Here is a 49,425-nt window from a genome sequence, read left to right as displayed (position 1 = left end):
GAATCCTCTGACTCTTATCTATATCCCAATATCAAAATAGAGAACCCAACAATATCATGTTCTCTATTGACTAATGGCAGAAAAAAGGAGAATTCCACACATCTGCAGAATTCTCCAAGTGGTAAGGTGCGACGATTTTCCAAACGCTTTCGCGCCAACCTTCTACCCTTACCTCGGTTTGGCACCGTCATGTAGTATCGCACGGTTCAACACTGGAAGTCAATCTTTTAATTAATCTAAGTACGCATCGATAAAATAAAATGCTTGTAACCCTTGCGGCTGTAGTATTTTATTTTGCATTGTTTCACATGGAACATATTGTATAGATACATACGTTCGCCACAATATATAGTAGTCTTTCTTAATAGATTAGTTCTGTAAAGAATTCGCCAGATTGAAACATAACTCATGACTTAAAATTGCTGATTCCGGACTAACTGGATTTTCAGCATTCGTAGAAACTGCCCTTAGAAAGGCTTTAATAATTGGATCAAAGCCTCTAGTTACTAAAGTATTCTCCCAATCTGGGCACGATGTCTGTGTTATAACCCCAGTTTGATAGGTTTCTAGACGTCCCAAATCAGTTACGACTTGACGTGTCTGATTGCCTTGTACTGTTGTCAATTCAAGGTTGCTACCACCGATCATATTAGTAATAATCTGAGCCTGACTTTTTTCTCCGGTTAAAGTAATATACCCTTGTTCTAAATTACCATCATTAGTAACTAAAAAGTTATTGATATCTTTTATTTTCTCATCCATCAAGTAAACAGCCGTATCAACTGAATGAATCATTAGATCAAAGATGGCAAATTTAGCCGGTTGTACTGCATTTTCACGAATCTTCTCTGAGACTATCGTTCTTTTATCTCCAATTTGTTTTAATGCTTGATTAAATGGCGCAAATCGACGATTAAAACCACAAGTTAATATAAGATTTTTCTCTGATGCTAATTTATACAACTCTTTAACTTCTGATAAATCTTCAGAAACTGGTTTATCAACGTAGACATTAATCTCATTTTCCAACAACTGTTTGATAATTTCAAAATGTGTCTGAGTTGGCGTATGAACAAAAACAGCCAATGGTTTTTCTTCTATCAACTCTGTTAAAGTTTGATGAAAATGTTTAAATCCATACTTTTTTTCAAGCATTTCACCCTTAGCTTTATTCCTAGTTGTCAGATGCCATTCATACTTATCTTGCAAAGTTGCCATAACTGGCAAATAAGCCTTTTGTGCAATATTTCCTAAACCAATTACACCAATTTTTTCCATACTATCACCTCAGATTAATATTCATTAAACAGTTTTAAATGCTCTTTTAGATATTTACCAGTTAAACTATCTGGATTATCTGCAATCGCTTTCGGATTACCCGTTGCTACAATCTTACCACCGTTGATCCCACCTTCGGGACCTAAATCATTAATATAATCAGCATTGGCAATAATATCTAAATCATGCTCAATAACAATAATTGTAGCGTGCTTTTTAAGAAGCCTGTTAAAGACATCCATCAACACACCAACATCTTTTGGATGCAAACCTACACTAGGTTCATCGAAAACAAATAGTTGATTCTTCTGACTTTTCTTCATGTAAGTTACCAATTTAAGGCGCTGTGCTTCACCACCAGATAAAGTTGGTGTACTTTCACCCAATTTGAGATAACTCAAACCAATGTTGATCAATACATCTAAAGTATTTTTAATATTTGGAACATCCTCAAAGAACTCTGCTGCTTCTTTAACAGACATATCCAATATTTCAGCTATATTCTTACCATGCCAAGTAATATCCAAAATATCTTTCTTATAGCGATTTCCATGGCAGACCGGACAAGTCTGTACCATATCTGGTAAATATTGAATATCTAATGTAATAACACCTGTTCCACCACAGTTTGGACAAGCACCTTGCTTGTTATTATATGAAAAATAAGTTGGTGTAAATTTTTTAGCCTTGGCTTCTGGTAATTCTGCAAATAATTTTCTCAAGTGATCCAGGATCTTTGTATAAGTGCCAACCGTTGAGCGAACATTTTTTCCTATTGGTACTGAATCGACTTTAACGATATTTTTTAAATCGGCCGTATCGACTGATTTAACGAATTTAGGCAGTGCTTCACCTTCAATCTTATCTTGTAACGCTGGCAAAAGACTTTCAAAAATCAAAGTAGTCTTACCAGAACCTGACATCCCTGACACAACATTAAGTGACTCTTTACTAAATTTGGCCGTCATATCATGAATGTTATAGCGATCGCCTATCTGAATATCAATTTCACCTTTAGTGAATGGTTCACTTTGACTATGTTTAATAATATTGGCTTTTCCTGTCAAATAGGGCTGAATAACTGAGTCAGGATGGTTCTCTATTTCAGGAACTGTTCCATGAGTAATAACCTGACCACCATCTTTTCCTGAATCAGGACCTATCTCTATTACATAGTCAGCTGCTGCGATAATACTTGTATCATGATCAACAACTATTAAAGAATTACCCAATTTAACCAATTCTCGTAAAATTTTGATCAAGCCAGAAACATTAGCTGGATGTAATCCAACACTAGGCTCATCCAAAACATAAAGAACTCCGGTCATTTGATTACGAATCGTTCGTGCCAATTGAATTCTTTGTAGTTCACCAGTTGAAAGAGTATTTCCGGCTCGTGCAATCGATAAATAATTTAATCCTAAGTCGACAATCGGTGACAAAAGATCTAATAATTCTGTTGTCAAATTTTTACCCAAAGCTTGCATATCTTCAGGCAACCAATCCATAATCTCTTGGCAAAAATCTCGTAATTGAGAAATCGTGAATTGACTAACTTCAGCAATATTCTTACCTACTAATTCATTGCTAAACAATTTAGGATTAAAGCGACTACCATGACAATCAGGACATACTTTTTCAGAATAAAATCTTTCCAAACGAGTTAAAGTATTTTCGTTCTTGGTACTCTTTAAACTATTTTTAACAGCCGTAATGGCATTTTCGTACAAAGCATTTAATCTAAAAGAACGTCCCGTTTTAGTAGGTACCAAGATTTCTTTTTTTTGTTCTTTGCCGTTTATGACAATATCTTTTTCTTTATCAGTCAAATCTTTAAATGGAATATTAGTTCTAACACCTAATTCCTTAATAATATCTTTTTGAAGTGTTCGTCCGGGCAAATTCCACGACCTAATTGCTCCTTCATCAATTGAAAGATTTTGGTCAGGAATGATCTTATCTAATTCAATTTCTTTTAAGAATCCTGTCCCCTGACAAGTTGGACAAGCACCTTCAGAATTAAAGGCGAAGTCTTCAGCACTAAAGGCCATAAATTTAGCACCACAAACCGGACAGGTCATCATCCCCATCTCTTCATCAGTCGATGGCAGATCCATCACTTCAGATATTTTTAGAGTGGGCTCTAGTCGATGACCATTAGGACAAACAACTGAAGCTAATCTTGAATACATCAATCTTAATATATTCAAACTTTCTGTCATTGTACCGACAGTCGAACGCACACTTGGAACTACTGGTCTTTGGCGCAAAGCAATCGTTGATGGCAAGTTCTTAATATCTTTAACATCAGAACGCCCCATTTGAGTAATTCTTCTTCTTGTATAAGTGGATAATGCATTTAAATACTTTCGGGCTCCTTCGGCGTAAATTGTATCCATCGCTAAAGAAGATTTTCCCGAACCAGAAACACCAGTAATAGCCACAAAAGAATTCAACGGTATCTCTACATCAATATTCTTTAAATTATTGGCATTGGCTCCGAAAACCTCAATGTTATCTGGAATATAGTTTTTATGTCTAATTGTCATAATTTCCCTCTTCCCTCGATGAATTCGATTATAACATTTAAGAGATATATTTAAATTTCAAAGCATTTCATTCTATTCGTAGCGTTATAACGATTAGTGAATTTCATTTATCGTACGATAACTAATCTTCTGAAAATATAAAAGCAAACTAAAACGGCATCAATCAAGAGATCGAGGCTTATCGCCTATAAACTCTTAATTGATGCCGTTATTTTATTATTTAGCAGGTACTTTAGCAATTTTACCTTGTTCAATATAAACACTCAAAATACCAATATCAGCTGGGTTGACCCCACTAATACGACTTGCTTGGGCAATTGTTTGAGGATTGATCTTACTTAACTTTTGAACTGCTTCAGTAGCTAAACTATCAATTTTAGTATAATCAATTCTTTCAGGAATCTTCTTTGATTCCATCTTCTTGAGACGCTCAATACGCATCTTTTCCTTCTTGATATAACCGTCATATTTAGTAGCAATCTCTACTTGTTCGGCAACACGACGATCAACTGGATAGTCAGCTTCTCCAACCATATCAATGATATCTGTGTAATGAACTTCTGGTCTTCTCAAGAAATGATCAGCCAAAACTCCATCTTTTAAAGGCTTTAAATCATGTGCCTTCAAAAATGGTAATGCTTGTTTAGGAGTAATCATCTTGTGTGAAAGACGTTCTAGTTCAACCTTGATTGTTTGACGTTTTTCTTTAAAGACGTCATAACGGTCCTGATTGATCAAACCTAAGTTATAACCATAGTCTGTTAAACGTAGATCAGCATTATCGTGACGTAAAATCAAACGATATTCAGCACGACTTGTCAAAAGACGATATGGTTCATTAGTTCCCTTAGTTACTAAATCATCGATTAAAACACCAATATATGCTTCATCACGACGTAATATAAATGGATCTTTACCTTCAGCACGTAAAGCAGCATTGATTCCAGCCATAATTCCTTGCCCAGCTGCTTCTTCATAACCCGAAGTACCGTTCATTTGACCAGCAGTAAAGAGATTCTTTACAACCTTAGTTTCTAGATTCAATTTCAATTGCCATGGTTCAATAACATCATATTCAATAGCATATCCTGGACGCATCAATTTAGCATTTTCCAATCCAGCTACTGAATGAAGCATCTTTAATTGAACCTCTTCAGGCATTGATGTTGAAAAATCACCAACATAATACTCTTGAGTATCTTTACCTTCTGGCTCTAAGAAAATTTGATGTCTTGGTTTATCGGCAAAACGAACAATCTTATCTTCGATTGAAGGACAATATCTTGGTCCAACACCTTTAATTACACCGGAAAACATTGGTGCACGATCAAGATTTTCACGAATGATCTTGTGTGTTTCAGCATTAGTATAAGTCATCCAGCATGAGATTTGATGTTGAAGATAACTTGAATCTGGTGTTTCAAATGAAAAATGATTTGGTTCTTTATCACCAGGTTGTTCGATAGTGTCATCGAAGTTAATTGTATTCTTATTAACACGTGGTGGTGTACCAGTCTTAAAACGAGTCAACTTAAAACCATGTTTTTCAAGATCTTCAGAGAGTTTAATTGAAGGAATACTGTTATTAGGACCTGATGAATACATCAACTCACCAATAATGATTTTCCCTCTTGAAGATGTACCAGCAGTTAAAACAACTGACTTAGCGTGATATTTAGCACCTGTTGCTGTAACGATACCTTTGCAGACGCCATCTTCAACGATTAATTTTTCGGCCATACCCTGACGTAATGTCAAATTAGGTTCATTTTCCAATGTGTCCTTCATAACTCGGTGATACATGTTCTTATCAGCTTGTGCACGTAAAGCACGAACTGCAGGACCTTTACCAGTATTCAACATTCTCATTTGAATATAAGTCTTATCAATATTACGACCCATTTCGCCACCCAAAGCATCGATTTCACGGACAACGATTCCCTTAGCGGGACCACCAACAGATGGATTACATGGCATAAAGGCTACCATATCCAAATTAATTGTAACGAGTAAAGTTTTTTCACCCATTCTTGCTGCGGCCAATGCGGCTTCAGAACCAGCATGACCAGCACCTACGACAATGACGTCATAAGTTTCTGAATCAAATTCCTTAATTTCCATTTTTTACACCTATACCTATTTTCCTAAACAGAATTGTGAGAATAATTGTGTGATCAATTCATCTTGATAACTTTCACCGGTAATTTCGCCAAGAGTATCCCAGCAAGCCGTCATATCAATTTGAACAAGGTCGATAGGCATTCCTGCCTCAATCCCCGAAATAACGTCATTCAGGCTATTTTTAGCTTTACGTAGCAAACCAGCTTGACGAGCGCTTGTAATAATAACATTGCTGCTATTATCTTCAATTCCAGCATTAAAAATCTTACTGATTGTTTGTTTAATAGTTTCAATACCATCATTTTTAATTGCTGAGGTTTGTAAAATAATATCGTCAGCTTTTAATTGAACAACTGAATTAGGAGTTATCACTGGCATCAAATCATTCTTATTAAAAATAATGATTCGACGTTTATTGGCAGTCGCATCAAGTAATTCAAGATCGTCTTCTTCAAGCTCACGACTAGAATCAAGTACAAGAATTACTAAGTCGGCACCCTTTAGGGCAGTCTTAGAACGTTCTACACCAATTTTTTCAACCTTATCTTCAGTATCACGAATTCCGGCCGTATCGATCAACTTCAAAGGAACACCATCAATATTGACGTACTGCTCAACGACATCCCGAGTTGTTCCAGCAACATCAGTAACAATCGCTTTTTCCTCATCCAAAAGACGGTTCAATAAGCTAGACTTACCAACATTTGGTTTACCGACAATTGCGGTTGCTAAACCATGTTGTAAAATCTCACCACTATCAGCTGTCTTCAAAAGACTATCAATACTAGAGCTAACTGTCTTAGCCTTTTCTAATAACATGTTAGTCGTCATTTGATCAGTGTCGTATTCTGGATAATCAATATTAACTTCAACTTGAGCTAAAGAATCCAGGATTTCTTGACGCAAATTAGAAATCAAATGATGAAGATTACCGTCCAATTGATTTACAGCTACTTGCATAGCTTTATCAGTTTTTGCACGAATCAAATCCATAACTGATTCTGCTTGAGTTAGATCAATTCGACCATTTAAAAAGGCACGTTTAGTAAATTCACCTGGTTCGGCCATTCTTGCTCCATAACCAAGCAATAATTGAAGTACTTTATTGGTTGCAACTATACCCCCGTGGGTATTGATTTCAACTACATCTTCACGGGTAAACGTCTTAGGGGCACGCATTACTGAAACCATAACTTCATCAACTAAATTTCCATTAGCAGGATCAATAATATGTCCGTAATTTATTGTGTGACTAGCAACTTTTTCTAAGTCACGGCCCTTAAAAATTTTCTTAGCTACTTCAACAGCTTGATCTCCAGACAAACGAACAATGGAGATAGCACCTTCCCCAGGAGGTGTTGAAATGGCTGCAATTGTATCATATTCATTCTCTGCACTTGCCATAAATGAGCTCCCTTCTCTATTTTGAGCATAAAAAAAGTGCATAATCCGCCAATGTTTTGACGGAAAAGCACCTTGACTACTTTTCTATATATAAAATATATGAACAATTTCTAAAACATCTTAACCAGATTTTTATCGATTGTCAATTATTTACGATTTTTATAAACACGCTTCTTAGCTTTTCTAAGACGACGTTGTTTTTCTTTCTCTGCCTCTTCAGCTTCGCGTTGTTCACGACGATACTTGAATGGGTTTTGGAAAGCCAATGTCTGTAGAACTTGGAATGCATTAGTGATAACCCAATAAATTGTAATAGCTGATGGGAACGTTAATGCGGGTACGAAGATAAAGATTGGCATGACCCAAGTCATGATCTTTGTCGTCGCATTTTGCGTTGGCTGTGAGTAGCTAGAAATGTAAGTACTTAAGAAAGTAAATACAGCCGCTAAAATAGCCATAATGTAATATGGATCAGCCTTACCTAGCTGCATCCATAAGAAACTACCATCACGCAATTGCGTTGTCTTATAAATGGCTTGGTACAAAGCAAACATAACAGGTAACTGAACTACCAATGGTAAACATCCAGCTACTGGATTTACTCCGGCTTCACTATATAGCTTTTGTGTTTCTTCCCGTAATTTTTGTTGTGTATCAACATCTTTAGCAGAATATTTCTTTTGAAGAGCCTGCATTTGTGGCTGGATCTTCATTTGCTTATTCATACTTCTGATTTGGAACCAGTTTAATGGCAACAAAATAACTCTAATAATCAGTGTGAAGATGATGATTGCCCAACCATAACTATTACCAACCAGTGAAGCCAACCAAAGGATAAATCTTGAGAAACTATAAATTACGTAGTGATCCCAAAATCCTGTGCTTTGGCTTGTAATTGGTTCATTAAGGTTTGAACATCCAGCTAAAACTAAGACAACACTAAGCATTAGTGCTATACCTATGTATTTCTTCAAGCTTTTTTTATTCACGTTTACACCTATTAATTAATTATAATTTTCGACCCTAATTTAATACTTTACCTAATTTCAATAAATGTACAATATTTTTCTTTGTTTCAAACATGTCCAAATCTACAGCCGGTTTTCTTGCAATAATCAAGAAATCTAAACTTGCCGGAATTTCAGGTTTCAATTCCAATAATGATTGACGAACGTATCTCTTAATACGATTACGTCCAACCGCAGTATGAGAAACCTTTTTACCCACTGACAAACCAACTCGCCAATGTTTTTGATCTTTCGGCATCTTATAAAGAACAAAGTTACGATTAGCAACTGAATCCCCATTAGAATAGACATACTGAAATTCATTTTCTTTTTTTATACGATAGCTTTTTCTCATATGTCACCAGACTACTCTCGTTTTGTAATAAAAAAAGACCACCAAATTTGTTTAGTGATCCTTCAAAACTAAGCTGATAATACTTTACGACCCTTTTTACGGCGTCTTGCTAAAACTTTGCGACCATTACTTGTACTCATTCTTTTCATGAAACCATGGACGCGTTCACGGTGACGCTTCTTTGGTTGATATGTTCTCTTTGTAGTCATCAATAAACCTCCTGACTTATTTTTATCTTTAAAATATTCACTTCTTCAGACAATTGCTTAACTATAATATCATGTTATGCCAACTTTTTAAATAACTAATTTCCTATTAATGCAAGTTTTTTTAGAAAGTTTTTCGCAATTTCCATTGTGGATAATTTGTGGAGCTATTTGACAACTTATTTTTTCCACAAGAGTTTAAACAAACTTTTCCAACGGTTTTTTTCACTGTGCTTTAGTTTTCCACAGGATCTGTTGAATTCTTGTTTTTTGTATGTAACAGGCTAAAACAAGGGGTTTTCAAGCTTGTTAATTGTGGATAACTATGTTAATAATAATTAGTTCATTTTATTTTCCACAAGGTTGTGTATTTATAAATTACCTGTTGTTATTTACTCCAAATTTAAACGTGTGTTCTGTGGAAAACTATTTAATAGAATGATAAACTATAGAATGTCATTTTAGGGAAAAACTTATCCACAACTAAAGATTGGGGGGAAATAATTGCAAAATATAAATAACTCAACTGATCCAAAGCTAACCAAATTTTGGGATTACTTTACAAGTAAACTCAGATCCCAATTAACTCCTGTTAGCTATTCAACTTGGGTTGAAAGTGCTAATCCCTTATACATTGACGGAAATAACATTTATATTTCTGTCCCAACTAAACTTCATAAAGATTATTGGGAACGCAACTATACAGAAAAAATTGCTATTTACTCATATGAATTAAACGGAATTGAACTTAATCCAATAATCGAAAATGATGAAGAAGCCACAAAAAAAGAGGAGCAAACAATTGCTCCCCAGGTTGAAACTCCTACTGAAACAGCTCAACCAAAACACGTATTTCATAATTCCCATTTGAATCCGAAATATACTTTTTCTTCTTTTATTGTTGGTAGCGGTAATCAAATGGCACATGCAGCAGCTTTAGCTGCTGCCGAAGATCCAGGTGGAGTATATAATCCACTATTTATCTATGGTGGTGTTGGTTTAGGAAAAACTCACTTGATGCAAGCAATAGGTCATCAAATGATCAAACTAGACCCACTTGCAAAAGTTAAATACGTTACTAGTGAAACTTTCGCTAATGACTTTATTAATTCAATTCAAATGAGAACTCAAGATGATTTCAGACAAGAATATAGAAACGTCGATCTACTATTAATAGATGATATTCAATTCTTCGCTGAAAAAGAGGGTACCCAAGAAGAATTTTTCCATACATTTAATGAGCTCTATGAAAATGGTAAACAAATCGTAATGACATCAGATCGTTTACCTAACGAAATCCCTAAATTACAAGCCAGATTAGTCTCAAGATTTACCAGCGGTTTGTCGGCTGACATCACGGCACCAGATCTTGAAACTAGAATTGCCATTTTACGTAATAAAGCTAAGGCAGAACACTTAGAAATTCCAAATGACACCTTATCTTATATTGCGGCACAAGTTGATACTAATGTCCGTGAGCTTGAAGGCGCTCTAATACGCGTTCAGGCTTATTCAACGACTAAAAATACTGATATTACAAAATCAGTTGCGGCTGATGCTTTGAAAGTCTTTAAACTATCTAATGATAAAAAAGGGTTATCTGTTGCTAAAATTCAAAGCAAAGTCGCCAAATATTATCATGTTTCTGTTCAAGACTTAAAAGGAAAGAAACGTGTTAAGTCAATCGTAGTTCCTCGACAAATCGCGATGTATCTGGCACGTGAACTAACAGATCGATCTCTTCCTCAAATTGGTATGGAATTTGGCGGTAAAGATCATACTACTGTTATGCATTCATGTGATAAAATATCCGAGTTAGTCATTAAAGATGCCGATTTAAAACGCTCGGTCAATGAACTAAAAGATGACCTCAGAAATTAACATGTTTATAACTTTTAGTTTTTCCCAAAGTTTTCCACAGCTGTTAATAACATGATTTTTTCAAAGTACGTCTAGTGTTAGAATAGTTTTCCACAGTTTTCACAGTGCCTACTACTACTTCTATCTTTATATTAATTAATTAAAAAGGGAGTTAACTAATGAAATTTTCTATTGATCGATCAAAATTCATTAACCAAACAAGTAACGTTCAAAGAGCGATTTCGACAAAGACAACTATTCCTATTTTGACAGGAATGAAATTGGATCTTTCAGAATCTGGTCTAACTATCACAGGAAGCAATTCTGATATTTCAATTACTTCGTTTATTTCTAAAGAAGATGCTGATAATGAACTAAAAATTGAAAGCACAGGTTCAATTGTCTTACCAGCTAGATTCTTTAATGAAATTATCAAAAAACTTCCCGGTGACAATTTTGAACTAGAAGTTTTAAACAATAATCAGACTTTAATTAAATCAGGTGTTTCAGAATTTACTATTAATGGTTTAGATGCTGTAAATTATCCACACCTTCCTGATGTTGAAACTGATAATCAATTGGTTTTGCCAACTGATGTTTTCAAAGAAGTTGTTAATCAAACTGTTATTGCTGTATCAACTCAAGAAAGTCGTCCAGTTTTAACTGGTGTTAATTTTTTAATCACGAGTGAAGGTTTAACAGCTGTTGCTACTGATAGCCATCGTTTAGCACAACGTAAAATCGATATTACTAGTGACGAAGACTACAACTTAATCATTCCTGGTAAGAGTTTGACAGAACTAGTTAGAACTATCAGTGATTCTGTTAAAGAAATCTCAATGTCAATCTCTGAAAACCAAGTTCTTTTCAGTTTTGACAATATCATGTTCTATTCAAGATTACTTGACGGAAGATATCCTGAAACTGATCGTTTGATACCTGATGAATCCAATACTCGTTTAACCTTTGATTCATCAAAACTATTAGCATCAGTTGAACGTGCTTCATTGCTTTCTCATGAAAGTAGAAATAATGTCATCAAATTAGAAATCAAGGCTGTTGATAAAAAGGCTACCCTTTATGGAAACTCACCAGAGGTTGGTACTGTTGAGGAAGTTCTTGATTTTGAAAATCTTGAAGGAAATGATTTAGAGATATCCTTTAATCCTGATTATTTGAAAGATGCTTTGAGATCGTTCGGAAGTAACACAACTATTGAAATGAGTTTTACATCACCATTACATCCATTTACTTTAAGACCAATGGAAAATCGTGATAATTTTGTTCAACTTATTACTCCAGTACGAACATTTTAATGTGAAATAGCAAAAATAGACTGAACTTTCGGTTCAGCCTATTTTTTTTTACTTTATATAATTAAACGCCGTAATTTAGCGTTGGGACTTTTTTAAGGTAATTTTAGTGGGTGGATACTCATTATTTAAAAAATTGCTCAAATCGCCTGATATTTCGTTCTAAGTTGTCTTTTATTGTGAAAACAACTATAATATTGATATGTCATTAATGGATAAATCTAATAAATAGGGTGTTAACTATGTCTGAAAAAATTAAACTAGAAACTGAATTTATTACTTTAGGTCAACTTTTAAAAGATGAGGGAGTCATTGCAACTGGTGGTCAAGCCAAATGGTTCTTGAGAGAAAATTCAGTCCTTGTTAATGGCAGTCCTGAAGATCGTCGTGGTAAGAAATTACGCACTGGGGATGTTGTGGTTGTCGGTGATCAAACTTTTGAAATTGAATAAATGTTTGTAAAAGAACTTAAACTTCAAAATTACCGCAACTATGAATCCTTACAAGTCAATTTTTCACCCGCAATCAATGTTTTTTTGGGAGAGAATGCTCAAGGCAAGACCAATTTATTAGAGGCTATGTATTTTTTAGCTTTGACGAGAAGCCATCGAACATCAAATGACAAGGATTTAATTAGATGGGGCAGTGATTTTGCAAGAATTTCAGGAACAGTGATCAAGGATAATTCCAGTCGTCTGAAATTGGATCTGGTCATAAGTAAGTCTGGAAAAAAAGCCAAATTGAATAATTTAGAGCAACGTAAATTATCCAGTTACATTGGTAATTTAAATGTTGTTCTTTTTTCTCCAGAGGATCTTTCAATTGTGAAAGGTAATCCAGGAATTCGTCGCAAATTCATTGATATGGAATTTGGCCAAATGTCGGCGCAGTATTTGAAGACGATGAGCCAGTTTCGATCAGTTTTAAAACAGAGAAATGCTTATTTAAAAAAACTTCAGCATCATCAAGCTCACGATATGATTTATTTAGATGTTTTATCAGATCAATTCTCAGCGTATTGTGCGGAAGTTATTTTTTCGCGTTTACAATTTTTACAAAAGTTACAAAGTCATATTGAAAATATTCATGCAAATATAACTGAGGACAATGAAAAGTTAAAAATTGTTTACAACACATTTTTCAAGACTGACGGAAAAACCCTTGAAAATATCTATAATATTTTCAAAGAAAATTTCAAAAAAAGTTATCAAAAAGAAATTCAACGTGGAGTAACGCTTTTTGGTCCTCATCGTGATGATATTAAATTCATGGTCAATGATAAAAATGTTCAAGATTTCGGATCTCAAGGTCAGCAACGTTCAGTCGCATTGAGTTTGAAGTTGGCAGAGGTTGAGTTGATTAAAGATCAGGTAGGGGATTATCCAATTTTATTATTGGATGATGTTTTATCAGAATTGGATCATAAGAGACAGACACATCTTTTGTCGTCAATTAAAAATGGAATTCAAACTTTCATTACGACGACTTCAATAGATGATGTCGATCCGGAATTGGTTAAGAATCCTAATATTTTAAATATTAATAATGGCAAAGTTCAACAGGAGGAGATTTAATGGCTGAAGACAGAAAAGCTGAGCTGGAAAAGAAAGAAGAAAAAGTCGAAGAATATGACGCGAGTCAAATTCAAGTTCTTGAAGGACTAGAGGCTGTTCGTAAACGTCCCGGTATGTATATCGGTTCTACTAGTAAGCAAGGTTTACACCATCTTGTTTGGGAAATTATTGATAATGGTATTGATGAAGCTCTAGCTGGTTTCGCTACAAAGATCGAAGTTACTGTTGAACCAGATAACTCCATTACAGTTACCGATGATGGACGTGGTATTCCGGTCGATATTCAAAAGAAAACTGGAAAGCCCGCTCTTGAAACGGTTTATACAATTTTGCACGCTGGTGGTAAATTCGGCGGTGGCGGATACAAAGTATCTGGTGGACTTCATGGTGTTGGTGCCTCAGTTGTTAACGCCTTAAGTAGTGAATTGGACGTTGAAGTTGTCCGTGCCGGTAAACGTTATGGTATCGACTTCAAGCGTGGCAAAGTCAATCATGCAATGCATGTTTTAGGCGATGCTGAAGAATTTGAACATGGTACGCGTGTTCATTTTGTTCCTGATCCAGATATCTTTACTGAAACTACAGTTTACGATGATAAGGTTTTAACAACTAGAATTCGTGAATTGGCTTTCTTAAATAAAGGTTTAAAACTTACATTTACTGATAAAAGAGCTGATACTGCTGAAAAATTAGTTTTCCACTATGAAGGTGGTATCAGAAGTTACGTTGAATACATGGATAAGGATAAGGAAGTTCTATTTGATGAACCAATTTATCTTGAAGGTTTCCAAGACGGAATAACTGTTGAAGTTTCCTTGCAATATACCGATGAATATCATACTAACTTGATGACTTTCGCTAATAATATCCACACTTATGAAGGTGGTACCCATGAAGTTGGTTTCAAGACCGCTTTAACACGTGTTATTAACGATTACGCTCACAAAAATAAATTATTAAAAGATACTGAAAAATTATCTGGTGAAGATGTTCGTGAAGGGATGACTGCTGTCGTTTCTATCAAGCATCCTGATCCACAATTTGAAGGTCAAACTAAAACTAAACTTGGTAATAGTGATGCTAGAACAATTACTGATCGCTTGTTCAGTGAACACTTCTCCAAGTTCTTGATGGAAAACCCTGGTGTAGCTAAGAAGATCGTTGAAAAAGGTTCTCTTGCTACTAAGGCACGTCTAGCTGCTAAACGTGCTCGTGAAGTAACTAGAAAGCAAAATGGATTGGAAATTAGTAACTTGCCAGGTAAATTAGCTGATAATTCAAGTAAAGATCCTGAAATATCAGAATTATTTATCGTCGAGGGTGATTCAGCCGGTGGTTCTGCTAAAACTGGTCGTTCACGTTTGACTCAAGCTATTTTGCCAATTAGAGGTAAGATTTTAAACGTTGAAAAAGCTTCAATGGATAAGATTTTAGCCAATGAAGAAATTAGAACGTTATTTACAGCTATGGGAACTGGTTTTGGAGAAGATTTCGATATTTCCAAAGCTAGATATCACAAGGTTATTATTATGACCGATGCCGATGTCGATGGTGCCCATATCAGAACTTTACTTTTGACTTTACTTTATAGATATATGCGTCCGGTTGTTGATGCAGGATACGTTTATATCGCTAAGCCACCTTTGTATCAAGTTCGCCAAGGTAAGATGATGAGATACTTTGATACTGATAAAGAAAAAGATGACTTTGTTGAACAATTACCACCAAAGCCAGAACCAAAGATCCAACGTTACAAGGGTCTTGGTGAAATGGATGCCGATCAACTATGGGAAACAACAATGGATCCTGATAAGAGAAGATTGGACCGGGTTAACCTTGATGATGCTATTGAAGCTAATGAGATTTTCTCAATGTTGATGGGTGATAAAGTTGAACCTAGAAGAGAGTTCATTGAAGCAAATGCGCGTTATGCAGAAGTAGATTACTAGGGAGGATGGCAATTTAATGGCAGATCATAGAATAGAAAATGTTAACCTGACTGAAGTCATGAAGAACTCATTCGTTGACTACGCTGCCAGTGTTATCGTGTCACGTGCGTTACCTGACGTTCGTGATGGTCTCAAACCAGTTCATCGCCGTATTCTTTATGGTATGAATGAATTAGGTGTTACACCTGACAAACCATACAAGAAGAGTGCCCGTTTCGTTGGTGATATTATGGGTAAATATCACCCTCATGGGGATTCGGCTATTTATGAATCAATGGTAAGAATGGCTCAGGATTTCAGTTATCGTTATCCATTAGTTGACGGACACGGAAACTTTGGATCAATTGATGGTGATCCACCTGCTGCTATGCGTTATACCGAAGCTAGAATGAGCAAGATGGCAGTTGAAATGTTGCGTGATATTAACAAGGATACTGTTGATCTTGTACCTAACTATGATGGTGAAGAAAAAGAACCAATGGTTCTTCCAGCAAGATTCCCTAACCTTTTGGTCAATGGGGCTACTGGTATTGCTGTTGGTATGACAACTAATATCCCATCACATAACTTAAAAGAAGTTATCGATGCTTTGCACATTTTGATGAGAAATAAAGATGCAACGGTTGCTGATTTGATGAAAGTTATCCCGGGACCAGATTTTCCAACTGGCGGAATTATCATGGGTCGTTCTGGTATCAGAAAGGCTTACGAAAATGGTAAGGGAACTATTATTCTTCGTGCTAAAGTTGACGTTATCACGAAGAAGAGTGGTGCTGAACAGATTATCGTTACTGAGCTTCCATACATGGTCAACAAGGCTAAATTAGTTGAGAGAATCGCTGAATTAGCTCGTGAAAAGAAGCTTGAAGGTATTACTGACTTGAATGATGAATCTGACCGTGAAGGTATGCGTATCGTTATTGACGTTCGTCGTGATATGAGTGCCTCAGTGGTTTTGAATAATTTATACAAATTAACTCAATTACAAATTTCTTATGGTATCAACATGGTTGCTATCGTTGGTAAGACACCAAAAGTCTTTTCACTTAAAGGTATTTTGGTTGAATACTTGAAGCACCAGGAAGTTGTTATTAGAAGAAGAACTGAATTTGAATTAAGACGTGCTCAAGCTAGAGCTCACATTCTTGAAGGTTTGAGAATTGCGTTGGATCATATTGATGAAATCATCAGTATCATCAGAGGTTCACAAACATCAGCTGTTGCTAAGCAAACTTTGATGGATAAATACAAGCTATCAGATAAACAATCGCAAGCTATCCTTGATATGCGTTTGGTTCGTTTGACTGGTTTGGAACGTGAAAAGGTTGAAGCTGAATATCAAGAGTTGTTAGTTAAAATTGCTGATTTTCAAGATATTTTGGCTAAACCTGAACGTGTTGACAAAATCATTTATGATGAATTGCTTGAAATTCAAGATAAATTTGGAGATCCTAGAAGAACTGAAATTCGTGCCAGTGAAGTAGCTAACATCGAAGATGAAGATTTGATTGAAGAAGAAAACATCTTGGTTGTCTTGACACATAATGGGTACATTAAACGTTTGTCAGCGGATGAATTCCGTGTTCAAAATCGTGGTGGCCGTGGTGTTCAAGGAATGGGAGTTCATGATGATGATTTCATTGAACAAATGATTTATACATCTACTCATGATCGACTATTATTCTTCACCAACGCTGGTAAAGTCTATCGAATCAAGGGTTATGAGGTCCCCGAATATGGTCGTACAGCCAAAGGGATTCCAGTTATTAACTTGTTGAATATCGAAAAGGGCGAAAAGATCGAAACAGTTATCAATGTTGATAAAGATGTCGATCCTGACAACTCATACTTGTTCTTTGTAACCAAATATGGAACTGTAAAACGCACTCCTGTAAGTGATTTTGCAAATATCAGACATTCAGGTCTACGTGCTATCACCTTGAAAGATGAGGACGAGTTGAATAATGTCTTCCTAACTGATGGTGATAAAGTTATCATTATTGGAACTCACAAGGGTTATGCCGTAACTTTCAGTGAAAGTGATGTTCGTCCAATGGGAAGAACTGCTGCTGGTGTACGTGGTATTAAATTACGTGAAGAAGATTATGTAGTTGGCTCTTCAATTGCTGAATCAGGACAAGAGATTCTAACTATTTCCGAAAAGGGATATGGTAAGAGAACCTCTGTCAGCGAGTATCCAGTCAAGGGACGTGGTGGTAAAGGTATTAAGACTGCCAACGTTACTGAGAAAAATGGACCTATTGCCGGATTAACAGTAGTTGATGGTGATGAGGATATTATGTTGATCACTAATAAGGGTGTTATGATTCGTTTTGACGTTCAAAGCGTTTCACAAACAGGCCGTGCAACATTAGGTGTTAGATTAATCAAAGTTGATGATGATGCAATTGTTTCAACAATGGCTAAAATTGCTGATGACGATTCAGATTCATCTGATGATGATTCAGACACTGATTCTTCAGAACAAACAAATGAATAAATAAAGTAAATCGTTTCTGCGTAGTTTAGATATGTATCCAATTAGGGATGCGTGTCAGGCAGAAACGATTTTTTTATTGAAATTCATTCTAGTATTTACAAGGCATTTATGATAAAATTATATTTCGTGAGTATAAAATGAAGTTAATTTATGCTCCTTGTTCTTTAATTAGAACCATTAGACCATAAGGAGGTGTACAGTCATGGCTGAAGCACATTACGAAATCACATATATCATTAAACCTGATATGGAAGAAGACGCAAAGAAGGTATTGATCGATCGTTTCGATAAGATCCTTACTGACAACGGCGCCAAAGTAATCGACTCAAAAGACTGGGAAAAGAAACGTTTAGCATATGAAATTGCTAACTACAAAGAAGGTATCTACCATATCATCAACGTAGATGCTGACAACGATGAAGCAATCAACGAATTCGACCGTCTTTCAAAGATTGAAGATAACATTCTTCGTCACATGATCGTTAGACGCGAAGACTAGTCTTGTTTCACGTGAAACATTTAAGGAGGCAGATTAATGATTAATCGAGTAGTTTTAGTTGGACGCCTGACACGTGATCCTGAATTGAGATATACTGCCAATGGCGCAGCAGTTGCAAGTTTTACAGTTGCTGTCAATCGACAATTTACCAATTCTCAAGGAGAACGTGAAGCTGATTTTATCGGTTGTACTATTTGGAGAAAAGCCGCCGAGAATTTTGTTAATTTCACTAAAAAGGGTTCACTTGTTGGTATTGATGGACGTATTCAAACAAGTTCATATGATAATCAACAAGGACAAAGAGTTTATAGAACGGATGTTATTGTAGAAAACTTCTCGTTACTTGAATCTCGTGCCGAAAGTGAAAGAAGAGATTCTGGCAACGGTAATTATTCAAATGCTAATCAAGCACCTAGCTACAACAATAATTCTAATCAATCAAATCAGTCTCCATTCGGAAACAATAACAGTAATAACAACAGTTACAGCAATAATAGTGCTGGTAACAGTGGTAATTATAACAATAGTAACAACAACTCAAATAACAATAATCAATCTAACAATTCTAACAACAATAATGGCGATCCTTTTGCTGATAAAAGTAAACCGATTGACATTTCTGATGATGATTTACCATTTTAATATAGAAGGGAGCAATCAATAATGGCCCAACAAAGAAGAGGCGGACGTAGAAGACGTAAAGTTGACTTCATCGCTGCTAACCATATCGAATACATCGATTACAAAGATACAGAATTACTAAAGAGATTTATCTCAGAACGTGGTAAGATTTTGCCAAGACGTGTTACAGGTACAAGTGCTAAGAACCAACGTAAGCTTACTGTAGCTATCAAGAGAGCAAGAATCATGGCTCTATTACCATTCGTTGCTGAAGACTAATTCTTTATAACTTCAAATCTAATTTAGATATGAATAATTGAATATTCAATTAAAAAATAAGATTCCAGTATTCTTCTGGAATCTTATTTTTTTGTATGCCATGAAATTAACAATAAAACAAGCAATTGATAAGCTTGAGAATTAAAAGAAGTCATATAGAGAAAAAATTCAGGTTGTTATATAAAAATATATTAAGTGTAAATAAGATTCGAATCATATTAAACCTAAAGAATAAATCACGCAATTATTATATATTTAATCGAATATTTATGATGATAACTCAATAGATTTATAATTTAAATTTATCTTTATAATATTTTGATTATTAATTAAAAATCAAAGGAAGATTATGATAATGGTGTTTCGAGAGAAAAATATCGTATTTTATATTTCAAAATAAATATTCGAATTAATATTGCCATTCTATTCAAATTCATTTAATAGATGATATTTGTCTAAATTATTGAATAATATAATGATGAAAATGACAAAATCAATATTTTTATTTCAAATTTTTATCAAAATATAGCCTATATAAATTTTAATAATTAAAAAATTGCTAAAAAGAAGCCAAAAACTATGATATTATCAAGAGACAATCGATTTAATAACAGTAGTAATTATGCAAAGTATAAATATTCATAAAAAATCAATTGTGTTTCCAATAAGGATATTTTGTCACTGATGAGGTAATTCATAAATATATATCATGATATTTTTATGTGAATTAGTAAACATCAATCTTTAAATTCTACAGTATAGGCGGTGATCTTGTGTTTATTAAAAAAATATATATTAATAAATTAATAGTATTTCTATTTTATTTATCGATAGTGTTCTTTTGTTTAATAGCAAATACTAAGATTGTGAAAGCAGACGCTTTAGAAGGTATATCTCAAACATTAAATTTAAGTGAAAATGTGGATAGTGTTGAGGTGAATCAGCCCTATAAAACGGATTTTTGGGATCAAATAGAAAAATTAGGTGATTTTGATTTAAAAAACGAAAAAATTAATACTGAGTTAAGAAGTCTTAGAGTACAATCAAAATCTAGTGATCCGGTATTAAATGTTGATGGTGATTCTGTTACTGTTAATAGCTGGCAAGATTTTATTGATGCCGCCAGTAACACATCGGTGGGAAAAATAATTATTGGTGTTGATTTAAAGGCTGCTAACAATAGGGTTAGTTTTCAAAATAATAAAGTCGTTGTCTTTAATGGACACAGTATAGATATGTCTAGTAGATATTTGAATACTAACAATTATCAAATTAATTTTGTTGATGCATCAATTAACTCAACTGGGTCAGCCATGTTAAGAGCCACTTCGAATGCTGAAATTATATTTTCTGGGATAGGTTCTTTAACCGGGTCAATTTTGAATACTAGTAATATTTATACCAATTTAAGTTTTACCAATGCCAACTATGTAACACAAAATACAAGTGCCAATCCTACGATTAGATTTCGAGGATCATCAGGTGGAGATCTTTCTATTAAGGATTCAACAGTTACAGATAGTTCCAGAGGTTTTTACTATAGTTCTACATCGGACGGTTTAACGAAAAATATCAATATAGATAATTCGACGGTTAAATCAACTTATCCCTCGGGAACTTCAAACTATTTTATCAGTACGAGTGGGACCTATACTCAAACAGGTATGACATTTAAAATGACTAATAATTCAAACGTAAATGTTGACAAAACAAATCAGGGAGATTTTAACGCTCCAGTTTATCTGTTTGGAAAGAATACCAAAATTATGTTATCTTCAAATTCTAAGTTTACAGTAAATAATCCTAATGGATCTGCTATAACGGAATCCGGAGTGGGAAGTACTTTTGATGTCTCTGATGAAGGCACTGAATTAAATGCTTCTCGTTCGGGAGCATCAACTAATAATAATGCAGTTATCCGATTTGCATGGACAGGGGAAATGACATTTGATATAAAAAATCATGCTAAAGTTTCAATTAATCAAAATGGAACCCTTAATACATATGGAATTCGTATGTATGGTGGTGGCAATAATATATCGGTAAGTAATGGTGCTGAATTTAATTGTATAAATAATTCAACTAGTGGAAGTCCGGGAGTTTGAGATAGTGATGGTCAAGGAATATATTATGCTGGTGGTGGAAATTCAAATTCTTTTAAACTAGATGGTACAGATTCTCAGGTTCTTATTAGTGCAAATAATGGACCGGCCATATCTTCATCAACAAGAATTGATATGACAGCTGGTAATGGAACTTCTTTTGTAGCACGTGGATATTATCCTGGTAATGCAATCTTCTATTCTTCAAACATATTGAATTTTAATATGGAAGTACCCAGATATTTTGATTTTATGAATACTGCTTCTACCGGAACGGGAGCGGGTGGAACTTTATTCAACTGTGCCAATACTAGTCAATTTAGTCATGGTAATATTCCACTATCTGTATGGTTGTCGACATCAAATGTTCAGGGATCTCCCACTAAAAGTTGGAATTACGTTAATGCTACTTATTCTGGGGTTAATTTTACTAAGTTCACTACAACTTCTTCTGATGCCAGTTTTAGAGAGTTCCTAGGAAGTAATTTAGGACTATCGAAGTTAGGAAGAATGACAGCTAATACATCACCTGCGCAAGTGAAGAATGCCCCTGATCAACCAACTAATGCGGATTCATATGTTTGGGTACCAACTTTAATGCCTGCTGAAAATAATGCATATCGTCCTTCATATGACAACGAGGTTTATGCTGAAGTTCAATTGACTTATCCAGATGGAACTACAAAAAATGCAGTTGGAGCATCTATTCAGCATCAAAAATATTACGAATACAATACTTCTACAATTGATGGTGCTATCAAAATACCAGTTAGTAGTTTTGATAGTGACAAAAAATATTTGGAAATAGGAACTAAAATAAAAATTTTAAAACTATGGAGAAATGATCCTGATTATAATTCAAACAATGCCATAAAAACAGATATTAACAATGAAAAATATAATCAATATAAGGAACAAACGGTTATAGATAGGACACCACCTGATCCAGTAAAAATAAAAAATAATGTAAAGGAAATTTCTCAATGGTCTAAAGAAATCGAAGGTACAGGTGAACCGGGAGCGTCATTAAATTGGAAGATAATTCATCATAATGGTGATGCTGATACAGTGTACTCCAATGCTACGACAGTAGATAATGACGGGAATTGGAAGATAAGCAATATCTCTGGAATTTTAAACGATGATAAAGTTGTTATCTACTTAACTGACAAGAATTCAAATACTACTCCATTTTCGGAAACGGTCTTTCACGATACTACATTTTTGCCAGCTACTGTGTTGAATGTAGGTGGAACTAACACTTTGACTTTAGACGTTACTAAGAATTTAGATTTTGGAACCATCCCTGCGTATACGCATTTGATAAAGGTACCGGTAACGAAAGAATTTAATGTAACTGTTAATGATGATAGAGATCCTTCTCATACTAATAATTGGAAATTAATGGCTAAAGCATCAGATTTTAAAACAGATCAAGTGAAAGTAAATGACGGTGACCTTGGTTTACAGATAAGTGATGCGAATAATGTTCTTAATATTACCGATGTTGATTCATTAATTAGAGAGCAACAAACCACAGATAGCTATAGAGGCGCGACAAATCTTGATTTGATAAATGGACCTCAAAAAATAAATTTAAAAAGTAATGGAGTTAATTATTCTGGCAACTATACAAGTACGATAACTTGGACGGCAACAGACAGTTTATAGTATTTCACGACACTATAAATAAATGGCAGAGAATAAGTACAAAGTAATCCTTTCATGGTTTTCGGATGAAATTATGAAAGGATTTTTTATATTTAAAACTAAGTTTTTAAAACAATAAAAATTGGAAAATCTCTATCTTAAATATTAATTTGATGGATGTGCCTTCTCTATGCAAAACTGTTTTTTTGCATAGAGAAATATGTATATGTTATCAAAAAAAATTTCTAAATAAGGTTCGAATTTTATTTGAATATAATAAATATGACACATGATTATTATGTTTTTAATCGAATAATTAAAAGGAAATATTTCCCTGAAGTTACTCATACATAACTGAAATAAACTAAAAGTATTGATTAAATTGGGAAAATGGTTTTCTTGCTTTATCATTTTGTAATACATATATTTTTAAAATATTGCAAAAATATTTAAAATGGGATAAAAATTTGTGTTATTATCAAGGCACAATCAGTTTATAAATGTATGGGGGGTTATGAATATGAAGGATAATAAATATAATTTCAATAGAAATAAATTAATATTTTCTGCTGTTACAGGATTGGCTCTTGGAGCGTATGGCTTAATTTCCTTTAATTCCACAAATACACTTGCGGCTACAGAATCTAATACACAGGAATCAACTATAAATCCATTAGATAATGCCAAAGTAACTGTGTCACCTAGAAATAATAATTTAGCAAATGATCCTACAGAGAATACAATCACACTTGGTGTTTATAAAGTAAATAATCCGGATACTAATGTGGTTTATCCGAATTATCTATTGGTATCTTATAATCTTAATACTCATCAAACATAGACTATGAGTTACGATTCATCGGGAAATGTTACTAACCGTAAAATTCTGACCACATCTCCTCAATTACTCGGTTTTGGAAATTACGTATATGGCTCATTAATAAATAATAATGGTTCTTACCATATTGATGGTAGTGGTAAGGCATCACTTAAAGTTTTAAGGGCTGTATATTTATCTAATGTAAACACTGACGCTTTTGTTGATCAGTGGTATGGAATGACTGCTAAAAATAGTTCCAATTTCATGCTTCCAAAGGAAACTAAAATCACTATAAACTACAAAGATGCTAGCAATGGTAACAAAGTAATCTTTTCAAAGAATATTCAGGAATATTCTGGGCAAAACTATTCCGTCAGTGCAGATAAAACTCTACCTGGTTACATATTTTCAAAAGCTGAAAATGAAAGCGGTTATATTGGATTGTCACCCGTAACTGTAAATTATTACTTTAATAAGGTTTCATTATCTGACTTGAAACAGAATGCCAGTGATGCCATTGATAAAGAAGCTGCCCGTATAAAGGATTTGATTTCCAATGATGGTTCATTAAGTGCCGCTGAAAAAGCTACCCAAAGTTCCAATGTTGATAAAGATGCTTCAACAGCGAAAGATAATATTAATAAAGCTACTAATTCTGATGAAGTCGCCAATGCTCAAAGTAATGGTATCGCAACAATTGATGCCGATCATAAAACTGGTAATTTGGACACTATCAAACAAAATGCTAACGATGTAATTGACCAAAAAGCTAAAGAAGTAAAAGATACTATATCTAAAGATAATACTTTAACCGCTGATCAAAAGGCAATACAATCGGCAAACGTTGATAAAGATGCTGCTGCAGCTAAGGAAAATATTAGTAAAGCTACTACAGCTGACGATATTAACAAGGCTGAGAATGCTGGATTAGGTGCGATCGATGCCGATCATATAACTGGTAACATTACATCTTCTAAACAAGCCTCCAAAGATATCATTGATGCAAAAGCTGCTAAAGTTAAGGCCGATATTGCAGCTGATAATACCTTAAGTGCTTCCGAAAAAGCCTCTCAAACTGCCAATGTTGATAAAGACGCTGTTGCAGCCAAAGAAAATATTAGTAAGGCAACTACAGCTGACGACATTTATAAAGCTGAGAATGCCGGAGTGGCCGCAATCGATGCTGATCACGTAACTGGTGATTTAGAAGCTTCTAAAAAGAATGCTATCAATTCTATTGATGAAAAAGCCGCAAAAATTAAAAGTATGATTTCCAATGATAGCACGCTTACTTCTGATGAAAAAAACACACAGATGGCCAGTGTTGATAAGGATGCACAGAATGCTAAAGATAATATCAATGTCGCTACTACTGTTGATGATATTTCTTATGCTGAGAATGCTGGTTTAGATGCAATTGATGCTGATCATGTTGCCGGTAATTTAGATGATATTAAAAATAAGGCCCTTGAAGCAATTGCTGAGAAATTAAGTAATGTCACTGATGCAATTTCTAAAGATAATACTTTAACTGCTGATGAAAAAGCCGAGCAAATTTCTAAAGTAAATGATGATGCTAAGAGTGCTAGAAATAATATCAATTCAGCTAATTCTGCCGATAAAGTTTCAAGTGCTCAAAACGCTGGGATTGCTGCAATCGATACTGATTATGTACCTAATGATTTAGATGCTATTAAAAACAGAGCTCAAGATTCTATTGATGAAAGAGCTGTCAAAGTGAAAGATATGATTCTGAATGACAATAGCTTAAGCTCTGATGAAAAATCTGTTCAAATTAAAAATGTAGAAGAAGACGCTACTAAAGCGAAGGAAAAAATTGCTAATGCTCAAAATTCAGATGAAATTTTAAGGTCCGAAAGTGAAGGGCTAAGTGCTATTGACACTGATTATCTTCCTGGCGATTTAAAAGCGGCAAAGGATAAAGCTAATGATGCGATAGACTATCAAGCCCAAGTAACTAAGAATGCTATTTCGGAAGATAAAACTTTGACTTCTTCAGAGAAATCAAAACAAATGGATGACGTTGATAGTGACGCTACTAAGGCTAAAAAAGCAATCAACGAAGCCAATGATCTGGACACTGTTTCTAGTGCCGAAAAATCTGGATTAGCTGCCATTGATGCTGATCATATTACTAATACTAACTATGGGAATGGTGGAAGCAACGGTGGGGCAAACACTCCAGTAGAGCAAAATAAAACAATTGATTTAACTCAAACTGTAGCCGTTCCAAGTAATGTAAAAATGGTTGAATTATTCAATATTTCTAATAATAAAGTTACCAGGGATAAAACACGTGCGCTAGGTTATGACAGCTGTTGGTTCAGCGACAAGGTTATTAATATAAATGGTACATCCTATTTAAGAGTTGCTACAAATGAATGGGCTAAAGCTTCTGATGTTTATCGCTATGTTAGTTTGGATGCCACTCTTTATACAAATAAAGATGCACGTTTGATCAATGCGCAAGGAGAGACTATAGCCAATAGAGGATTAGCTCATGACACAGCATGGCATACCGATAGAATTGCTTATTTAGAAAAGGATGCAAATACTTCTCAATCTAATAACAATTTAAGGAAATATTTCAGAGTTGCTACAAATGAATTTGTTTCTGCAACCGATGTGTACATCAAGTAATTAGATTTTTAATTTTCATACATGCTAAAAGAGTATGGAACGTCTGTTAAAAAAATAGTATAAAACCATATACAAAACGGCCATACTCCAATGAAGTGTCTGGAATATGGTCGTTTAAGTATGAATTTCAAATGTCATTTAATAGGAGATAACGTAATTAGAAGGCTTGATTTTAAGAGGAGATAAAAATGTTAAAAAAAACTATTCAGCCAGTTATTCTTATGTTACTTTTTGTTTTTAGCTTATCTTTTATAGGCGAAAACGAAGTATTGGCTGCAAAAAATGATATTACTTCTGAACAACAAATTTTCTCAAATTCTAATAAGACACGAAATAAATCTAATTCCAGTGGTTCATTGAATTTAAAATCTCTTTTGAGTACGCCGCTGCCCTTATCATCTGAAAATCTTAGTGATCCCTCTTCAATAAATGATAGCAATACAGTACATGTTAGTACTGCTAATGAATTTTTAGATGCTGTTTATAATAGTGACGATGGTAGGAGTACCGCAACTTATAGAACCTCTAGTAATTCAGGTTCACATGTGCAGAAGATAGTCCTAGATAATGATATTAATTTTGCAGATTCCACTTATTCTGAATATAATAGTTTAGCTCTTGCTGCTCACTACACGCCTGAATATGTTAAACATGAAGTTCTGGTTATTGACGGACAAGGGCACAGATTGGATATGAATAACAATTCTATTTCTATTGAAAACAATCAAAATCAGACATGGACCTTAGAAAACATGACAGTGACTTCATCTTCATATTGGGGACCCATAAGAACTAATATAAGTAATATAAATATAAATTATAGTAATATTTCGTATTATGGTTCACAATTAATTTGGAGTAGTACACTACCCAATATTAAAGTGAATATTTATGGAAATGTAAGTGTTCATTCATTATATTCTTATAGTACTTATACTAAAAAGAACCCTACAGGAGTTACGTTATTGTGTGATGCGGCTGGTAATCAGCAAAATATGCAGACAGGTGACCTAGAATTACATGCAGGAGCTAAGTATTACGGCGAAACTTATAATGGTAATGTCTTAGAACTAGCTGGTAATTTGACTTTGGATGAGGGAGCTACTATGGAATTGCATCCTCATGGCATTAGTGCTGAAGATAGTCCGCGAGGAGGATCAGGATATGGGATATATTTGATAAATGCAAATGCAATTATAAATTTGTCAGATGATTCTCAGATTAATATTGATTGTGATAATAAATATTTGGTAGCTCCAAGTATAGGTAATAATACCATTACTGTACAACCCAATAACCCAGACTATATTTCTCCAGCTCTCTATTCTCAGGTAAACTCTAAAATACAAATGAACGGAAAAAATAGTAACTTTAATATAAATGTGGTTGGTTCAGTTTATGGGAATAATCCGGCTGCCTTTATAGTAGGCATGACTCAAGACATATCAAATTCTTCGAACTTTTCTGTGAATGTAAGTAATCCTGGTGTATACAATCCAACTTATGGCGTAGTTTATATTGGTAATAATAGTAATATAAATGTCAATGAGAATGGCGGATTTGAGGTAAAAACTGATCCATTAGTTGGTGGATATTTGATGTATATGCCTTATGCTAACTTTAATATAACTAGACCGAAGAGCTTTCTACTGGATAATGGAGGTAGTCCTAATAGTAAAATACTGTTTATGAATAATGATCAATATATTAATGCACAAGATATAATAGCTTCGGCTAATGGATATTCTTATGATGGAAAACAAGCAATATCGTTTAGTGATATTCCATTGCATAAGATGTTTCTCGCTAATGTTATTGGACAGTATTTTTCCTATCAAAAAATTAGGACGTTTGGTAGGTATAAGGACTTGTATAATATAAATCAACAGCTCTTAAATGCAACAGATAGTGGAAAAAACTACACTAGAGAATTTAATAAATTACAATTTACTAAGTCACCTAATCCTACTATTTCTATGACGAAACGTTACACAGATAAGACTGATCCTAAACTTACTGGTAGTGTGAAAGATGACGATGGCAATGTACTTGTTGGTGCATATGTCAGGATATATTTGGATGATGATAAAAATAATAAGGATAAATACATATCCCCAATAAATTCATTATCTAATCTTTCGGATGATGATATTGCTAATATAATTAACTCTAAAACTATTTTAACAAGTGCATCTAAAACAGATATACCTACCGCGGGGACAGGTAATGGAACAAGCTTTTCTAATAAAACTATAAAGACTAGTGACTTTACAACTGCTACTAGTAGCTCAAGTCAATATAATCAGTTTAACAACTACCTAAATGCTAATGGTGCACTAAGCACGGCATTTAATAATATATCAACCGTTTACGAAAATTATCCTTACGTTGCGATAACTGATAAAGATGGTAATTTTAGCTTTAATGTTCCTGATTCTGTTTGGGATAAGATTGGATCTAGTTATAAGTTATTAGATGTGATTGCTTCATATAATGGTGGTAATAGTAATGTGAAACAGGTGGGGTTAAATAATAGACCTAACTTGAGCATTGATAACAATATGAAAGATTTAACTTATGCGAACTCTAATATAGATGGAAACAATTTAAAATATGTGTACCAAGGATCCTCTATAGAGGATGGAGATATTTTACAGTTTAATAATTTATTGAAAAATAATTCACCTGATGTTCCGATAAATAATTTCACATATATTCAACCAGTACCTAGTTCAATGGATACAGATTCTTTACAAATATCATACGATGATGGTAATACATTTGTTCCCCTTACATCTGATAAGTATAAAGTTACGGATACTAATTATTTAAGTGCCGATGGTAGTAAGACAGAAAACTATAAGAACATTTGCTTAAATAACATATCACTAAGTGCTAATAGTAGTATGAATATTTCTATAAAAGGAACTTTGCAAAATAAAGATGGAAAATACGGTGGTAATAATATAAGCTTTTCTCCATATATTTTGGATGGTACTTTAGATTCAGATAGTGATAATTATTATTCTTATGTACCAGCTAAAGGGAAGGAAGATAATATTTCCTACTCTTCAGGAGATAGTTTTAATTTTGTGCCGGAGGATATAACCTTTGGTAATGTTACTTCGTATAAGAGAGGCTGGGTATCTGGAAAGAGTGTAGAACCCAATAATCTAGCTCTCAAGATTACAGATAATAGAAGAGAAAAAAATAATATTAAAATGTATGTTAGTCAACAAGATGATTATTTTGTAAATGAAGATAATTCTAACTATAAATTTGAAAATAAATTAGTTTATAAAAATGGAGATTCAATATTTGATTTGAGTCAAAGTCCATATCAAATTATAAATAGTAGTAATCCCCAAAGTATTTATTGGAATGATAATCAAAAAATCATGATGAAAATGAATTTAAATAATCAACCGGCCGGTAAATATACAACTACTTTAACCTGGACTTCAACAGATAGTTTATAAACTAATCGAATTTGATAATTTGAGTGGCTATGTCCTTTAAGGAGATTGAATTATGAAGATTTTAGGCTTGATATTTGTTGTTATTTCAATGATTTTTTTGATAATATCAAGAACACTGAGAAAAACTAGGTTTTTTGTATTTAAAGATACTAGTATGATTTTTCAATATATTATTGCCATAATTTTATTGGCAATAGGAGTTATTTTTTTATATTTTTCAGGAACGTTTAATTAAAAATATAATATTGTAGGTCAAGTTGGGTAAGAATGGTTGCCCACTTGGCCTTTTTAATAAGAATAATGTCCATTTTACAATAGTTTATTTTTGCGTTATTATGCATAACACTTTTAATAACTTCACTATCAAAAGGTGTTTGTAATGTTGGAATCAGTTAACACCAATATCCCACTAGTTTGTAAGAATTATTACCTATTTTCAGTAAATATATAAATGAAGAAACGGATTACTTAGAATAAGCAATTGAAATGAACCCCTTGAGTTGGAGAAATCCAACCAAGGTTTTTTTCTATGGCTAAATATAATATTGAAATAAAAATAGGGTCTAAGTCAAATCATGTTGGTAAGACCTTTTACTAAGAATCGTGCCTTAATTGGTATGGTTCTTTTTTTATGCCCTTAGTTGAATGCGAATAAAGAAATGCATCTGATTTTTAAATCCAAAACAACCACGTTTTAATGCCTTGATTTTTCGATTGATTCCTTTTTATATTTTTTGATTTTCGTTTGGTGGCAAAAATCGCGGTTATAAAGGATATTATAGATGTCCTTTTTTTGATTGGTATAAAAAAATCATGTCAATAGAATTAATCTACCAACACGATAAAGTTTAGACCCTTTATTTTTTATGAATAAAATGATAACGGTTACTAAAAATATCATATATAGTTGACACAAAGTCATATATATTTTATATTAAGAATGTCAAATATATATGACTTTTGAGAAAACAGGTGAATTAATGAATCGGGTTCGTGAATATCGCCGTGCAAAGAAATTATCGCAAATGGCTTTAGCGGAAGAAATTGGAGTTGCACGCCAGACGATTAATTTAATTGAAAACGGCAAGTATAATCCATCTTTAGATTTGTGCTTAAAATTGGCTTGGGTGTTAGATACTGATTTGAATACATTATTTTGGAGAGATGAAGATGAAGAAGAATAAGGTTCTGAAATGGTTTTTCGGTGTACAGGATACTGTTGATGAATATGTAAAAAAAGAAATCGGACGTATATCTACTAAGACCGTATTTATTTTATTTATTTTTGAACTATTTTACGTCGGATTAACTTATTTTTTTGCTAATAGCGGATTGATCACTGATTTTGAATCCTATTTTTATCTGACATTATTCATTCAATTTATCGGAATTGTAGTGATCTTTTTAGGCTTCTTGATGTTGAACTTTAATCGAAAAAATTCAATCCCTTTTGAAGTGACGAATCAAAAAGAAAGAGAAAATATTATCTCCTTACTTAAAAAGAAGTATGTAAGGTCTGCTCCTATTTCATTTTTAATATTCTTATCTATTAGTACTGTTTTTGATTTTTCAAAGAATAATTTATTTAAGCAAATGTTCACTCTTCAAAAAATGACTGGAGCGGTGATCTGGACAATTCTTTTTAGTTTAATTATGTATTCCTTTGAAAAGGGAGAAATACGGATAGCTAAGGAAATGAAATAAAAGTTAAAGTATACCTAAGTTTTGGGGGAGAAAGCATGAGTAAATTAGATAAATTAGTAATCAAATGGTTTTTAGGATCAACAGCAGTAGTTGATGAAAGAACTAAAAGTGAACTGGGAAAGCTTGCAATACGGACAGTATTTGTATTTTTTATGTTTGAATTATTTTTTGCCTTTGGATCAATGGTTTACTTAACAAACTCAAATGTAATAAGTTATGAAAATATTCTATATATTACAATGTTTATTCAAATACTGATGACTTTCATAATTACATATGGTTTTATTTACATCCCCTTAGCCAAGAAAAAATTACTTAGAAGAGAAATCAGTTCTGAGGAGAAAAAACAAGTTACTAAGGAAATCAAACATTCTTGGGTTAAACTGGCACCGTTATTATTTCTTGCCTATTGGATAGTGGACACGATGGTTAATTTTGGATTAAATAGATTCTTTGAAAATTTATTTAACTTAAAACAAATTATTTCTGCACTAATATTTACATTGATTTTTAGCATCGGAATGTATTTATATGAACGTAAGAGAGTACATGTAGTTAAAGATGATATTTGATTGATAGACACCAATGGTTCACTGATTTAGTGAAACTTGTTGGTGTTTTTGTGTTCGCTTTCAATTAAATATATATATGAAGAAAGAACAAGCCGGCTGTGATAAAATTAAGAGGTATATCTAAGAGGGGACTAATATGAAAAAGATAAAGGCTAATCTGAAATTCTTCCTTTCGCGAGTTGATCATTCGACTCAACTTACGGCGGTCTCTTTGATTGTTATGTTATTGTCGATACTAATAGTTGGTTTGGTTCACGGCTCTGTAGCTGGTTATATTCAAGCCATATTAGTTATCATTTCATTAGTTTTATTTGTTTACTTATTCCTATTATTAGGTGAAAAAGCAGGTAAATATACTAACAATTTACAATATCGAATTGATCGGGGAACAGACAATAGTTTTGTAGAGTATCCATTGGGAATATTGTTATATGATGCTGATAAGCAGATTCAATGGGTAAACCCTTATTTTGTTGAAGAAACAGGATTTAATCCATCTAACGGCATGAGTATCGGAGATATATCATCTGAATTATCCAGTTTGATTGATGATGAAGAACATGCTGGAAATAAGACGATTCAGATAGATGACAAGTATTATTTAGTTCAAGTTCAAACTGAATTAAAAGTTATCTACTTGATGGATATAACGCGCTATTCTAAAATTGAAAAACGTTATGAAGACAATCGTTCAGTTATTGGGCAAGTATACTTAGATAATTATGCTGAAATCACTCAATCAATGAGTGATCGTGATATTTCTAATTTGGACAATTATATTACGAATGAATTATCAAATTGGGCATCAGAGCAACAAATGTTTTTGAAGAGAATTGATGATGATCATTTCTTTATTACTGCCTACACAGGTCGAATTTTTGATATGGAGAAAAATGGCTTCAAGATCTTGGATGTCATTCGTGAATATACTTCACAACAAAATGTACCTTTGACTTTGAGTATGGGATTCTCGTACGGAGTCGATGATTTGCATAAATTAAACGATGAGGCTCAAAAGAATCTTAATTTGGCTCTAGGACGTGGTGGAGATCAAGTTGTCGTTAAAGAAATTGGCGAGAAAGCTCGTTTCTATGGTGGCAATACTGACCCTATGGAAAAGAGAACTAGAGTCCGGGCTAGAATGATCAGTGAAGCATTACAAGAGCTATTGAAAGATAGTGATCAAGTCATTGTTATGGGACATTCACATCCTGATATGGATGTTTTAGGTTCATCCCTAGGTATTAGAAGAATTTCGATGATGAATAATACACCATGCAAAATCGTTATTAATCCTAATACCCTTCACTCAGATGTCAGTCGTCTGTTGGGTATGATTGATGAAGATCCAGATATTAAGAAAGATATTATTTCTCCAGCTGAATCAATTGAAATTAAAACACCTAAGACTTTGATTGTAATGGTTGATCATTCTAAACAAAGCATTTCAATTAATCCAGATTTGTTTAATGGCGATAATAATAAAGTCGTTGTCATTGATCACCATAGACGTGGCGAAGAATTCCCTGAGAATCCAATGTTGATCTATATTGAACCATATGCTTCATCAACTAGTGAGTTGATTACAGAAATGCTTGAGTATCAACCTAAGAATAAGAAGGCTATTGAAAAGATTGAGGCTACTGCTTTGTTAGCAGGTATTACTGTCGATACTAAATCCTTCTCACTTAGAACAGGTACGAGAACATTTGATGCTGCAAGTTACTTACGTTCAGTTGGTGCAGACGAGACTGTTATTCAGAATGTCTTGAAAGAGAATATAGATTCATTTATTCAAAAGAGTCATTTGATTGAAACGATTACGATGGTTAATGGTAATATGGCTGTATGTTTTGGCGAAGAGGATAAAACATACGATCCAGTTATCGTTGCTCAAGCGGCTGATACATTGTTATCATTAGATAATGTTGAAGCATCATTTGTTATTAGCAAACGTCCAGATGGTCGAGTCGGTATTTCGGCACGTAGTTTGGGTAATGTTAACGTTCAAGTTATTATGGAAAAACTTGGTGGTGGTGGACACTTGTCTGACGCCGCAACTCAAATTCCTGATTCAACGGTAGAGGAAGTTAAGAATCAATTGGTTGATGTTTTAACGGCTTCGAATAAAAAGAACTAAGAGGAGGATCATTAAATTATGAAAGTTATTTTCCTAGAAGATGTTAGAGGTAAGGGTAAGAAGGGCGAATTAAAGAATGTTGCTGACGGTTATGCCCAAAATTTCCTAATTAAAAATAAGAAAGCTATTGAAGCAACTAAGGCTAATGTAGCTAAGTTACAAGCTGAACAAAACCGTGAGGCTAAAGACTATGAGGCTGAAAAGGCTGAAGCTAAAGTTTTGAAGACTAAGATCGAAGACGATAAGACAGTCGTTGAAATTTCTGCCAAAGCTGGTACTGATGGTCGTCTCTTTGGTTCTGTTACAACTAAGAAGATTGCTGAAGAACTCAATAAGCAATATGGTATCAAGGCTGATAAACATAAGATGACACTTGCTGATGGCGTTAAGTCACTTGGATACATCAATGTTCCTGTTAAGTTGTTTGAAGGTGTAGAGGCCACAATTAGAGTTCACGTTGCTGAAAAGAAGTAGGATATAAATGAATAATGATATAACTTCAAGAATACCGCCCAATGATAAGGATGCTGAGCAAGCCGTATTAGGAGCGGTATTTCTTAGTCAAGATGCTTTAATTGAAGCAATGGAATATGTTGAAGCAGATGATTTTTATCAACATGCTAATCAATTAGTATTCCAAGCTATGATGAATTTGAATGATGAAGAAGAACCCGTCGATGTTGTGACGGTTCAAAATGAACTTGATCGTTTAAATCAGATTGAAGATATTGGTGGAGTAAGTTATTTGGCTGAGTTGGCTAGTGCAGTTCCAACTGCTGCTAATACAACTTACTACGCTAAGATCGTCAAGAATAAATCAACTTTAAGACGCTTGATCAATGCGGCAACAGGGATTGTTCAACGAAGTTTTGAGGGTGATGAAGATGTTGACAGTATCATCGATCAGTCTGAAAAAGAAATTATGGATGTTTCAGAAAATCGAAATCATAAAGGTTTTAGAAGAATTTCTGATGTCGTAAAATCTTCTTTTGAGGAAATTGATAAGCTTTATGATCAAGATAGCGATGTTACTGGTCTTTCAACTGGCTATAAGGATCTTGATGCCATGACTACTGGTTTGCATAAGGATGAATTAGTTATTTTGGCTGCCCGTCCGGGTGTTGGTAAAACTGCCTTTGCTTTGAATTTAGCGCAAAATGCTGCGACTAAGTCGAATGCAACGGTAGCGATATTTTCTCTAGAAATGGGTGCTGAGTCTTTAGTTAACCGTATGCTATGTTCTGAAGGTAGTATTGATGCTAACGCTCTGAGAACCGGAAAATTGGACGAGAATCAATGGAACAGTCTGGTTGTAGCAATGGGAAGTTTGTCACGTACCAATGTGTATATTGACGATACTCCTGGTATCAAGATGGCTGAGATTAGATCAAAGTGTCGTCGACTTCTTAAAGAAAGTGGTCAACTTGATTTGGTTATTATTGATTATTTGCAGTTGATTGAAGGTACTGGTCAAGAAAATAGACAACAGGAAGTTTCTGTTATCTCTCGTAATTTGAAAAAATTAGCAAAAGAATTACATGTACCAATAATCGCATTATCACAGCTTTCCCGTGGTGTTGAAGCTCGTCAGGATAAAAGACCAATGTTGTCAGATATCCGTGAATCTGGTTCAATTGAACAGGATGCTGATATCGTTGCTTTCCTTTATCGTGATGATTATTATCGTGATGAGGATGGCGATGGTGACAATAATAATGAACCACAAGAGGAACCAGAAGACCCTGATGTAGGTGAAGTTGAAGTAATTATCAGTAAGAACCGTTCAGGTCCTCGTGGAACGGCCAAGTTATTGTTCGTGAAATCTTATAATAAGTTTTCATCGATAGCGAATATTCCAGAAAATTAAATAGTGTAGGTGTAGAAGAGATATGACAACAGTTGTTGTAGTAGGTACCCAATGGGGCGATGAAGGTAAAGGTAAGATTACCGATTATTTCAGTGGTGAAGCTAACATTATTGCACGTTACCAAGGTGGAGATAATGCCGGTCACACTTTAAATATCGATAATCACGTTTACAAGTTAAGATCTGTTCCATCAGGTATTTTGTATTCAGATAAGACGAGCGTTATTGGAAATGGTGTCGTTTTGAACCTAGAGTCACTTCAAGAAGAATTGGGACGTCTTCACGAGCAAGGTGTTGATACAACTAACTTGAAGATTTCTAACCGCGCACAGTTGATTCTTCCTTACCACATTCAATTAGATAAACTTCAAGAAGCCGCTAAGGGCGATTCTAAAGTTGGAACAACTAATCGTGGTATTGGACCTGCTTATACTGACAAAGCTTCACGTGTTGGTATTAGAATGGCTGATATTCTTGATAAAGAATTGTTCAAAGAATTATTGACTGAAAATCTTAAGCAAAAGAATGAACTATTTACAAAGATTTATGGTGTTGAACCAATGAAATTTGATGATATCTTTGAAAAGTATTATCAAATTGGTCAAGACCTAAAGAATCGTGTCATTGACACATCTGCATATTTGAATAAAGAATTAAAGAATGGTAAAAATGTTCTATTTGAAGGTGCACAAGGGATCATGCTTGATATTGACCATGGTACTTATCCTTATGTAACCTCTTCAAATCCAGCTGGTGGCGTAACTACTGGTGCCGGTGTTGGTGCTCCATTGATCGATAATGTCATTGGCGTAGTTAAGGCTTATACATCACGTGTTGGTGCGGGTCCATTCCCAACTGAACAACTAAATGATACTGGTGATTTCTTGCGTGAAGCAGGTCATGAATATGGAACAGTTACTCATCGTCCACGTCGTGTTGGTTGGCTAGACCTAGTTGTCCTAAAGCACTCATGTAACGTTTCTGGTGTTACTCATCTATCACTTAACTGCTTAGACGTTTTAACAGGTCTAAAAGAAATTAAGGTCTGCACAGGTTATGATCTTAATGGCAAGATTATTGATGAATACCCAGCTAACCTAAATGTTTTGGCCAAATGTAAGCCTGTTTATAAGACCTTTGAAGGCTGGACAGAAGATATGACTCAAGCCAAGAGTTTGGATGAGTTACCACAACAAGCTAGAGATTATCTTGACTTCATCAAAAATCAATTGGGTGTTGAATATGCTACAGTTTCAGTTGGTCCTGATAGAGAACAAACAATTGAAGTAAATGATGTTTGGAAAAATTAATTAGATAAATATATGAGGATTGGTTGATTACTATTCCTTGTAGGATAAGTCGGTTTCATCATTAAGATGGCCGGCTTTTTTGTTTGGAAAAAAATATGATGATTGTTTCATCGTTAGAATAAATAATTTATATTTGGTGTTTTTTTAAAACAAAATAATTGCTTATAAAAAATATGGTGTTATTATAAATATAACAAGTTAATAATAAAGTAACACTAAAGAAAGAAGGATATAAATTATGACAAAATATGCAGTAACTGGTGCGACAGGACATTTTGGACAAAATGCAATCAAAGAATTGGTTAAATTAGTTTCAGCAAATGATGTGGTGGCTTTAGCAAGAAATACTACTAAAGCAGAAAAAATGGTTCCTGCTGGTGTAGAGGTACGTGATGGTGATTATTCAGATGTTGAACAATTAACAGAATCATTAAAAGGTGTTGATAGATTGCTTCTTATTTCGTCAGTACCTGGTGCTCCTGGAGCCCGTTTAACTCAACACGAAAATGTAGTTACAGCTGCCAAGAATGCTGGGGTAGGTTACATTGCCTATACTAGTTTTCCTCATGCTGATAAGGCAACGGTTCCTTTAGCAGCAGATCATACAGCAACAGAAAAATTCATTATTGACGCTGGTTTGAAACATTCATTTCTTCGTAATAATTGGTATCTTGAAAATGAAGCAGCAACTCTTAAAAGTGCAGTTAAAGGAGACAAATTTGTTTATTCTGCCGGTGATGGTAAAGTTGGCTGGGCTTTGGAAAGTGAATACTCGGAAGCTGCTGCTAAAGTCTTGGCAGCTAATGATACAAAGGATGTTTATGAATTTGCTGGAACAAGTAGAACCTATCAGGATTTAGCAGCTGCTATTGATAGTAAATTTGAAATTTCATCCTTAAGTGATGAAGAATATAAGAACGATTTAAAAAATGCCGGTGTTGATGAAGGTACTATTGATGTAATTATCTCAATTCAGGATTTGATCAGTAGTGGTACATTAGCAGAAGAAACAACCGATTTAGTAGATGTGTTGGGAAGAGAATTAACACCTATTTCTCAAGCTATTCAAGATGTTGTTGATGAAAAATAGTTGGTATCTGATCTAGTGATGCTTTATGATATTAAAGTATATTTGACTAGGAGGTGGCTTAATTATGAAGTTTTCCAGTAAATTAAGCGATGGTGTTCATATATTAGCCTATGTGGATATTTATAGAAATGGTGATTTGTCTAGTGCGGCAATAGCAGGTAGTATCGAATCCAATCCTAGTTTAGTAAGAAGAATGATGTCTCGTTTAAAAAGGGCAGGATTATTAACTAGTCAACCGGGTGTGGTAGCTCCTAAGTTGGGAAGACCCGCCGATGAGATTACTTTATTAGATGTTTATCGAGCAATTGAAGATAATCAAAACCTTTTACATATTGATGAAAAAACCAATCCGAAGTGTATTGTAGGTGGCAACATTCAGGACACTCTGACAGGAATTTATCAGCAGATTCAAAATGATGCTGAAGAAAGCATGTCAAAAGTGACCTTGCAATATATTATCGATGATATTTTAGTAAAGAATCAGAATAAAAATTAAGGATAATTCATTTTTTGATTCTAAATTTACCAATAAAAAAAGCAGTGTCTATTAAGAGATTCAGGTAGATTTTACATACCTCGAATACTCTTCAATGGTCACTGTTCTTTTTTATATTTAAGATGAAACCATCAACAAAATATTAATTATTATCGTCTGTTGAAATAATGCCTCTTTGAAAATTAACGAAACGACTGCTGTTACGATTAAAGGTAAGTGTATAGTAATAACTATTATCTTTGCTTAATTGTTTTATATAGATCCGAGTGTATCTGGGGACATCGGAAATTTGATAACCAACGATGCTAGAATTGCTGACACGTGAGTTAGAATTTTTAGCTAAAGTGAACAGACCAATATTGCTTTTATCTGGATTTAAACCTAAGTTAATAGAAATTTGATTAAAATTACCAGGTTCGTTAGCATTTGTGGCGGTCAAGTTGGAATTGATAATAGCTGTCTTTAGACGTTGCATAAAAGGTTTGGCTTGATCAATACCAGCCTTTCCCATGGCAATGTCATTGAGAACGAATTTTGGTGGATATTTATTAGATTTAGTGTTGAGATATTTGGCAGATTTAATGGAATCGCCCTTGTAATAGAGGCGGTAACGATAACTGACAATAGTTTTAGTGTCATCGTAACGATTACAACTGATAGTAATATATTTACCATTAATATCCTTACCAAAATTTAATAGAGTCATTTTAGCGATGTAACGGTGTGGCTTATTGTGAACCTTTTTCAATAAAGATTTCTCTTGTTCATTGGATAGAAATGATAGTTCTTTCGTATTATCATAGTCATCATTGATTGTACTGACTAAGTTAATGGCATCTTGCTTGGCTTTGGTCATGTCGCCTTCATTTAAACTGATAGCTTTAGGGGCGATATCTTCATCAATGTTTTTAGGATTAACGATCAAAGAAAAAGGAATAGTGATCTGAGCAATGCCGTTAATTGTTTTATCTTTGATTTTTCCTAAGTTAAGGGCATACGAGGATACGATTATTATGAATAAGAGTAGAATAACGATCCATTTAATATATTTTTTGTTTAATTTTTTCAAAATTTCCACCCTTTATTTGCAGGATAATTTACTATATATAATAACAAGATGAACTAGATATTTGGGGAAAATAATGAAAGATAAGAAAGATTTAAAGAGTAGGACCAAATCAGAACATTATTTGATGTTGAGTGCTGGCGTAGTTGGTGTTATTACTGCCATCATTTTTTTCATTATGCTCTCGCGTGGTGTTGTTAATGCAGTGGTAACTTCAAAAATATCTAGCCAATATCAAGATAAAGAATTAGAAGTTCTAAAGACAGATCTGAATTACCGTTCACTGGATTTTATTGGTCGAGTGATTGATGTTAGTGATGGATATGTGATTACAAAAAGCAATATTCAGAAATATCATGAGTTGGAAAATTATATTCAAGCACGTAAAGATCGTACCAAGGAAGTCAATTCTCTTTACGAAGGTAAGAATAATTATCGTGATGATGTTACTAGTGAAAAAATCAATGATCTTGATAAAACTCTATTAAAGGAAAAAAATCAGGATGTTTATCAAAAACAGCGTAATAAATTAGATACGATCCAAATTTGGTACGAACAAACTCAAGATGCTGATAAATATCTAAGTAAAACTTGGGAAGGTTATAATGATAAAAATTCCAGTTTAAGTTTTAAGAAGATTTCGATGGTCAACACCTATTATAAATTGATTAAAAATAAAACAGTTAAGAATAGATGGAGTGAAGCGGTCACTAAAATGGACGATTACTTTGCTAACCATCAAGGTGAAAGTTCACGAGTAGAGGCAATTAAGAAAGAATTAGAAGTTTTGAAGAATTCGCCGTTAACGGAAAAATATACTCCAGCAAATGTTGATATTGTTAATAGTATGAATTCAACTAGTGGTGCTTCTGATAGCTTGAATCAAGCAGGTATTACTTCTAAAAATGTCCTTTACTATAATTCAAGTAAAAATACCTTAGCTTTAATGACCAGGGTTAGTGGCAAGTATGTCGCTGAAGACGGTTATAGTAACGTCATTAGTTCACAAGTAGGTTCTGGTAAATATACAGTTAAGAAGTTGGTTAGTGCTGGCAGTTCAGATGCAATTATTACTGATAGTAGTAATAGTAATTTTGGTCAGTATATATCTAATGCCAGTGACAGTTCATTGAGTGCAATGAATGTATCTAATCCAGATAATACTACAGCTGATTTTAATTCAGCTACTCCGGTATTCTGGTTTAAAAATAACTCGGCTTTGACAAGTTCAATATACTTTGGCAGTGGTTCAACAATTGGATTTATCTATGCTGGAGGTTCTAGTTATAACAATGGTATGCAAATTAGTTCATCAGACTTGTCTAATTTGATGTCACAAATCTCTTCTGGAATAACATTCTATGTTAATTAGGGGCTAATTATGCGTAAGAAAAAAATGGAACACAGATTAATTAAAAAAAGAAAAAAGTGGCCATGGGTCCTTTTGACAATTGTTTTATTATTCGTTTTGGCAATTGGAGCTTTTTGGTGGAAGTATGGTTACGAGATTAAAAATACGATTGCTGATGGTTATTCATACAGTGAAGGTTTGAAGAAATCGGATTTTCATCCCAAAAATTCAACCGTTATATATGATCGTAACGGTAAAGTGCTAAAGAAATTGGCTCAATCTAGTTCAAACTATACTTCTATCAATGATATTAATCCCGATATTAGTAAAGGATTGGTGGATGTTGAAGATCAACGTTTTTATATTCATCATGGAGTTGATCTGTATGGTATTTTGAGATCGACCGTTTCGACAGTTTTGCATCGTAGAACTGAAGGTGGATCAACGTTAACTCAACAATTGGTTAAGAATGTTATTCTGCAAGATCAGTCACAGAATTTGAATCGTAAGCTTAAAGAAATGGTTATAGCCCAGCAGTTAGAAAAGAAATTTACTAAGAAACAAATATTGGAATTTTATATCAATGATGTTTATATGGGCAATGGTTCATATGGATTCAGTGCGGCATCAGATTATTATTTTTCACAGAATCAAAAAGATTTATCAATTGATAAACTAGCTCTTCTAGTAGGACTTCCTAATAACCCCGTTTATTACGATCCAGTCGTGTATCCAGAACGAGCATTAAAACGCCGTAACATGATTTTATATATCTTTAACCAACGTGGATTAATTTCTAAGAAGACTTATAAGGAAGCTCGAAAGCGTCCTTTAGGATTGAAAATTAATCAACGTAAGTATGATAACGATGTTTCAAATAATTATGCTTTAAGTTATGCTGTATTCAATGCAACTGAAGAGTTAATGAAGTCTTCTGGTTTTACAATGCAATATGATTTTAAGGATAGAGCTGAAAAAGATGCTTATGGCAAAAGATATAATGAGGCATATAACCGAGCTCATGGTGAGTTAATGGATGGTGGTTATAAAATCCATACAACAATTGATATGGATGTCCAAAATAAGATTGAAAGTTTAGTTAATAAAACATATCAAGCTTATACCGGTAGGGCTACTAATGGAAAACTTACTCCTCAAGTTTCAAGTACTGTCGTAGATAACAAAACGGGTGACGTTATAGCGATAGTTGGTGGTCGAACAACAGATGGTGACCAAGTTAATCGTGCGGTAACGGTTTATCGTCAGCCTGGATCAACGGCTAAGCCAATTTTGGCATATGCTCCAGCCTTTGAAAGAGGTTATTTGCCCCAAAGTACAGTGATTGATTCGGCGGTTGGTAATCCAGTCGTTCATAACTGGTACAGTGGCTATACTGGAAGTAATACTTTAAGACATGCTTTGGAAAATTCTATTAATACTATTGCTTATAAGTTAGCTGCTTCTGATACTAAACATACTTATTATGATGATATGGTCAAAATGGAATTTGCAGGATTAGATCCTAATCAAAAGACCGACCCTCGTTTGGCAATTGGTTCGTTTACTAATGGTGTAACAACTACCGAAATGGCGTCAGCTTATAGTTCATTTTCTCGTGGTGGAAAGTTTGTTCATCCAAGTAATCTTTCTAGTATTTATGATAGTGGTAATGACCGTTATATTTATCAGAATACTCATATGGAAAAGAATGTTTATACTAAAAATGCCAGTTATATGATGATAAATACAATGCAGTCCGTGATTAGTGATGGTTTGGGTAAAGCCGCTGCTTTGGATAATTATAAATATACAGCTGGTAAGACTGGTACGACTGATAATACGATTGATTCCTATTTCGTAGGGATGACGCCTGATTTTACAATTGCTAATTGGACCGGAAATGATAAACCTTCTTCTTTAACTAGCAGTGAAGATGCTTTGACGATGCAGGCTTTTAAGGCTGAAGGTGAGTATCTGGTTGATGAAATGAAACAAAAAGATAAAGATTTCAAAAAACCAAAGACAGTTACTGTTAGTGGTAGTGATTTGTCAGTTAATACAAGTAACGAGAAACCAAGTATTCAAGATATTATTGATACTGATTTTTCTAAGTACAATACTGATCAAGAGAATAAGAATACTAATCGACTTTATAATCTGGACTATCGAATTATTTATCATTTGACTAAGAAAGAAGAGTTTAGTCGAGAAAATAAAGTCCAAAAGGCAATTGATAAGTATAATGAATCGCCAATTACTAAAGAATCTCAATATAATAAGAAATTGAGTGAATTGCAGAAGATTCGTTATCTAAATGCCAATGTTAAACGTCAAAGCGCCAAAATTGATTTCAATAAACAGATTTTAGGACTTCAGAAAGATCTTAATATGAGTCAAGCAATGTTCCAAGCAGCCAAAGACAATAAGAAGGTTGCTAAGTACGAAGAGGAAAAAGAATCCATTGAAACACAGCGTGAACAAAAACGTCAGGCAATGGTTGATAAATTAATGCCTCAATATAATTCACAACTTCAAAAAGTTAAGAGTGCTTATAAGAACAATGATTCTGACAAAGAAGATCAGAAACAAAAATTGGTTGATATTATGAATGAGATCAGAAGTTACGGTGGAAATGTGCCTGATGTGAAAATCGATGCAAATGGCAATGCTTCAACAAGTAGTAGTTCATCTACTTCTTCAAGTAGCTCAACATCTAGTTCAAGTGATGACAATTAAAAAACGACCGGCAAAATTATTTGCTGGTCGTTTTTTTAGCTATATTAAATTATTATCTGTGCAGAGAAAATAATTTAAATTTCTTCAATATCTTTATTAGTACGTTTAGCAATAGCAGGTAAAATCAAGCCAAGAACAATCAAAGCAATTGGTGTAATGATATTAAGAGCTAATTGGAACCACCATGATGATGGGTCTTGTGCCATATTCATCTTAGGAACCATACCTAAGATACATGCAAAGGCTGTCAATACGAAAGCCCAAAGTCCAAATCCGAAACCAACATATCTATTTTTAACAAACATATAGTCTGATTTGTACTTATCTAGTTGTCTAGTTAACATCATGTATGCTAAGAATACCCAGAGGTAACGCATTGGCATAACGATTGAGTTAAGGTTCAACAACCAATTATAAAGATCATTCATACCATTGATACCAAGGGCTGGAACAATGATAAGAATTGAAACAAGAATAGCTGTCATCTTGTAGCCATTGATAGCAATACCGCGTTTGTTCTTTTTCAAAAGTGCCTTAGGGATGTATTTCTTATCAGCATCACCTAGAAGCATACGTAAAGGTGCATCAATTGAAATTGCCAAAGCAGCAGCCGAAGCAATTGTATTAGTAATGGCGAAAGCCCAAACAAATAAGTTACCAACGTGGAAACTGTTGCCTAAAAATTGGAAGGCTTGATAAGCACCGTTAGCCATTAAGTCAGCTGGGATATGATTTGAATTAACAATCATACCGATGGCGAATGAACCTAAAATTGCAGAAACAGCAACCATCACAGCTAAAATGATCATACCTAGTGGGAATTCTTTTGAGGCATTCTTAGTTTTGTTAACGTATGGAGAGATCTTTTCAGAACCACCAACGGCGAAAACTAACATTGAGATTGTCGTAAAGTATTGGAAGTCGAATTTTGGTATGTATGTATGAATATCAGTCATGTTTGGAGTAGCAATTTGGACATGAGTGATAAAAGGAGCACTGACACCTAAAATGATGAATAACATTGACATAGTAAACATTGCAATACCAGCAATACTACCCAAGTTATTCAGAATTGTCGTACCTTTACTAGCTAACCAAACGAAGATCAAGAAGATAACTAAACTAGCTCCCTGAACAAGCAATGGTGAAGCTGTTTTAATGAATGAACCATTTCCCTTGAACAACCAGCTCAAGCTGACCATAATGATTTGTGGCTTTTGAGCTAAATAAGGAACGTGAACTACCCAGTAAGTCCAGGCAGCAAAATAAGCTAGTTTGTTATTGGAAAGTGCTTTGACCCAAGAACTAACACCCCCACCAGCTTCTTGAAACGCTGATCCTAATTGTCCCACCATTAAAGTGTATGGAACAAAATATAGGACCATAATTAAAATCCAAGATGTTACAACGGCTAAACCTTGATTGGCAAAGTTGTTGATAACATTGTTAAGACCCCAAACGGTAGTAAAACCCAAAAGGGCAATATTCCACCATCTAAACGTCTTTGCATTATTTGCATCTGACATTATTCAAATCCTCCTACGAAGGAGATTATACATGAAATATACAATTAAAACTTCTAAATAATGAGATAGATTTGGGGATATGTTTGACATTATATTTTAGTAAATTTTTTTTAATAAAATTGACAGATTGTATCAAAAAATTATAATTTAGGAATGCAGCGATTAAAAAGAAAATTTTTAATCAATTGAATTAAGCTGTATAATTGCATTCTATCTACTATAATATATAGAGAATTTATTTTTTATTGTAGATAGCAAATCAATCGGAGTTTATTTATGGATAATGATAATAGAAACAATATGTCTAGAGAGCGTCGGCAAAGATCTCGCAACAGCGCTCTAGCATCTAATAACAATGGTAAGATTAAACGTCCATTTCTTAAAATTATCGGTTTAGTATTTTTAGTCATGGTTTTTGTCATGGGTTCTTATGGATTTAGACTGTACGCTCAAGCACAAAATTCGTTAGGAAAAACTTACAAAGCATTAGATGGAAAAACTGTTTCAACTAGGATCAGTGATAAAAGACCTGTTTCGATTCTTTTGTTGGGGGTTGATACAACTGACAATGGAATCAGAGATAGTACAAGAAATTATCGAGGTAATTCGGATACGATGATCGTTGTAACGGTCAACCCTAAGACCAATAAAACAACAATGATGTCTGTGCCAAGAGATTCAATGGCTCAGATTTGGAAGAGTAGTACTAATAATACTCGCAAGATTCAAAAGATTAACTCAGCGTATAACATTGGTAATGAAGAAAGTGCAGTCGCTACGACCGAGAAACTTTTGAACATACCGATCGATTATTATGTTAAAGTTGATTTCAATTCATTGAAACAAATTGTTAATGCCGTTGGTGGTGTTGACGTTGATGTTCCATTTAGTTTCTCTTATGGAGATACTGGAGAAAAAGAATCTCACTTCAAGAAAGGGAAAATGCATTTAAATGGTAAGCAAGCACTTGATTACTCGAGAATGCGTTATGAAGACCCTGAGGGAGATTACGGACGTCAAAAGAGACAACGTCAGGTTATCACTGCTATTATTAAGAGTGCTGCCAGTGCTAATACCTTTACGCATTATCAAAAAGTATTGGATAGTATTTCTAGTTCAATGACAACTAATTTGAGTTTCAACGATATGCAGTCTATGTTCTTTAATTATCGTGGTGCAGCTAAGAGTATTGGGTCAGATCATGTTCAAGGATATGGTTCTATGATCGATGGTTCGTCATATGAAGTTATTCCAACTAAGGAATTAAAACGAGCATCTAATAAGCTTAGAAAGCAACTAGGATTATCAGAAGAAGAATTAGACAATGAAGAAACAAGATTAAATACATTGAATGAAGATAGAGGTTTCTCATTTGACAGTGAGAACCAAAACCAAAACTATACAATCTTTACAAGAAATCAAACGTCTGAATAAGAATTTGAATAAAGACTGAGACAATAGTTTCAGTCTTTTCTTATATATAAAAGGAGATAAATATGAGTGTTTTAGAAGTACATGACTTGAGTCAGCAGTTTTTGGATAAGAAATTGTACGATTCTGCCAATTTACAAGTTAATAAGGAAGATCATTTGGGGATAATTGGTCAAAATGGTGTCGGTAAGTCTACCTTCATCAAAATTTTGACTGGTCAAATCGAACCTGATGAAGGAAAAATCAGTTGGAAGAAACATTTAACCATCGGTTATTTGGATCAGCAAGCTAAATTAGCCCCAGGGATGTCAATTTACGAGTACCTCCAAACAGCATTTACAAAATTATATGAAACAAGTGATAAGTTAAACGAGATTTACATGAATAATCCATCTGATGAAGACCTTGAAAAGGCTGGAAAACTTCAAGAAATCTTAGATGCCAATGATTTCTATGAATTGGATACTAAGATCCAACAAGTTGCTACTGGTTTAGGACTAGATGCGATTGGATATGACCATGACGTTTCCAAACTTAGTGGTGGTCAAAGATCGAAGATTATTTTGGCTAAAATTCTTTTGGAAAAGCCAGATATGATTCTCTTAGATGAACCTACTAATTATTTGGATACTAACCACATTGATTGGTTGGCCGACTATTTGAATAACTTTGAAGGTGCTTTTATTGTTATTTCCCATGATTATGGTTTTTTAGACCGTATTATTAATTGTGTGGCTGATTTTGAGTTTGGAAAGATTACTAAGTATACAGGTTCTCTCAAACAGGCACTTAAGCAAAAGGCTGCTAATCAAGAAACATATATGAAGGCATACGTTAAACAACAGGAACAAATTTCGAAGACTAAAGCTTACATTAGAAAGTTTAAGGCGGGTTCTCGTTCTAAGAGTGCTAAGAGTAGAGAGAAACAATTGGCTCATATGGATGTCCTAACTCCTCCAGGGAGTAAAACTGCCGCAAGCTTTGGCTTCCCCTATGTTGAAGTACCAAGTTCAAGAATGATGCTTGAAGTTAATGACCTAAAGGTAGGTTATGACGGTGAAGCTCTGTTTGATAAAGCACTAAATTTCTCTATTGTTAGTGGAGAAAAAATGGTTATTAAGGGATTCAATGGTATTGGTAAGTCTACTTTGATCAAAACACTATTGGGAATTCTTAAGCCAATCGATGGAAATTATGATTTTTCGGAGACAGTTAAGATAGGTTACTTCAAACAGGATTTGGTTTGGAAGAATAATATGGAGACACCATTCCAGTATATTAGCGATGAGCATCCGGATAGGGATGGTAAAGAAGTTCGACGTGTATTAGCTAGAACTGGATTAACTAATCAACAGATCATGTCTTCAATGCGTTCTCTTTCTGGTGGTGAACAAACTAAGGTTAAGATTGCCGATTTGATGTTTGATAATACTAATTTTCTATTCATGGATGAGCCTACTAACCATTTGGATGACGAAAGTAAAGCCGCTTTGCGTAAAGGGCTCAGAAACTATGATGGATCAATGATCTTAGTTACCCATGAGGAAGATTTCTATAGTAGTGACTGGATCGATAAGGTTCTAGATATTGAAAAGATCAAAGAAAATTGATTGTTTTCAAAAAAATATGAAAAAGTACTTGCATTGGTTTGCCATAAACGGTAAGATATTCTTTGTTGTCGCGACAAGTCAACTGCTTCAACGGATTAGCAAGAGATTTGCTAATCCGTTGAAATAATTATTTTAAATAAGTTCTTGGCAAAACGCTTTGAATTTGTTATAATAATTAAGTTGACTCGTAAGAGGCAATAATTAATTTGCTGATGAGCGTAACCGCTTAATCAGCTGGTAGACCTTTGAAAACTGAACAAAGTTTTAACACTAAATTGTGTAGGCCAACATTTATTTGTT

At 34.1% G+C, this 49,425-nt stretch carries 37 protein-coding genes; 27 read left to right on the top strand and 10 right to left on the bottom strand.

The window, feature by feature from the left end:
• Window positions 1-369: 369 nt before the first annotated feature.
• The 7 genes from LAB100_RS11290 to rpmH form a co-directional block, all read right to left on the bottom strand.
• Window positions 370-1,278, bottom strand: a complete 909-nt coding sequence (locus LAB100_RS11290; RefSeq protein ID WP_119327485.1) for a Gfo/Idh/MocA family protein — start codon at window positions 1,276-1,278, stop codon at window positions 370-372.
• A gap of 14 nt (window positions 1,279-1,292) precedes the next feature.
• The gene (locus LAB100_RS11285) at window positions 1,293-3,827 is read right to left on the bottom strand and encodes an excinuclease ABC subunit UvrA (protein ID WP_119327486.1); all 2,535 of its coding nucleotides are present in this window, start codon (window positions 3,825-3,827) and stop codon (window positions 1,293-1,295) included.
• 216 nt (window positions 3,828-4,043) lie between these two features.
• Complete coding sequence (mnmG, locus tag LAB100_RS11280; RefSeq protein WP_119327487.1) at window positions 4,044-5,948, bottom strand: tRNA uridine-5-carboxymethylaminomethyl(34) synthesis enzyme MnmG; 1,905 nt, start codon at window positions 5,946-5,948, stop codon at window positions 4,044-4,046.
• A gap of 15 nt (window positions 5,949-5,963) precedes the next feature.
• Window positions 5,964-7,352 (bottom strand): tRNA uridine-5-carboxymethylaminomethyl(34) synthesis GTPase MnmE, encoded by a 1,389-nt coding sequence (mnmE, locus tag LAB100_RS11275; RefSeq protein WP_119327488.1) that lies wholly within the window; start codon window positions 7,350-7,352, stop codon window positions 5,964-5,966.
• A gap of 146 nt (window positions 7,353-7,498) precedes the next feature.
• The gene (yidC, locus tag LAB100_RS11270) at window positions 7,499-8,341 is read right to left on the bottom strand and encodes a membrane protein insertase YidC (protein ID WP_119327489.1); all 843 of its coding nucleotides are present in this window, start codon (window positions 8,339-8,341) and stop codon (window positions 7,499-7,501) included.
• A 34-nt stretch (window positions 8,342-8,375) separates the two neighbouring features.
• On the bottom strand, window positions 8,376-8,714 hold the full coding sequence (rnpA, locus tag LAB100_RS11265) for a ribonuclease P protein component (RefSeq protein ID WP_119327490.1): 339 nt from the start codon (window positions 8,712-8,714) through the stop codon (window positions 8,376-8,378).
• Between the two features lie 68 nt (window positions 8,715-8,782).
• On the bottom strand, window positions 8,783-8,923 hold the full coding sequence (gene rpmH, locus LAB100_RS11260) for a 50S ribosomal protein L34 (protein ID WP_025085419.1): 141 nt from the start codon (window positions 8,921-8,923) through the stop codon (window positions 8,783-8,785).
• 501 nt (window positions 8,924-9,424) lie between these two features.
• Here rpmH and dnaA point away from each other — a divergent pair.
• The 14 genes from dnaA to LAB100_RS11190 all read left to right on the top strand — a co-directional run bounded on the left by dnaA (window position 9,425) and on the right by LAB100_RS11190 (window position 30,227).
• Entirely contained in the window at window positions 9,425-10,801 is a 1,377-nt protein-coding gene (gene dnaA / locus LAB100_RS11255) for a chromosomal replication initiator protein DnaA (RefSeq protein ID WP_119327491.1), read from the top strand.
• Between the two features lie 158 nt (window positions 10,802-10,959).
• The gene (dnaN, locus tag LAB100_RS11250; protein WP_119327492.1) at window positions 10,960-12,096 is read left to right on the top strand and encodes a DNA polymerase III subunit beta; all 1,137 of its coding nucleotides are present in this window, start codon (window positions 10,960-10,962) and stop codon (window positions 12,094-12,096) included.
• Window positions 12,097-12,335: 239 nt separating this feature from the next.
• Complete coding sequence (gene yaaA / locus LAB100_RS11245) at window positions 12,336-12,545, top strand: S4 domain-containing protein YaaA (protein WP_119327493.1); 210 nt, start codon at window positions 12,336-12,338, stop codon at window positions 12,543-12,545.
• Window positions 12,546-13,667 (top strand): DNA replication/repair protein RecF, encoded by a 1,122-nt coding sequence (gene recF / locus LAB100_RS11240; RefSeq protein WP_119327494.1) that lies wholly within the window; start codon window positions 12,546-12,548, stop codon window positions 13,665-13,667. It begins immediately after the preceding gene.
• Window positions 13,667-15,616, top strand: a complete 1,950-nt coding sequence (gyrB, locus tag LAB100_RS11235) for a DNA topoisomerase (ATP-hydrolyzing) subunit B (RefSeq protein ID WP_119327495.1) — start codon at window positions 13,667-13,669, stop codon at window positions 15,614-15,616. Before recF ends, gyrB begins: the two co-directional genes overlap by 1 nt.
• 16 nt (window positions 15,617-15,632) lie before the next feature.
• Window positions 15,633-18,116, top strand: coding sequence for a DNA gyrase subunit A (gyrA, locus tag LAB100_RS11230; protein ID WP_119327496.1), 2,484 nt, complete (start codon window positions 15,633-15,635; stop codon window positions 18,114-18,116).
• A gap of 202 nt (window positions 18,117-18,318) precedes the next feature.
• A complete protein-coding gene (rpsF, locus tag LAB100_RS11225) occupies window positions 18,319-18,615 on the top strand; it encodes a 30S ribosomal protein S6 (RefSeq protein ID WP_119327497.1) in 297 nt (98 codons plus the stop codon).
• 36 nt (window positions 18,616-18,651) lie between these two features.
• Window positions 18,652-19,257 (top strand): single-stranded DNA-binding protein, encoded by a 606-nt coding sequence (ssb, locus tag LAB100_RS11220; protein WP_119327498.1) that lies wholly within the window; start codon window positions 18,652-18,654, stop codon window positions 19,255-19,257.
• Between the two features lie 21 nt (window positions 19,258-19,278).
• A complete protein-coding gene (gene rpsR, locus LAB100_RS11215; RefSeq protein ID WP_010017915.1) occupies window positions 19,279-19,515 on the top strand; it encodes a 30S ribosomal protein S18 in 237 nt (78 codons plus the stop codon).
• 773 nt (window positions 19,516-20,288) lie between these two features.
• Window positions 20,289-21,620: a hypothetical protein gene (locus LAB100_RS11210; protein WP_162894272.1), complete on the top strand. Its 1,332-nt coding sequence runs from the start codon at window positions 20,289-20,291 to the stop codon at window positions 21,618-21,620.
• A gap of 132 nt (window positions 21,621-21,752) precedes the next feature.
• Window positions 21,753-23,288: a hypothetical protein gene (locus tag LAB100_RS11205; RefSeq protein WP_119327500.1), complete on the top strand. Its 1,536-nt coding sequence runs from the start codon at window positions 21,753-21,755 to the stop codon at window positions 23,286-23,288.
• 499 nt (window positions 23,289-23,787) lie between these two features.
• Entirely contained in the window at window positions 23,788-24,108 is a 321-nt protein-coding gene (locus tag LAB100_RS11200) for a hypothetical protein (protein ID WP_119327501.1), read from the top strand.
• A 3-nt stretch (window positions 24,109-24,111) separates the two neighbouring features.
• Entirely contained in the window at window positions 24,112-26,748 is a 2,637-nt protein-coding gene (locus LAB100_RS11195; RefSeq protein ID WP_119327502.1) for a DUF1542 domain-containing protein, read from the top strand.
• 188 nt (window positions 26,749-26,936) lie between these two features.
• Window positions 26,937-30,227, top strand: a complete 3,291-nt coding sequence (locus tag LAB100_RS11190) for a pectate lyase-like adhesive domain-containing protein (RefSeq protein WP_119327503.1) — start codon at window positions 26,937-26,939, stop codon at window positions 30,225-30,227.
• Window positions 30,228-30,856: 629 nt separating this feature from the next.
• On the opposite strand, the gene LAB100_RS11815 is transcribed toward LAB100_RS11190, so the two are convergent.
• Entirely contained in the window at window positions 30,857-30,946 is a 90-nt protein-coding gene (locus LAB100_RS11815; protein ID WP_119327519.1) for a hypothetical protein, read from the bottom strand.
• A gap of 261 nt (window positions 30,947-31,207) precedes the next feature.
• Here LAB100_RS11815 and LAB100_RS11180 point away from each other — a divergent pair, with 261 nt between their 5' ends.
• The 9 genes from LAB100_RS11180 (at window position 31,208) to LAB100_RS11140 (ending at window position 39,405) form a co-directional block, all read left to right on the top strand.
• Window positions 31,208-31,411 carry a helix-turn-helix transcriptional regulator gene (locus tag LAB100_RS11180; RefSeq protein ID WP_119327520.1) on the top strand — a complete coding sequence of 68 codons (204 nt, stop codon included), beginning with the start codon at window positions 31,208-31,210 and terminating at the stop codon, window positions 31,409-31,411.
• Window positions 31,398-31,931 carry a DUF3278 domain-containing protein gene (locus LAB100_RS11175; RefSeq protein ID WP_162894273.1) on the top strand — a complete coding sequence of 178 codons (534 nt, stop codon included), beginning with the start codon at window positions 31,398-31,400 and terminating at the stop codon, window positions 31,929-31,931. Before LAB100_RS11180 ends, LAB100_RS11175 begins: the two co-directional genes overlap by 14 nt.
• Window positions 31,932-31,966: 35 nt before the next feature.
• Entirely contained in the window at window positions 31,967-32,503 is a 537-nt protein-coding gene (locus LAB100_RS11170; protein WP_119327506.1) for a DUF3278 domain-containing protein, read from the top strand.
• 136 nt (window positions 32,504-32,639) lie between these two features.
• The gene (locus tag LAB100_RS11165; protein WP_119327507.1) at window positions 32,640-34,643 is read left to right on the top strand and encodes a DHH family phosphoesterase; all 2,004 of its coding nucleotides are present in this window, start codon (window positions 32,640-32,642) and stop codon (window positions 34,641-34,643) included.
• Between the two features lie 18 nt (window positions 34,644-34,661).
• Window positions 34,662-35,117 carry a 50S ribosomal protein L9 gene (rplI, locus tag LAB100_RS11160; protein WP_119327508.1) on the top strand — a complete coding sequence of 152 codons (456 nt, stop codon included), beginning with the start codon at window positions 34,662-34,664 and terminating at the stop codon, window positions 35,115-35,117.
• 7 nt (window positions 35,118-35,124) lie between these two features.
• Window positions 35,125-36,510, top strand: coding sequence for a replicative DNA helicase (gene dnaB, locus LAB100_RS11155; protein ID WP_119327509.1), 1,386 nt, complete (start codon window positions 35,125-35,127; stop codon window positions 36,508-36,510).
• A gap of 22 nt (window positions 36,511-36,532) precedes the next feature.
• Entirely contained in the window at window positions 36,533-37,819 is a 1,287-nt protein-coding gene (locus LAB100_RS11150; RefSeq protein ID WP_119327510.1) for an adenylosuccinate synthase, read from the top strand.
• 238 nt (window positions 37,820-38,057) lie between these two features.
• Entirely contained in the window at window positions 38,058-38,909 is an 852-nt protein-coding gene (locus LAB100_RS11145) for an NAD(P)H-binding protein (RefSeq protein ID WP_119327511.1), read from the top strand.
• Window positions 38,910-38,973: 64 nt separating this feature from the next.
• On the top strand, window positions 38,974-39,405 hold the full coding sequence (locus tag LAB100_RS11140) for an Rrf2 family transcriptional regulator (protein WP_119327512.1): 432 nt from the start codon (window positions 38,974-38,976) through the stop codon (window positions 39,403-39,405).
• A gap of 142 nt (window positions 39,406-39,547) precedes the next feature.
• Here the strand turns inward: LAB100_RS11140 and LAB100_RS11135 are convergent, their stop codons facing one another.
• Window positions 39,548-40,474, bottom strand: a complete 927-nt coding sequence (locus tag LAB100_RS11135; protein WP_119327513.1) for a hypothetical protein — start codon at window positions 40,472-40,474, stop codon at window positions 39,548-39,550.
• Window positions 40,475-40,547: 73 nt separating this feature from the next.
• On the opposite strand from LAB100_RS11135, the gene LAB100_RS11130 reads away from it, so the two are divergent.
• Both LAB100_RS11130 and LAB100_RS11125 read left to right on the top strand, forming a co-directional pair.
• Entirely contained in the window at window positions 40,548-41,843 is a 1,296-nt protein-coding gene (locus tag LAB100_RS11130; protein WP_119327514.1) for a hypothetical protein, read from the top strand.
• A 9-nt stretch (window positions 41,844-41,852) separates the two neighbouring features.
• Window positions 41,853-44,558: a transglycosylase domain-containing protein gene (locus LAB100_RS11125; protein ID WP_119327515.1), complete on the top strand. Its 2,706-nt coding sequence runs from the start codon at window positions 41,853-41,855 to the stop codon at window positions 44,556-44,558.
• A 74-nt stretch (window positions 44,559-44,632) separates the two neighbouring features.
• Here LAB100_RS11125 and LAB100_RS11120 read toward each other — a convergent pair whose 3' ends face one another.
• Window positions 44,633-46,084, bottom strand: a complete 1,452-nt coding sequence (locus LAB100_RS11120; protein ID WP_119327516.1) for an amino acid permease — start codon at window positions 46,082-46,084, stop codon at window positions 44,633-44,635.
• Between the two features lie 276 nt (window positions 46,085-46,360).
• Here LAB100_RS11120 and LAB100_RS11115 point away from each other — a divergent pair, with 276 nt between their 5' ends.
• Window positions 46,361-47,518 carry an LCP family glycopolymer transferase gene (locus LAB100_RS11115; protein WP_119327517.1) on the top strand — a complete coding sequence of 386 codons (1,158 nt, stop codon included), beginning with the start codon at window positions 46,361-46,363 and terminating at the stop codon, window positions 47,516-47,518.
• A 62-nt stretch (window positions 47,519-47,580) separates the two neighbouring features.
• On the top strand, window positions 47,581-49,125 hold the full coding sequence (locus LAB100_RS11110; protein ID WP_119327518.1) for an ABC-F family ATP-binding cassette domain-containing protein: 1,545 nt from the start codon (window positions 47,581-47,583) through the stop codon (window positions 49,123-49,125).
• Window positions 49,126-49,425: the final 300 nt, after the last annotated feature.

Origin of the sequence: Companilactobacillus musae (assembly GCF_003967595.1) — a bacterium.
Lineage (GTDB): Bacteria > Bacillota > Bacilli > Lactobacillales > Lactobacillaceae > Companilactobacillus > Companilactobacillus musae.
Note: the sequence above shows the minus strand (reverse complement) of the source record. Positions and strands in the feature narration are given on the sequence as shown.

Excerpts from the sequence above, each read along its gene's own strand:
- LAB100_RS11290 (WP_119327485.1), bottom strand. The coding sequence starts at position 1,278 with ATGGAAAAAATTGGTGTAATTGGTTTAGGAAATATTGCACAAAAGGCT.
- LAB100_RS11285 (WP_119327486.1), bottom strand. The coding sequence starts at position 3,827 with ATGACAATTAGACATAAAAACTATATTCCAGATAACATTGAGGTTTTC.
- mnmG (WP_119327487.1), bottom strand. The coding sequence starts at position 5,948 with ATGGAAATTAAGGAATTTGATTCAGAAACTTATGACGTCATTGTCGTA.
- mnmE (WP_119327488.1), bottom strand. The coding sequence starts at position 7,352 with ATGGCAAGTGCAGAGAATGAATATGATACAATTGCAGCCATTTCAACA.
- rnpA (WP_119327490.1), bottom strand. The coding sequence starts at position 8,714 with ATGAGAAAAAGCTATCGTATAAAAAAAGAAAATGAATTTCAGTATGTC.
- rpmH (WP_025085419.1), bottom strand. The coding sequence starts at position 8,923 with ATGACTACAAAGAGAACATATCAACCAAAGAAGCGTCACCGTGAACGC.
- dnaN (WP_119327492.1), top strand. The coding sequence starts at position 10,960 with ATGAAATTTTCTATTGATCGATCAAAATTCATTAACCAAACAAGTAAC.
- yaaA (WP_119327493.1), top strand. The coding sequence starts at position 12,336 with ATGTCTGAAAAAATTAAACTAGAAACTGAATTTATTACTTTAGGTCAA.
- recF (WP_119327494.1), top strand. The coding sequence starts at position 12,546 with ATGTTTGTAAAAGAACTTAAACTTCAAAATTACCGCAACTATGAATCC.
- gyrB (WP_119327495.1), top strand. The coding sequence starts at position 13,667 with ATGGCTGAAGACAGAAAAGCTGAGCTGGAAAAGAAAGAAGAAAAAGTC.
- gyrA (WP_119327496.1), top strand. The coding sequence starts at position 15,633 with ATGGCAGATCATAGAATAGAAAATGTTAACCTGACTGAAGTCATGAAG.
- rpsF (WP_119327497.1), top strand. The coding sequence starts at position 18,319 with ATGGCTGAAGCACATTACGAAATCACATATATCATTAAACCTGATATG.
- ssb (WP_119327498.1), top strand. The coding sequence starts at position 18,652 with ATGATTAATCGAGTAGTTTTAGTTGGACGCCTGACACGTGATCCTGAA.
- rpsR (WP_010017915.1), top strand. The coding sequence starts at position 19,279 with ATGGCCCAACAAAGAAGAGGCGGACGTAGAAGACGTAAAGTTGACTTC.
- LAB100_RS11205 (WP_119327500.1), top strand. The coding sequence starts at position 21,753 with ATGACAGCTGGTAATGGAACTTCTTTTGTAGCACGTGGATATTATCCT.
- LAB100_RS11200 (WP_119327501.1), top strand. The coding sequence starts at position 23,788 with ATGAAGGATAATAAATATAATTTCAATAGAAATAAATTAATATTTTCT.
- LAB100_RS11195 (WP_119327502.1), top strand. The coding sequence starts at position 24,112 with ATGAGTTACGATTCATCGGGAAATGTTACTAACCGTAAAATTCTGACC.
- LAB100_RS11190 (WP_119327503.1), top strand. The coding sequence starts at position 26,937 with ATGTTAAAAAAAACTATTCAGCCAGTTATTCTTATGTTACTTTTTGTT.
- LAB100_RS11180 (WP_119327520.1), top strand. The coding sequence starts at position 31,208 with ATGAATCGGGTTCGTGAATATCGCCGTGCAAAGAAATTATCGCAAATG.
- LAB100_RS11175 (WP_162894273.1), top strand. The coding sequence starts at position 31,398 with ATGAAGAAGAATAAGGTTCTGAAATGGTTTTTCGGTGTACAGGATACT.
- LAB100_RS11170 (WP_119327506.1), top strand. The coding sequence starts at position 31,967 with ATGAGTAAATTAGATAAATTAGTAATCAAATGGTTTTTAGGATCAACA.
- LAB100_RS11165 (WP_119327507.1), top strand. The coding sequence starts at position 32,640 with ATGAAAAAGATAAAGGCTAATCTGAAATTCTTCCTTTCGCGAGTTGAT.
- rplI (WP_119327508.1), top strand. The coding sequence starts at position 34,662 with ATGAAAGTTATTTTCCTAGAAGATGTTAGAGGTAAGGGTAAGAAGGGC.
- dnaB (WP_119327509.1), top strand. The coding sequence starts at position 35,125 with ATGAATAATGATATAACTTCAAGAATACCGCCCAATGATAAGGATGCT.
- LAB100_RS11150 (WP_119327510.1), top strand. The coding sequence starts at position 36,533 with ATGACAACAGTTGTTGTAGTAGGTACCCAATGGGGCGATGAAGGTAAA.
- LAB100_RS11145 (WP_119327511.1), top strand. The coding sequence starts at position 38,058 with ATGACAAAATATGCAGTAACTGGTGCGACAGGACATTTTGGACAAAAT.
- LAB100_RS11140 (WP_119327512.1), top strand. The coding sequence starts at position 38,974 with ATGAAGTTTTCCAGTAAATTAAGCGATGGTGTTCATATATTAGCCTAT.
- LAB100_RS11130 (WP_119327514.1), top strand. The coding sequence starts at position 40,548 with ATGAAAGATAAGAAAGATTTAAAGAGTAGGACCAAATCAGAACATTAT.
- LAB100_RS11125 (WP_119327515.1), top strand. The coding sequence starts at position 41,853 with ATGCGTAAGAAAAAAATGGAACACAGATTAATTAAAAAAAGAAAAAAG.
- LAB100_RS11120 (WP_119327516.1), bottom strand. The coding sequence starts at position 46,084 with ATGTCAGATGCAAATAATGCAAAGACGTTTAGATGGTGGAATATTGCC.
- LAB100_RS11115 (WP_119327517.1), top strand. The coding sequence starts at position 46,361 with ATGGATAATGATAATAGAAACAATATGTCTAGAGAGCGTCGGCAAAGA.
- LAB100_RS11110 (WP_119327518.1), top strand. The coding sequence starts at position 47,581 with ATGAGTGTTTTAGAAGTACATGACTTGAGTCAGCAGTTTTTGGATAAG.